General features: G+C 60.6%; 45 protein-coding genes (1 of these 45 running past the window's edge). 20 read left to right on the top strand and 25 right to left on the bottom strand.

Features of this window, described 5'->3' with window-relative positions; all coding sequences use genetic code 11:
* Positions 1-145, top strand: the 3' portion of a protein-coding gene (locus QMK33_RS06520) for a chryseobasin-related MNIO class RiPP peptide (protein ID WP_283563759.1). The gene continues 23 nt to the left of window position 1, outside the view; the window shows 145 of its 168 coding nt (coding positions 24-168); its start codon lies off the left edge, out of view; the stop codon is at positions 143-145.
* A 113-nt stretch (positions 146-258) separates the two neighbouring features.
* A complete protein-coding gene (locus tag QMK33_RS06515; RefSeq protein WP_283563758.1) occupies positions 259-1,392 on the top strand; it encodes a multinuclear nonheme iron-dependent oxidase in 1,134 nt (377 codons plus the stop codon).
* A gap of 251 nt (positions 1,393-1,643) precedes the next feature.
* Here QMK33_RS06515 and QMK33_RS06510 read toward each other — a convergent pair whose 3' ends face one another.
* From QMK33_RS06510 to gcvT, 3 genes are all read right to left on the bottom strand, one after another.
* The gene (locus QMK33_RS06510) at positions 1,644-2,009 is read right to left on the bottom strand and encodes a hypothetical protein (RefSeq protein WP_283563757.1); all 366 of its coding nucleotides are present in this window, start codon (positions 2,007-2,009) and stop codon (positions 1,644-1,646) included.
* 93 nt (positions 2,010-2,102) lie between these two features.
* Positions 2,103-2,822 (bottom strand): 2-phosphosulfolactate phosphatase, encoded by a 720-nt coding sequence (locus QMK33_RS06505; RefSeq protein ID WP_283563756.1) that lies wholly within the window; start codon positions 2,820-2,822, stop codon positions 2,103-2,105.
* Positions 2,823-2,981: 159 nt separating this feature from the next.
* Positions 2,982-4,094, bottom strand: a complete 1,113-nt coding sequence (gene gcvT / locus QMK33_RS06500) for a glycine cleavage system aminomethyltransferase GcvT (RefSeq protein WP_283563755.1) — start codon at positions 4,092-4,094, stop codon at positions 2,982-2,984.
* Between the two features lie 103 nt (positions 4,095-4,197).
* Here gcvT and QMK33_RS06495 point away from each other — a divergent pair, with 103 nt between their 5' ends.
* The 3 genes from QMK33_RS06495 to QMK33_RS06485 all read left to right on the top strand — a co-directional run bounded on the left by QMK33_RS06495 (position 4,198) and on the right by QMK33_RS06485 (position 6,683).
* The gene (locus tag QMK33_RS06495; protein ID WP_283563754.1) at positions 4,198-4,569 is read left to right on the top strand and encodes a CZB domain-containing protein; all 372 of its coding nucleotides are present in this window, start codon (positions 4,198-4,200) and stop codon (positions 4,567-4,569) included.
* Positions 4,570-4,587: 18 nt separating this feature from the next.
* The gene (locus tag QMK33_RS06490) at positions 4,588-6,147 is read left to right on the top strand and encodes a sensor histidine kinase (RefSeq protein WP_283563753.1); all 1,560 of its coding nucleotides are present in this window, start codon (positions 4,588-4,590) and stop codon (positions 6,145-6,147) included.
* Positions 6,148-6,227: 80 nt separating this feature from the next.
* Positions 6,228-6,683 carry a response regulator gene (locus QMK33_RS06485; protein ID WP_283563752.1) on the top strand — a complete coding sequence of 152 codons (456 nt, stop codon included), beginning with the start codon at positions 6,228-6,230 and terminating at the stop codon, positions 6,681-6,683.
* A 230-nt stretch (positions 6,684-6,913) separates the two neighbouring features.
* Here QMK33_RS06485 and rnhB read toward each other — a convergent pair whose 3' ends face one another.
* The 4 genes from rnhB to QMK33_RS06465 all read right to left on the bottom strand — a co-directional run bounded on the left by rnhB (position 6,914) and on the right by QMK33_RS06465 (position 10,266).
* Positions 6,914-7,525 (bottom strand): ribonuclease HII, encoded by a 612-nt coding sequence (rnhB, locus tag QMK33_RS06480; protein ID WP_283563751.1) that lies wholly within the window; start codon positions 7,523-7,525, stop codon positions 6,914-6,916.
* Positions 7,526-7,601: 76 nt separating this feature from the next.
* Positions 7,602-9,209: a hypothetical protein gene (locus QMK33_RS06475; RefSeq protein WP_283563750.1), complete on the bottom strand. Its 1,608-nt coding sequence runs from the start codon at positions 9,207-9,209 to the stop codon at positions 7,602-7,604.
* Between the two features lie 162 nt (positions 9,210-9,371).
* Positions 9,372-9,782 carry an EVE domain-containing protein gene (locus QMK33_RS06470; protein ID WP_283563749.1) on the bottom strand — a complete coding sequence of 137 codons (411 nt, stop codon included), beginning with the start codon at positions 9,780-9,782 and terminating at the stop codon, positions 9,372-9,374.
* Positions 9,783-9,798: 16 nt separating this feature from the next.
* Positions 9,799-10,266 carry a hypothetical protein gene (locus QMK33_RS06465; protein ID WP_283563748.1) on the bottom strand — a complete coding sequence of 156 codons (468 nt, stop codon included), beginning with the start codon at positions 10,264-10,266 and terminating at the stop codon, positions 9,799-9,801.
* Positions 10,267-10,478: 212 nt separating this feature from the next.
* Between QMK33_RS06465 and QMK33_RS06460 the strand changes: the two genes are divergently transcribed.
* Together QMK33_RS06460 and QMK33_RS06455 are read left to right on the top strand one after the other, a co-directional pair.
* On the top strand, positions 10,479-12,194 hold the full coding sequence (locus QMK33_RS06460) for a DNA polymerase/3'-5' exonuclease PolX (protein WP_283563747.1): 1,716 nt from the start codon (positions 10,479-10,481) through the stop codon (positions 12,192-12,194).
* An 84-nt stretch (positions 12,195-12,278) separates the two neighbouring features.
* Positions 12,279-13,253, top strand: a complete 975-nt coding sequence (locus tag QMK33_RS06455; RefSeq protein WP_283563746.1) for a glycosyltransferase family 9 protein — start codon at positions 12,279-12,281, stop codon at positions 13,251-13,253.
* Here QMK33_RS06455 and QMK33_RS06450 read toward each other — a convergent pair.
* Entirely contained in the window at positions 13,250-14,278 is a 1,029-nt protein-coding gene (locus tag QMK33_RS06450; protein WP_283563745.1) for a virulence RhuM family protein/type II toxin-antitoxin system death-on-curing family toxin, read from the bottom strand. The genes QMK33_RS06455 and QMK33_RS06450 overlap by 4 nt on opposite strands.
* Positions 14,279-14,329: 51 nt before the next feature.
* Positions 14,330-16,375 carry an OmpA family protein gene (locus QMK33_RS06445; protein WP_283563744.1) on the bottom strand — a complete coding sequence of 682 codons (2,046 nt, stop codon included), beginning with the start codon at positions 16,373-16,375 and terminating at the stop codon, positions 14,330-14,332.
* Positions 16,376-16,646: 271 nt separating this feature from the next.
* On the opposite strand from QMK33_RS06445, the gene lon reads away from it, so the two are divergent.
* The 3 genes from lon (at position 16,647) to hslU (ending at position 21,888) form a co-directional block, all read left to right on the top strand.
* Positions 16,647-19,154 (top strand): endopeptidase La, encoded by a 2,508-nt coding sequence (gene lon / locus QMK33_RS06440; RefSeq protein WP_502867051.1) that lies wholly within the window; start codon positions 16,647-16,649, stop codon positions 19,152-19,154.
* 104 nt (positions 19,155-19,258) lie between these two features.
* Positions 19,259-20,290, top strand: a complete 1,032-nt coding sequence (porQ, locus tag QMK33_RS06435; protein ID WP_283563743.1) for a type IX secretion system protein PorQ — start codon at positions 19,259-19,261, stop codon at positions 20,288-20,290.
* Positions 20,291-20,448: 158 nt separating this feature from the next.
* On the top strand, positions 20,449-21,888 hold the full coding sequence (hslU, locus tag QMK33_RS06430) for an ATP-dependent protease ATPase subunit HslU (RefSeq protein WP_283563742.1): 1,440 nt from the start codon (positions 20,449-20,451) through the stop codon (positions 21,886-21,888).
* Positions 21,889-21,979: 91 nt separating this feature from the next.
* On the opposite strand, the gene QMK33_RS06425 is transcribed toward hslU, so the two are convergent.
* Together QMK33_RS06425 and QMK33_RS06420 are read right to left on the bottom strand one after the other, a co-directional pair.
* Positions 21,980-23,428 (bottom strand): RagB/SusD family nutrient uptake outer membrane protein, encoded by a 1,449-nt coding sequence (locus tag QMK33_RS06425; RefSeq protein WP_283563741.1) that lies wholly within the window; start codon positions 23,426-23,428, stop codon positions 21,980-21,982.
* Between the two features lie 18 nt (positions 23,429-23,446).
* Entirely contained in the window at positions 23,447-26,656 is a 3,210-nt protein-coding gene (locus tag QMK33_RS06420; protein WP_283563740.1) for a SusC/RagA family TonB-linked outer membrane protein, read from the bottom strand.
* 458 nt (positions 26,657-27,114) lie between these two features.
* Here QMK33_RS06420 and QMK33_RS06415 point away from each other — a divergent pair, with 458 nt between their 5' ends.
* Both QMK33_RS06415 and QMK33_RS06410 read left to right on the top strand, forming a co-directional pair.
* A complete protein-coding gene (locus tag QMK33_RS06415; RefSeq protein WP_283563739.1) occupies positions 27,115-30,426 on the top strand; it encodes a SusC/RagA family TonB-linked outer membrane protein in 3,312 nt (1,103 codons plus the stop codon).
* Between the two features lie 29 nt (positions 30,427-30,455).
* Complete coding sequence (locus tag QMK33_RS06410) at positions 30,456-32,156, top strand: SusD/RagB family nutrient-binding outer membrane lipoprotein (protein ID WP_283563738.1); 1,701 nt, start codon at positions 30,456-30,458, stop codon at positions 32,154-32,156.
* A gap of 110 nt (positions 32,157-32,266) precedes the next feature.
* On the opposite strand, the gene prfB is transcribed toward QMK33_RS06410, so the two are convergent.
* From prfB to QMK33_RS06370, 8 genes are all read right to left on the bottom strand, one after another.
* Positions 32,267-33,344, bottom strand: a protein-coding gene (prfB, locus tag QMK33_RS06405) for a peptide chain release factor 2 (RefSeq protein ID WP_283563737.1) whose coding sequence is annotated in 2 segments (ribosomal slippage) — positions 32,267-33,283 and positions 33,285-33,344 — 1,077 coding nt in all. Because the reading frame shifts where the segments join, the coding sequence is not laid out codon by codon here.
* A gap of 146 nt (positions 33,345-33,490) precedes the next feature.
* Complete coding sequence (locus QMK33_RS06400; RefSeq protein WP_283563736.1) at positions 33,491-34,558, bottom strand: branched-chain amino acid aminotransferase; 1,068 nt, start codon at positions 34,556-34,558, stop codon at positions 33,491-33,493.
* 62 nt (positions 34,559-34,620) lie between these two features.
* Complete coding sequence (locus QMK33_RS06395; protein ID WP_283563735.1) at positions 34,621-35,181, bottom strand: cob(I)yrinic acid a,c-diamide adenosyltransferase; 561 nt, start codon at positions 35,179-35,181, stop codon at positions 34,621-34,623.
* 272 nt (positions 35,182-35,453) lie between these two features.
* Entirely contained in the window at positions 35,454-36,194 is a 741-nt protein-coding gene (locus QMK33_RS06390; RefSeq protein ID WP_283563734.1) for an ABC transporter ATP-binding protein, read from the bottom strand.
* A 15-nt stretch (positions 36,195-36,209) separates the two neighbouring features.
* A complete protein-coding gene (locus QMK33_RS06385) occupies positions 36,210-38,966 on the bottom strand; it encodes a tetratricopeptide repeat protein (protein WP_283563733.1) in 2,757 nt (918 codons plus the stop codon).
* A 200-nt stretch (positions 38,967-39,166) separates the two neighbouring features.
* Positions 39,167-39,448, bottom strand: coding sequence for an Asp-tRNA(Asn)/Glu-tRNA(Gln) amidotransferase subunit GatC (gene gatC, locus QMK33_RS06380; RefSeq protein ID WP_283563732.1), 282 nt, complete (start codon positions 39,446-39,448; stop codon positions 39,167-39,169).
* Between the two features lie 100 nt (positions 39,449-39,548).
* Positions 39,549-40,322 carry a lysophospholipid acyltransferase family protein gene (locus tag QMK33_RS06375; protein WP_283563731.1) on the bottom strand — a complete coding sequence of 258 codons (774 nt, stop codon included), beginning with the start codon at positions 40,320-40,322 and terminating at the stop codon, positions 39,549-39,551.
* 99 nt (positions 40,323-40,421) lie between these two features.
* The gene (locus tag QMK33_RS06370; RefSeq protein ID WP_283563730.1) at positions 40,422-41,003 is read right to left on the bottom strand and encodes an NUDIX domain-containing protein; all 582 of its coding nucleotides are present in this window, start codon (positions 41,001-41,003) and stop codon (positions 40,422-40,424) included.
* Between the two features lie 128 nt (positions 41,004-41,131).
* On the opposite strand from QMK33_RS06370, the gene QMK33_RS06365 reads away from it, so the two are divergent.
* The 5 genes from QMK33_RS06365 (at position 41,132) to QMK33_RS06345 (ending at position 45,324) form a co-directional block, all read left to right on the top strand.
* Positions 41,132-41,374, top strand: a complete 243-nt coding sequence (locus QMK33_RS06365) for a hypothetical protein (RefSeq protein WP_283563729.1) — start codon at positions 41,132-41,134, stop codon at positions 41,372-41,374.
* A 6-nt stretch (positions 41,375-41,380) separates the two neighbouring features.
* The gene (locus tag QMK33_RS06360; protein WP_283563728.1) at positions 41,381-41,986 is read left to right on the top strand and encodes a DUF4252 domain-containing protein; all 606 of its coding nucleotides are present in this window, start codon (positions 41,381-41,383) and stop codon (positions 41,984-41,986) included.
* 261 nt (positions 41,987-42,247) lie between these two features.
* Positions 42,248-43,315 carry an NAD-dependent epimerase/dehydratase family protein gene (locus QMK33_RS06355; protein ID WP_283563727.1) on the top strand — a complete coding sequence of 356 codons (1,068 nt, stop codon included), beginning with the start codon at positions 42,248-42,250 and terminating at the stop codon, positions 43,313-43,315.
* A gap of 170 nt (positions 43,316-43,485) precedes the next feature.
* Entirely contained in the window at positions 43,486-44,550 is a 1,065-nt protein-coding gene (locus QMK33_RS06350; protein ID WP_283563726.1) for an NAD-dependent epimerase/dehydratase family protein, read from the top strand.
* A gap of 39 nt (positions 44,551-44,589) precedes the next feature.
* The gene (locus tag QMK33_RS06345; protein WP_283563725.1) at positions 44,590-45,324 is read left to right on the top strand and encodes a glycosyltransferase family 2 protein; all 735 of its coding nucleotides are present in this window, start codon (positions 44,590-44,592) and stop codon (positions 45,322-45,324) included.
* Here QMK33_RS06345 and QMK33_RS06340 read toward each other — a convergent pair.
* Positions 45,308-45,754 (bottom strand): hypothetical protein, encoded by a 447-nt coding sequence (locus QMK33_RS06340; RefSeq protein WP_283563724.1) that lies wholly within the window; start codon positions 45,752-45,754, stop codon positions 45,308-45,310. The two genes, QMK33_RS06345 and QMK33_RS06340, sit on opposite strands and share 17 nt — an antisense overlap.
* A 120-nt stretch (positions 45,755-45,874) precedes the next feature.
* Between QMK33_RS06340 and QMK33_RS06335 the strand changes: the two genes are divergently transcribed.
* The gene (locus QMK33_RS06335) at positions 45,875-46,414 is read left to right on the top strand and encodes a hypothetical protein (RefSeq protein WP_283563723.1); all 540 of its coding nucleotides are present in this window, start codon (positions 45,875-45,877) and stop codon (positions 46,412-46,414) included.
* A gap of 63 nt (positions 46,415-46,477) precedes the next feature.
* On the opposite strand, the gene amaB is transcribed toward QMK33_RS06335, so the two are convergent.
* Positions 46,478-48,079, bottom strand: a complete 1,602-nt coding sequence (gene amaB, locus QMK33_RS06330) for an L-piperidine-6-carboxylate dehydrogenase (protein ID WP_283563722.1) — start codon at positions 48,077-48,079, stop codon at positions 46,478-46,480.
* A gap of 141 nt (positions 48,080-48,220) precedes the next feature.
* On the opposite strand from amaB, the gene QMK33_RS06325 reads away from it, so the two are divergent.
* Positions 48,221-50,758: a T9SS type A sorting domain-containing protein gene (locus tag QMK33_RS06325; protein WP_283563721.1), complete on the top strand. Its 2,538-nt coding sequence runs from the start codon at positions 48,221-48,223 to the stop codon at positions 50,756-50,758.
* Positions 50,759-51,221: 463 nt separating this feature from the next.
* The gene (locus QMK33_RS06320) at positions 51,222-53,627 is read left to right on the top strand and encodes a T9SS type A sorting domain-containing protein (RefSeq protein ID WP_283563720.1); all 2,406 of its coding nucleotides are present in this window, start codon (positions 51,222-51,224) and stop codon (positions 53,625-53,627) included.
* Between the two features lie 18 nt (positions 53,628-53,645).
* Here the strand turns inward: QMK33_RS06320 and QMK33_RS06315 are convergent, their stop codons facing one another.
* The 4 genes from QMK33_RS06315 to QMK33_RS06300 all read right to left on the bottom strand — a co-directional run bounded on the left by QMK33_RS06315 (position 53,646) and on the right by QMK33_RS06300 (position 57,454).
* Positions 53,646-54,068 (bottom strand): hypothetical protein, encoded by a 423-nt coding sequence (locus QMK33_RS06315; protein WP_283563719.1) that lies wholly within the window; start codon positions 54,066-54,068, stop codon positions 53,646-53,648.
* A gap of 136 nt (positions 54,069-54,204) precedes the next feature.
* Positions 54,205-55,725: a S1C family serine protease gene (locus QMK33_RS06310; protein ID WP_283563718.1), complete on the bottom strand. Its 1,521-nt coding sequence runs from the start codon at positions 55,723-55,725 to the stop codon at positions 54,205-54,207.
* Positions 55,726-55,942: 217 nt separating this feature from the next.
* Positions 55,943-56,389: an Hsp20/alpha crystallin family protein gene (locus QMK33_RS06305; RefSeq protein WP_283563717.1), complete on the bottom strand. Its 447-nt coding sequence runs from the start codon at positions 56,387-56,389 to the stop codon at positions 55,943-55,945.
* Between the two features lie 216 nt (positions 56,390-56,605).
* A complete protein-coding gene (locus tag QMK33_RS06300) occupies positions 56,606-57,454 on the bottom strand; it encodes a hypothetical protein (RefSeq protein ID WP_283563716.1) in 849 nt (282 codons plus the stop codon).
* Between the last annotated feature and the right edge of the window lie 217 nt (positions 57,455-57,671).

Genomic DNA, 57,671 nt, shown 5'->3' with positions numbered 1-57,671 from the left:
CGGGGCCATCTTGGTTGGCGTGGCCGTGCAGGCCGTCGGCTGCAAAAAAGGCGATGAGCCCACGCTCAAGGGCGAGAAGGCCGCAAATGCTACCAAAGAAGGCCCTAGAATACCGGACAACTGCCCGGCCTGCGGTATGGGCTAATCACCTTTCAATCACTTAGTTATGCAAAATAAAGCCGTCTGCTTCTGCGTCTTCTGCGCAAGCCTCGGCGCCCTCTGCGGGCTAAAAAACCCCGCGCAACGCCCCAACTCCCAGTGCTAAAAGAGCCCGGTATTTTAGCGGCCATCGCCTGCAACCTGGATGCCGATATCCTGGCGGCGGCGTTTCCGCTGCTGGCCGAAGGCCGGGTGGAGGCTATCGAATGGTCGTTCGATACGCGCTACTGGGCCGAGCAGCTGCCCAGTTGGTTCGCCGAGCTGCTGGACACCTATGCGGCCCAAAACCGGCTGCTGGGCCACGGCGTGTTTTTCTCGCTGCTCTCGGGCAGGTGGTCGGCCGAGCAGCGGCAGTGGCTGGCGCACCTGCAACGGCTGGCGGCGCAGTTTTCCTTCGCCCACATCACCGAGCACTTTGGCTCCTTCACGGGCCAGAATTTTCATTCCGGCGCGCCGCTGCCCGTGCCGTACACGCCCACCACGCTGCGCATTGGCCAAGACCGGCTCCGGCGCATCTATGAGGCCTGCCAGTGCCCGGTGGGCCTCGAAAACCTGGCCTTCGCCTACTCGCTGGCTGAGGTGCAGCACCACGGCGAATTCCTGGCAAAGCTGCTGGAACCCGTCAATGGTTTCCTCATCCTCGACCTGCACAACCTGTACTGCCAGCTGCATAACTTCTCCGTTTCGTACGAAACGCTGCTGGCCCTGTACCCGCTCGACCGGGTGCGCGAAATCCACATCTCGGGCGGCAGCTGGGCAGAGTCGGCATTGGTACCCGGCCAAAAAATTCGCCGCGACACCCACGACGCTGGCGTGCCCGAAGAAGTATTTGAGCTGCTGGCCCGCACCATGCCCCAGTGCCCGCACCTGAAATACGTGGTGCTGGAGCAGCTCGGCAGCGGCCTCAAAACTGAGGCCAGCCACACCCGGTTTCGCCACGATTTCCGGCGCATGGCGCGGCTCGTGAAGCAGTGCCGCACCGGCTGGCCCACGCCGCCCGCGCAGTCGTTTCGGCCCCTGCACCCCCACCAACCCGGCCCTGTAGCCGAAGACGCCCAGCTGCACGCGCAGCAAGCGCAGCTCTCGCACATTCTGGAATCGGCTCCCTCCGTAGCGGAAGCGCAGCGCCAGCTGCAAGCCTCGGCCCTGGCCGCCACCGCCTGGCAGCCCGAAACCTGGGAGCCGCACATGCTGGAAACCGCCGTGCGCATTGCGCAGAAGTGGAAGGGGTAGGAAAGTGAATTCTGATTTTGGGAATTGAAGACGTTTGTGATGGTGTCGTAACGCAAAAAAATCCCTTCACATGTAAAACGGGCTCCAACGCCCCATAACATTGGAATCTTATTCCGCCCTTTTCCTTCTTGTTCATCCAAATTACCACAGATACGTGAACATAGGATAACATTAGTTATAATCCCACTCTTGGAAAAGTGGTGGTTTCAGCACCAAAGTAGAGATAGTGTGGAATAAGATTTCTAGGGGATTTACTCTATCTTCTGTGGAGGACCAGCCCGCCGAAAGCCTTCTCCACCCATTTTGATTAGGCTAAGCAACTGCTGCACGGGATATCTCAACTCATCCTGATTGCACCAGTAATCTTTAATCTGCCCATACTGGTCGTAATCAGAGATATTGAATCCTTCTTCAATGTCATTATACCAGATGATTTGCTTTCCGCAAATAGCGACCACCCAAAATCCCCCGCCTTCCTCTCCATATGGGACTTGTTGCCACTTCTCGGGGAATACCTGAATGAGTTGCCAAAACCTCCATATTTCGCCAATCATCTCTTCCTCAGCTGCTAAAACCTTATCGTAGAGCGTTTCAAGGGTTATAGGTTCCCACATCATGGCAGCGAAGTAAGCACTACGTTCTAGTATTCCAGCAGTTAAGTAACCCCTTTTACATATTGTAAACGGTCGTTTACAATACGTAAAATCCCCCTACCCTTTCACTAGCTTCTCACCGTCCCAGAGCGGCAAAATCTCGGGGTGGGTATCAACTTTCATGCAGAACGTGAAGTCGTCGTGGGCCTCCAGGGCGTTGAGGCGGCGCACGGCGGCCGATTGCAGCAGGTACTCGGGCCAGGTGGGGTGGGCGTCTTGCCAGAGGTGCAGGGCGGCCAGCGCCGCATCGGAGGAGGTGATGTCGAAGCCCCGCGGGGCCAGGCACTCGGCCAGCGCGCCACCAAACAGGCTGTCTTCCAGGCAGAAGCTGCCTTTCCAGCCGGCGCAAACCACCAGCACATCGCGGCCCTGCGCCACGCAGAAATCGGCTACGGCGCTCAGGTTTAGGAAGGCCCCGCACACGATGGCTTCGGCGGCCAGCGAGCGGCGCAGGGCCATGGTGCCGTTGGTAGTGCTGATGGCCAGGGCGCGGCCCTGCACCGCAATTTTGCCATCGAGAAAGCCGAAGGGCGAATTGCCGAGGTCGAAGCCGGCGGCGGCAATGCCGTCGCGCTCGGCGGCCGTGATGCAGCCCGTATCGCGGCCCAGGGCGGCGCACTCCTCCAGCGTGGCGGTGGGGAATACCTCGGTTACGCCCTGCGCCAGGGCCGTGACGATGGTGCTGGTGGCGCGCAGCACATCCACGATAACGGCCACGCGGCCGCGCAGGTCATAGAGGGGCAGCAGGTCGGGCGAAAAGCAAACGTCAAGCTTCATGTAATTGGGGTTGTTGTATCGGTAAAATCGTCTGTCATCGTGAGCGCAACGCAGTGTAGCGCGGCAATCACCCCAGAACGAAACCCGGCAGAGTCGTTCTGGGGCGATTGCCGCGCTACACTGCGTTGCGCTCGCAATAACAAATGGCTGAGGTAGTTACTACACCTCCTCGGTGCCCGGCACCAGGGGTAGCTTGGCTACGGTGGCGGGCAGATTCTTACCGCGCACCTGCACAAAAATCTGGGTGCCGGGCGTGGCCAGCTCGGTTTTCACGTAGCCCAGGCCCACGCCTTTGCTGAGGCTCGGCGACTGGCCGCCACTGGTGACCTCACCGATGCGCTCGCCGGCGGCATCTACCAGCGGGTAGTGGCTGCGGGGCAGGCCGCCGGGGCCATCCATGACGAAGCCGACCAGCTTGCGCGTTACGCCGGCAGCTTTTTGGGCTTTCAGGGCTTCGCTGTTGGTGAATTCTTTGGTGAATTTGGTAATCCAGCCCAGGCCAGCTTCGAGGGGCGAGGTGGTGTCGTCGATGTCATTGCCGTAGAGGCAGTAGCCCATTTCGAGGCGCAGCGTGTCGCGCGCGCCCAGGCCTATCGGCTTGATGCCGAACTCCTTGCCAGCTTCCATAATCTGGTCCCACACCTGGGCGGCGTGCTCGTTGGGCACGTACAGCTCGAAGCCGCCCGCCCCGGTGTAGCCCGTGGCCGAGATGATGACGCCCGGCGCACCGGCAAACGTACCCTGCACGAAGCTGTAGTACGGAATAGCCGTGAGGTCCACGTTAGTGAGGGTGCGCAGGGCCGCGGCGGCCTTGGGGCCCTGCACGGCAAAGAGGCTGAGGCGGTCGGAGACGTTCTCCATCTCCACGCCCTGGGTGTTGTGCTGTTGCAGCCAGTTCCAGTCTTTGTCGATGTTGGAGGCGTTGACTACCAGGAAGTAATCATCCTCGGCCAGCATGTACACGAGCAGGTCGTCCACGATGCCGCCGGTGGCGTTGGGCAGGCAAGCGTACTGGGCCTTGCCAGGCACGAGCTTGCTGGCGTCGTTGCTGGTGGTGCGCTGAATGAGGTCGAGGGCCTGCGGACCACGCAGCCGGAACTCGCCCATGTGCGACACGTCGAACATACCCACGGCGCGCCGCACGGTGTGGTGTTCCTCCAGGTCGGAGGAGTAGCGCACGGGCATGGCGTAGCCGGCAAATGGGACGATTTTGGCCCCCAGCTGCTGGTGGGTGGCGTGCAAAGCAACGGTTTTGAGCGGAGTATCTTCCATGAAAAAGGCGGGGTGGGCGCACGGCAAAGTGGCCGAGCTGGGCGGTCACAAAGCTACTTCGTACCCGCACAATGCGCTGGGGGGTGGGACTATCTTTGCTGCTATGAGCCCCGAAGCTATTAAACAGGATTTTGAGTCTGCCCTAGTCAAGCACTTTTCCTTTAAGGCGCGCCTGCGCTCCGTACTGCACGGCAACAGCAAGGAAGAAGGCCCCCTGCGCGACCCCGACCAGTGCGCTATGGGCCACTGGATAACCGACCGCCGGCAGGGGGCCTACCGCCACCTGCCCGAAATGGCCGAACTCGACCGCCAGCACCGCCTCATTCACCAGCAGGCCAACCGGCTCATGGACCTGCGCCTCTCGGGCCGGCCCGAGGAGGCGCTCTCGGGTTTTGGGGATGTGCAGGTGTTAGCCGACAGCATTCTGGCCCTGCTTCAAACAATGGAAGCCAAACTGCGTACTGCCCAAGCGTGATAGCACGCCGGGCTACTCATGAAAATTAACCTCACTACCAAGCTCTTTGCTGGTTTCTTACTGCTGCTGGGCTTATTTGCAACCGTGGTGGCCATCAATTACCGCCTGGCGGGCCAGGTGCTGCGCAACTCGCAGCGCGTGGAGGCCTCGCAGCGCACCTCGGCCGATGGCACCACGCTGCTGCGCAGTATCATCGACATGGAAACCGGCTTCCGGGGCTACCTGCTGCTAGGCAACGAGCAGATGCTGGAGCCCTACTACGCCGGCGAGCGCGACCTGCTGCACCGCTTCGACACTCTGCGCGAAGAGCTGGCCGATGAGCCCACTCAGCGCCAGCGCCTCGACACCACCCAGCATATTTATACGCAGTGGGCCGCCTATACGCACCTGATGGTGAGTGAGAAGCGCGCCGCCCGCACCAGTAACCCCAGCCTGGAAGGCCTCAACGGCATGCCCCACGGCCGGCTGGCCGAGGGCATGTCGGGCAAGCAGCTCATGGATGCCATCCGGTTTCAGATGGCCAATTTCGACGCCACCGAGTTTGCCAACCGCCAGGCCCATCGCCAGCGCCTTACCGACAGCATTACGCGGGCCCAGCGGCTTTCAGGCCTGATAACCGGCCTGGCGCTGGTGTTTGGCCTGCTGTGGGCCGTGTACATTGTGCGGCTGCTGGCCCGCCGCCTGCGCAGCATGATATCAATGGCCCGCGAGCTGGCCGAGGGCAATTACAAAACTCAATTGGTTGATACCGAGCACGATGAGGTAACCGAACTCACCACGGCGCTCAACACCATGGCGCGCACTATCGACCAGAACATCAGCCAGCTTGAAGGCCGTAATCAGGAGCTCGACCAGTTTGCCTACGTGGTATCGCACGACCTGAAGGCTCCGCTGCGGGGTATCGAAAGCGCCTCGCGCTGGATTGAGGAGGACATGGGCAAGGACACGCTGCCGCCCCACATCCGCGAGTTTCTGGCCCTGATGCGACAGCGCGTGCACCGCATGGAAAACCTCATTACCGGCATTCTGGCCCTGGCGCGGGTGGGCAAGGTAGCCGAGGCCAACGAGGCCGTATTTGTGCGCCAACTGCTGCGCGAAATCACCGATACCGTGGGCCTGCCCGACGGCATGAGCCTAGAGTTGCCATTCTTCTTGCCCACACTGCCCACCAACCGCACCCAGCTGCACCAGGTATTCAGTAACCTGATTTCCAACGCGGTAAAGTACCACGACCACCCCGAAACCGGCACTATTCGCATTGGCTGCGAAGACCTGAACGACAACTTTTACCGCTTTTCGGTGCAGGACGATGGCCCCGGCATTGCACCCGAGTACCACGAGCGCATCTTCATCATTTTTCAAACCTTAGTGGAGCGCGACGCCCTCGAAAGCACTGGTGTGGGCCTGGCCATCGTCAAGAAAATAGTGGAGCGGCAGGGCGGTCGCATCTGGGTCGAGTCGGCCGAGGGCGAGGGCGCCACGTTCTTCTTCACCTGGCCCAAAAAGCCGGCCGCCACGCAAAATTCGACCACTGCGCAGGCCGTGCCGGCCGCGCAGCTGGCGGCCCTGGCCAGGTAGCGGGGCGCGCATCCTTTCCAGCTTACTTTTCGTTAGAGAAAGCCTGCCTATACTGGCCAAAGTTGCTTTTCCGTTTACCCATGTCCCCGCTTTCTTCCTCCGATTCAACCAGCATTCTTCTCGTCGAAGACGACCAAATGGACGTCATGAATGTGCAGCGGGAGCTTCGTAAGCAAAACATCAACGTGCCCATGCTGCACGCCCGTAATGGGAGCGAAGCCCTCAATATGCTGCGTGGCGAAAATGGCGAACCCAAAATCAGCCGCCCCAACCTGGTGATGCTCGACCTGAACATGCCCCGCCTCAACGGCCTGGAGCTGCTCAAAATCCTGCGCGCCGACCCCGAGTTCCGTGACCTCAACGTGTTCATTATGACCACCTCCGACCTCGACGTGGACCGCTCGGGGGCCGCCGAGCTGGGTATCAGCGGCTACATCATCAAGCCCCTCACCTTCGACTCGTTTGGCGGCGAAGGCGGCGGCACTGTGGATGGCTTCAGCCTGTTTTTGGATTTGCTGAAGCTAAAGAACAGCTAGTCAATAAGCTGCTTTACTTTGTGGATTAGCCCCAGAGGGGCGATATGTCAATACCTCTACGCTAACCACCACATAACCAGCCCCGTAGGGGCGATACTAATCGCAAGCAGGCGGTTGGTATCGCCCCTACGGGGCTGGGGTGTTTTTGGGCTTTTGGTTGCTATTGACATGTTGCCCCTCTGGGGCTAGCGTAACAGTAGACTATATACAATAATTTGTTTATCAACTAATTACAATAATTTAAAACCCATGCGGTGGTGCGGCGTGGGGCCGTGCTCGCGGATGGCGGCGCGGTGCGCGGCGGTGGGGTAGCCGGCATTTTGCGCCCAGCCGTAGGCCGGGTACTCCAAGGCCAGCGCCTGCATATGCTCGTCGCGGAAGGTCTTGGCCAGGATGGAGGCCGCCGCGATGTGGCGGAAACGGCCGTCGCCGCCCACGGCGCAGGTGTGCGCCACGCCCGGGTAGGGCCGGAAGCGGTTGCCATCGACCAGCAGGTGGGCGGCGGGCACGGCCAGCGCGGCCACAGCCCGGTGCATGGCCAAGTAGCTGGCCTGCGCAATATTGATAGCCGTTATTTCGGCCGTGGAGGCCTCGCCCACGGCCCAAGCCACGGCCTCGGCGCAGATGAGCGTGCGCAGGGCATCGCGCCGCCGGGCGGTGAGCTGCTTGGAATCGTTGAGAAACGGCGGGTTGAAATCGGGCGGCAAAATGACGGCGGCCGCGAACACGGGGCCGGCCAGGCAGCCGCGCCCGGCCTCGTCGAGGCCCGCTTCGTGGGGGTGGCCGGTGTGGGTGGCCAGCAGGCCCGCCGCAGGCGGCCCGGCCGGAAAAAGTGACGGCATAGGTACTTGGCCGCGCCCATAAACAAGGGGCGAGCGGGCCTGCAAAGGTCGGCCCACCCCGCCCTTTGCGGCGCGGCTAGAAGTGCAGCACCTGCAAAAAGAACACCTGGCGCTCCAGGCCGTGCTCGACCTTAATCTTCTGGAAGCCGCTGGCAATGTACTTGTTATCGCCCCAAGGAAAAAGGTCAGGCTGGCGCACGTCGAGCACCTTTTCGGTGGGGCCGGTGAGCAGCTCTACCTTGGTGTCATTGGGGCCCGCCTCACCCTGGCTGATGCGCTTGTAGTGCACCTCATTATCCAACATGTAGGCCAGTACCAGGCGGCCATCGGCCAGGGGCAGGGGCTGCACGGCGGCCTCCAGCTCGGAGCGCACCAGGCCGGGCTGGGTTACGAAGGCATTGTCCCACAGCAGGTTGCCTTTGGCATCAAAGCCGCACACCAGCACGTGCGTGGTCCGAAAGCCGATAAACGTGCGGCTGGAGCCGTAGTTGGTATACGGGTTGAAGTTATTGAAGGCCCCCAGGGAGTTGTGGCCCGTAACGGAATACGGGCTCAGCATGCCACCGCCGTACGACGAGTAGTTGTACTGGGGCGTGTAGACCTCGGCCACCAGAGTATAGCCGCCGTCGGGCTGCCGCAGCAGCTCGTGCAGCAGCAGGTGGTAGTGCCAGTGCAGGGGGCTGGCCTCGCGGGTTTCGCGGCGGGCGGCGCGGCCGCGCAGGCGGGCCTCGTGGGGCGGGTTGAGGTAGTCGAAAAAGTGCCGGAAGCGCTTGAAATCGTAGAAGCGCAGCGCGGGCCGGCTGTCGGGCGTGGCGGCCGAGCGCGTGGTGAGGTCGGTGGCAAACAGGCCCTGGGCGTATTGCAGGCCGCGCAGGCCGTAGGTGCCGGCCAGCAGCCGCGCGGTCGTGTCCTCGGGCGAGCTGAGCTGGGCGGTGAGCAGGCTGCGCTCGCTCTCGGTTTGCACCAGCTCCGAGTTCAGCAGCTGGCCATGCTCGGCCGAGAGGCGCTTGAGCAGCAGGCGCTGCTTGCGGCCGTTGCTTTGGCTGAGCACGAATTCGGCGCGGCCGGCGGGGCGGTCGGCCACGCTGGTAAGCTCGGTGTTAAGCGGCTCATACAGAGATGATAGGAATTGAAACTGCCCATCGGCCACGTTGAGCAGCAGCACGGTTTGGTGCAGCTGGTCGCTGAGGGTAACGTTGACGAGCAGCCGCCCGCCCATGGCCTTGAGGCTCACCACGTCGCGGCTCAGCTTGGTATCGAAGGTTTGGGCGCGCACCTGGCCGCCGCGCGCGTCGTAGGCCACGGCCAGCAGCCGGCCCGGCGTGGCGGGCGTCCGAAACAGGGCATACACCACCCCCGGCTCGGCGCAGAGGCGCTGCACCTCGTACTCGGGCGGTATGTCTACGGCCACCTCGCGGCGCAGGCGCAGGTCGGCCCCGTACTGCTGAAAAACATACTGGGGCTTGCGGGCCATACCGGGGCCTTCGTGCCGAATGAGCAGCACCACGGCCGTGTCGGCGGGCAGGGCTTGCACCTGCACCTCGTCGGTATTGGGGTCGAGCAGCAGCTCGGTGCGGGCCAGCTGCTTGGGGGCATCGAGCGGGGGGGGCGGCAGGGGTCGCTGCGCCCACAGCCCTAGCGGCAGTAAACAAAGGCAGCACCCAAAAGCGAAGAAGTGTTTCATAGCTGGCTTCGCAACGCAGCCCAGGCGCGAATAGTTAAACGGGCTGTTACGAAGATAAGCAGTGAGCCACAGGTAATTGGCAAGGCTTACGCAAAAGCCATTTGTCATTGCGTTGCGCTCGCAATGACAAACGGCTGTCCTACCAACTACCCCCTCCATCCCCTACCGCTCACTGAGCTCCAGCACCAAGTCGAAGTCCTCGGGGCGCACGGGCGTGACCGAGAGGCGCGACTGGCGCAGCAGGCCCAGCTGGGCCAGCCGGGGCTCGGCCTTGAGGGCGGCTAGTGGCACGGGGCGGGTGAGCGGCGCGTGGGGCCGCAGGTGCACGGCTACCCAGGGGCTGCCGGCCTCGGCGGTGGCGTCGGGGGCGTGGGCGGCGTGTACAAGGGCCACGCCCACCACCGCTTTTTCGCTCACGCTGTGGTAGAACAAGGCGAGGTCGCCGGGCTGCATGGCCTGCAAGTTATTGCGGGCCTGGTAGTTGCGCACGCCCGTCCAGTCGGTGCCGCCGTCGCGCACAAAGTCGGCCCAGGAGTAAGCTTCGGGTTCAGATTTAACGAGCCAATAATTCATGGCCGCAAAGTTCAGGCTAATTGGTGGCTCCCTGGTTGCGGATAATTTCGACGGCGGGCCGCTTGGTAAGGCGGCGCAGCTGGAGCACCTGCTTATCGTAGGTCAGCAGTTCCAGCTCGTAGTCGGGGGCAGTGGGCTCCAGCTCGGGCAAGTGGATGAGCAAGCGGCCGGTGCTGGTTTCGACCCAGGTGCCTTCCTGAGCTACCAGGCCGCCGCCGGCCACCGTGTCGTAGCGCGTAAAGCGCCCGGCTAGCCCCAGCTGGAAGCCCGGCCGCCCGGCCGGCCGGTAGCGAAAGCGGTAGGTATTGGGCCGGTAGGTGAGCGTGTCGGCGTGGCTGGCTTCGGGCACGAGTAGCCAGGTGCCGCGCAGGGCGGCCAGGGTGCCGAGGGGCAGCTGGGCCGGGTGGTCGGGGCTAGGGGTGCTACAGCCAGCCAGCCCCAGCAGGCCGGCCAGCCACCCGCGCCAGGGCAAGATGGAACGCATGAGAAGCGCAAGTACGCGAATTTTGGGCGGCCCGCCCCTGTCCTGCGCCGTACTTTTGACGTACCAGTTAGCCAGTGCGCCGTGGGCCAGCAAGTTTTGCACACGATGCCCCAGGTATATTTTGAGAACCAGGCATTTTCTAACTAATATGCTTGATAATCATCAATTTACCCGCATTGCTAATTGGTCCCTGTTACTAGATAATTGAAAAAGTGGATAACCGCGCCCTCATCAAAGCCTTCAAGCTCACGGCTCAGCTGCTGGAGCTGCACGACGAAAATCCCTTCAAAATCAGGGCCTACGAAGGCACCGTCACGGCCCTGGAGCAGCTGGAGTTTCCGGTGGCCGAAGTGGAGCGCCCCGGCCTGCCCGACCGCACTGGCCTGAGCAAAACCCAGGCCGCCAAAGTAGCCGAGCTGCTCGATACCGGCACCTTCAAAGAGCTGCAAGAGCTGCTCGACACCACGCCCACCGGCGTCGTAGAGCTACTGAATATCAAGGGCATCGGCCCCAAGAAGGTGCGCGCCCTGTGGCGCGATGCCGGCATTGAAAGCCCCGACCAGCTGCGCGAAGCCGCCGAGGCGGGCCTCGTGGCCAAGCTCAAGGGTTTCGGGGCCAAAACCCAGGAAAGCATCTTGGCCGCGCTGGCTTTCACGGACCAGAGCGCCGGCAAGCTGCTGTTTTCGCAGGCCGAGCAGCTGGCCAACGACCTGGTTGAGCGCCTGCGCCAGGTGCCCGGCGTGACCCAGGCCGCCGCCGCCGGCGAGGTGCGCCGCGCCCTCGAAATAGTGGAAACCGTGGAAATACTAGTGGCCACGCCCGACCCTGCCCCTGTTCACGCGCTGCTCAACGCCGCCCCCGGCCTGCGCGCCGACGCGCGCCGCTCGGGCCCCTGGGCCTGGCGCGGCACCGCCGCCGACTCGGGCGTGGGCGTAACCGTGCGCGCCGTGGCCATCGAAGACTTTGTGAATCAGCTGTTTGCAGCCACCGGCAACGAGGCGCACCTCGGCGCGTCGCTGCCCTCGGCCGGCCCCGGCCAACCCACCACACTGCGCCAATGGGCTAAGCGCGAGGCCTTTGCCAGCGAGGAGGCCCTGTACGAGCAAGCCGGCCTGCAATACGTGGTGCCCGAACTGCGCGAGGGCCTAGGCGAAATCGAGCTGGCCGCCGAGCGTAAAATACCCACTCTGTTGCAAGACAGCGACTTGCGCGGCTCGCTGCACAACCACAGCACCTACTCCGACGGCAACCACTCGCTGCGCCAGATGGCCACCTTCCTGCGCGATGCGGGCTACGAGTACCTCGGCATCTGCGACCACTCGCAGGCCGCGCACTACGCCAACGGCCTGGGGCCGGAGCGCGTGCGCCAGCAGCAGCGCGAAATCGACGAGCTGAACGCCGAGCTAGCCCCGTTCCGCATTTTTAAGGGCATTGAGGCCGATATTCTGGGCGATGGCAGCCTCGATTATGACGCCGAGCTACGCAACTCGTTCGACTTCATTGTGGCCAGCATCCACTCCAATTTGAAGATGGATGAGCAGCGCGCCACCGAGCGCCTGCTGGCCGCTATTGCCAACCCACACTGCACCATGCTGGGCCACCCCACCGGCCGGCTGCTACTGCGCCGCGCCGGTTATCCCATTGATTTTAAAGCCGTTATTGACGCCTGCGCTGAGCACCAGGTCATTATCGAAATCAACGCCAACCCCTGGCGGCTCGACCTCGACTGGCGCTGGGTGCGCTACGCCATCGGCCAGGGCGTGCAGCTCAGCATCAACCCCGACGCCCACCACACCAACGGCTACGCCGACATGCGCTACGGCGTGCTGGCCGGCCGCAAAGGCATGCTAACCAAGGAGATGACCTTTAACACGAAGTCGGTGGATGAGGCCGCGGCGTACTTCGCGGCGCGCAAAGCCAAGCGGTAGCGCGGACTCTGCAAGTCCGCGCGTGGGTACGTAAGGCAGAGTCCGTTCAACGCGCGGACTCACAGAGTCCACGCTACATTTCCCATGAAAATCCTCGTTCTCCGCTTCTCCTCCATCGGCGACATCGTACTCACTACGCCAGTAGTGCGGCAGCTGAAAACCCAGCTGCCGGGCGCGCAGGTGCATTTTGCCACCAAGCCTGTCTACCGCAGCCTGTTCGAGGCCAGCCCCTACGTGGATAAGCTGCACTTGCTCGGCGGCAGCCTGGGCGAGCTGGTGCGTGAGCTGCGCGCCGAGCGGTTCGACTTCATCGTTGATTTACATAACAACCTGCGTACCAGACTTATCCGCTGGCAATTGCCGGGCGTGCCGGGCCGGGCCTTCGACAAGCTCAACTGGCAGAAATACCTGCTGGTGCGCTTCAAAATCAACCAGCTGCCGCCCGTGCACATCGTGGACCGCTACCGGGCGGCGGCCGCGCCGCTGGGCATCCGCGACGATGGCGCGGGGCTCGACTACTTCATTCCGGCCAGCCAGGAAGTCGATTTGGCGGCCGACTTACCGGCCGGCTTCCGGCCCCAGCGGTACGTGGCGGTGGCCATCGGGGCGCAGCACGCCACCAAGCGCCTACCCGTCGAAAAGCTCATCGAGTTGGTGCAAAACCTGGCCCCGCGCCCCGTGGTACTCCTCGGCGGACCCGAGGATGAGAGCACCGGCCACGTTATTGTGCTGGCGGCCAAGTCGCTCATTTTCAACGGGTGCGGGCGGTTTTCATTGCACCAATCGGCCTCGCTGCTGCGGCAGGCGCAGTTTGTAATAAGCCACGACACGGGGCTCATGCACATCGCCTCGGCGTTCAAAAAGGAAATTTACAGCGTGTGGGGTAATACGGTGCCGCAGTTCGGCATGTACCCGTATCGCACTCGTTTTGAAGCGCTGGAAGTGCTGGGGCTGAGTTGCCGGCCGTGCTCCAAAATCGGCTTCGCCCAGTGCCCACAGGGACATTTCAAGTGCATGCGCGAGCAGGCTTTGGGCAGGGATTGGCCGGCCCTGGGCTAGTTCTCGTCGTTGATGAGGTTCACGACCAACGTGGCCATTACGTCTTTGTCCTCGGGGCGGCTCTCGGCAATGAGCAAGGTCAGGGCCACCAGGGCATTGTCGGCCAGGCGCCGGGTGCCGTCGGCGCGGTACAGGCAGTGGTTACGGTCGAGAAAGTAGACGAACAGGAAGGCCGCAATACGCTTGTTACCATCCGAAAACGAATGGTTTTTTACCACGAAATACAACAGGTTGGCGGCCTTTTCCTCCACGCTCGGGTACAAGGTGTGCCCATCGAAGCTCTGGTAAATGGTACGCACCGAGCTTTCGAATGATTGGTCTTTTTCGCGGCCAAACAGCTCAGAACCACCAAATTGCGCCCGCAACGCGTCGATGGCCTGCCGGGCCTCCGCCACGGTCAGCTCAAACCCCTCGGTAGAAGCCACGGTCTCGGGGGCCACGCGCAGGCGCTGGTGGTCATATTGGTCGAGCACGTCGAGGGCGCGGGCGTAGTCGCCGAGCACCCGCAGCAGCGCCTGCGACTGGTCGGTGGTCAGCTCTTGGCTGGCAGCGACTTCAGCCTGTAACTGCACCAGGCGCTTGAGGTCGGCCAACTGGCGCTGGCTTTGACGCAGGCGCTGCTCATTGAGGGCGTAGCCCTGCACCAGGTACTGCCGCAGCACCTGCGTAGCCCACTGCCGGAAGCTGGTGCCCCGCGCCGATTTTACCCGGTAGCCTACCGAGATAATCACGTCGAGGTTGTAGTATTTGGTACGGTAGTTTTTGCCGTCGGCGGCAGTTGTCAAGGATTCCTTGACAACTGCTTTTTCTTGCAACTCACTTTCTTTGAATACGTTGCGCGTGTGCAGGCTCACGTTCTGCTTGGTTGTGCCAAATAGCTCCGCCATTTGCACTTGGCTGAGCCACACGGTATCGTGGTCGAGCTGCACATCAAGGCGAACCTGGCCGTCGGGCGACTGGTAGAAGAGGATTTCGGAGGTGGTGGGCGTCATGAGGGGGGCAGCCGGAAATAATCCGGTAAACATAGCTATGCGCTATATTTCACGCAAGCTGTTTCCCGTTTTATACCCACTACACTACCATTTCTCACCCGCGCCCTTCTCCTCGTCCGGCTTCACGAGCCGAAATTCCACCCGCCGGTTAATGCGCGCGTCGGCCTCGGTTAGCTCGTCTTTGAGGGGCTTGCTGGAGCCGTAGCCGAAGCTCTCGATGCGGTTGGGGCTGAGCTTGCCTTTGCGCTCCACGTAGCGCCGAATTTCCTCGGCGCGGTCCTGCGAGAGCTTTTCGTTTACCTCGGGGTCGCCGCGGCCGTCGGTGTGGCCCGCAATGTTGAGCCGGTACGTGGGGTGGTCGACTAAAAACAGGGTAATGCGGTCGAGCGTGGGCAGCATGGCCGGCCGAATACCTGACTTATTAGCCTCAAACTCAATGTTTTTGAAGATGAGCGGTAGCTTGTAGTCGATGCTGTTGGTGAGCATCGTCATCACGGTATCGCCCTTTAGCTCGAACTTCTTCTCGACCGAAAACGCGTCGGGGCTCTGAATGAGCATGGCGTAGTGCGAGCCCTCCATCAGCTCGAAATCGAAGGAGCCATCGGGCCGCAAGTACTTGCTGGCCACTTCGATACCATTATCCAAGTCGATAATGCTGACCATGCCTTTGAGGGGCCGGTTGCTCACCGAGTCGAGCAGCGTGCCGGCTACCTGGGTGGTGGCCAGCGGCTGGGCCTCCATGGGCAGCGGGAAGGAAAACAGGTCGAGGTTTTCCAGGTCCTGGGCTTCCGAGCGGGCGTAGTAAAGGTTGGTGCTCTGGCTGTCGATGGTAAAGTAATACTCTGACCCTTTGCCGTTTACGAGCGGACCGATATTGCGCGGCTCCTGCCAGCGGCCGCCCACGCGGTAGGTTTTGTAGATGTCGAAATCGCCAAAATTGAGCAGCTGCCCCCGCGAGCTGAAGTACAGCACCTGGTAGAGCGGGTGAAAAAACGGGCTTACCTCACTCTCGCGGGTATTCACCACGGGGCCCATGTTCAGGGCCTTGCCCCACTGGCCGTTTTTGCCCTTCACGGTGTAGTAAATGTCGCTGAGACCGAAGCCACCGAGCCGGTCGGAGGCAAAATAGAGCGTGTCTTCCTTGGGCGAGAGCGTGGGCTGCGAGTCCCAGGCCGGCGAATTCACGAGCGGGCCGAGGCTTTTTGGGTTGCTCCACTTGCCGTCTTTGCCCAGCGTGGCCGTGAACAGGTCGCAGTTGCCGTGGCACACCGGGCACTCGCAGCGGGCAAAGAAAATGGTGCGCCCATCGTGCGAGAAGCACGCTGAGCCTTCGTTGTACTGCGAATTGATGGGCTTGGGAAGCGGCTCAGCATCAGACCAATAGTTAGCACCCTGCTTGCGCGACACGTACAAATCCTCATTCGACTTGGTACGCACGCCCTTGCCCTGCTGGCGCTTCGAGCTGAAGAGCAGCACCGTATCGCCCGCGCCCAGGGCGGGGCCGTAGTCCGGAAATTTCGAGTTTATGGCGTCGCCCATGTTGGTGTACACGTTTTTGGGCGGGTGAAACGTGTTGACGCTCTTACGGTACTCCACCACATCGTAGTACACTTTGAGGGGCACGTAGAGGTCGGCGTTTTTCTCCTCCAGCGAGTCGTAGTAGAGCTGCACGCGCTTAATGTCGGTGCGGTGGTGCTTGAGGGCCAGCCGGAAATAGGCCTTGGCCAGCTCCGGCTGAGTGCTGTCGCGCTGCACCAGCTGCCCCAGGTGCCAGAGCAGGTCCGTATTGCGGTAGAAATTTTCAATACCGAAATTGCCCACGTACTGCGTGAGCAGGCGGCGCGCCTCCGGGTACTGGCGGCGGCGCTCGGCCTTTTGAATGGCTTTGAGCGCCTTCTTATTTTCGTAAAAGGCTAGCTTATTGACGTTTGTGAAATCCAGCGTGCCATCGGCGCGCACGCGCAGGCGGCGGCTCACGCGGCCCTTCAGCGCCCGCTGCTGGTAGGCGGGGCGCGCGGGCCGGGCGGCCGGGCGGGCGGCGGTATCGGGCGGGGCCGGGGCCGATTTTGCCTTTTTAGACGCCGGGCGCGCCGGGCGCTGGGCCTGCGCTGGCCGGGCAGCACCCGCCAAAACCAACCAGCAAAGCAGGCAAAAAAGTAGCGGGTGGCGCATAGGTGGGCGGTAGGGGCAGAATAGGCTCGCAAGTTCTCACATAATAGCCACTATTAGCAAATTGCTATGCCGCCTTCTGCCGGAATGCGCCGCTTTGGCGGCCCCGGCCGGGCTGGCACGGCCCTTGCCGCCGTGCCGGGGTAGCCCAGCCCTACCTTAGCTGAGTAACTGCTGGCTGCCACTCTGGCAGCCGGCTTCTGCGCTGGTTGGCCTCTTTTCTGCTTTGCCCATGTCGTTTGATTTGTCTCGCTCCGGCCACCTGGCCATGAGTGGCCCCGATTCCCCTTCCGAAGCCATTGCCATTATGGCCGCCGACCCCGACCACCTGCTCCCCGCCTCCGACGCGCCCGATGTGCTGGCCCTGCTGCCCGTGCGCAACACCGTGCTCTTCCCCGGCGTGGTGCTGCCCGTGACCGTGACGCGCAAAAAGAGCATCCGGCTGGTGCGCAAGCTGGCCGCCAAAAACGAAAAGCTGGTGGGCGTAGTAGCCCAGCGCCACCCCGACGCCGACGAGCCCACCACCGACGACCTGCACCCCGTGGGCACGCTGGCGCGCATCCTCAAGGTCATCGACCAGCCCGACGATACGGTCACTATCATCCTGCAAGGGCAGGTGCGCTTTCAGGTGGGCGAGCAGCTCACCTATGCCCCGCAGCTCACGGCCCGCGTCACGTATTTCGAAGAAAAAGCCCTTGATGCTGAGGTAGATGGCGAGCTGGTGCTGCTGCAAAGCCTGCGCGAAGCCGCTGCCAAAGTGCTGGAGCTGACGCCCGAAATCCCGATGGAGGCCCGCGCCATGCTCGACGGCATTCAGTCGCCGGCGTTCCTCATCCACTTCCTGTCGTCCAACGTGCAGCTGGAGCTGCCCGCCAAGCAGCAGCTCCTGGAGCTGGCCAGCCCCGAAGCCCAGGGCCGCCTGCTGCTCGAAGCCCTGCTGCGCCAGATTGAGCTGCTGGAAATTAAAAACGACATTCGCACCAAGGTGCACACCGGCATTGACGCCGAGCAGCGCGAGTACTTCCTGCGCAAGCAGCTCAAAACCTTACAGGATGAGCTGGGCCAGGGCGAGGGCAGCCCCGAGGGCGACCTGGCCGCGCTGCGCCTGCGCGCGCAGTCCAAGAAGTGGCCCGAGGCCACGGCCAAGCACTTCGACAAGGAGCTGAGCAAGCTGAGCCGCCTCAACCAGATGTCGCCCGACTACCCGGTGACGCTCAACTACGTTGAGTATCTGCTGGATTTGCCCTGGGGCGAAACCACCAAGGACAAGTTTAACCTCAAGACTACTAAGAAAATCCTTGATGCTGACCACTTTGGGTTAGAGAAGGTGAAGGAGCGCATTCTCGAATACCTGGCCGTGCTCAAGCTGAAGCAGGATTTGAAAGCGCCGATTTTGTGCCTCTACGGCCCGCCCGGCGTGGGCAAAACCAGCCTGGGCCGCAGCATTGCCACCGCGCTGGGCCGCAAGTACGTGCGCCTGAGCCTGGGCGGCGTGCGCGACGAGGCCGAGATTCGGGGGCACCGCAAAACCTACGTGGGTGCCATGCCCGGCCGCATCATCTCGCAGATAAAGAAGGCCGGCGTGAGCAACCCGGTCATCATCCTCGACGAGATTGATAAGGTGAGCAGCGACTTCCGGGGCGACCCCAGCTCGGCGCTGCTGGAGGTGCTCGACCCCGAGCAAAACGCCACGTTTACTGATAATTACCTGGAGGTGGAGTACGATTTGAGCCGGGTGCTGTTCATCGCCACCGCCAACTCGCTCGAAACCATTCAGCCCGCCCTGCGCGACCGCATGGAAATCATCGACCTCACGGGCTACACCCAGGAGGAAAAGGTGCAGATTGCCAAGAAACACCTCTGGCCCAAGCAGCTGCGCGAGCACGGCCTGGGCGAAACGGAGGTTAGAATCAGTGATGCTTCGCTGCACCGCGTGGCCGACGATTACACCCGCGAAAGCGGCGTACGCAGCCTGGAGCGCCAGCTCGCCGCGCTCACCCGCAACCTGGCCCGCCGCAAGGCCAGCAAGGAGGCGCTGCCCGCCCAAATTGAGCCCAGCGACGTGCAAAAAATCCTGGGCGCCCCCCGTTTCGAGCGCGACAAAGACCAGGACCACGACACGGCCGGCGTAGTGACCGGCCTGGCCTGGACCAGCGTGGGCGGCGATATCTTGTTCGTAGAGAGCCTCTTGAGCCGCGGCCGGGGCAAGCTTACGCTCAGTGGCCAGCTCGGCGACGTGATGAAGGAATCGGCCATTACGGCCCTCTCCTACCTGCGTTCGCGGGCCGAGGAGCTGGGCATCGACTACCGCTTGTTTGAGCAGTACGACCTGCACATTCACTTTCCCGAGGGCGGCATTCCGAAGGATGGGCCAAGCGCGGGCATCGCCATTTTCACGAGCATCGCCTCGGCCTACACCCAGCGCCAGGTGCGCCCGCGCATGGCCATGACCGGCGAAATCACGCTGCGCGGCCGGGTGCTGCCGGTGGGCGGCATCAAGGAAAAGCTGCTGGCGGCCCGCCGCGCGGGCATCAACCTGATTATCCTGTCGCCCAAAAACCGCAAGGACGTGGAGGAAATCCCGGCTGAGTACCTCAAGGGCGTGCAAATCAAGTACGCCGAGCGCGTCGATGACGTGCTGGCCGTGGCCCTGCTGCCCGAGTTGGTGGCCCGCCCCCAAAAGCTTCCCGTGCGCGACGAAGCCCCCGCGCCCGCTGGCCCCAGCGTGGAGGTGCAATAGGGTGTAGGGTAAGCTTTAGCTTGCCGGCGTTGGAAAAATAGTATGCGCTAAATGTTCCGACGCCGGCAAGCTAAAGCTTACCGCATGCGCGTTACCTTGTTCTAATGAAACAACTCCTACCGTTTCTCCTACTGTTGCCCCTCGCTTCGCACGCCCAAATCGGGGGCCGCGCCGCGTTTCCGTTTCTTACACTGCCGCCCTCAGCGCAAACAGCCGCCCTCGGCGGCATGACGGCCTCGGCCCGCAGCAACGACCCCACGCAGTTTTTTGCCAGCCCGGCCCTGCTCAATGCCGATATGGACCACGTGGCCACCGTGAGCTACGTGAGCTATGTAAGTGATATTAAGCAGAGTACGGCCGCCTACGCCTTCAACACCGAAAAGCGGGGGCGCTTTGGCCTGGGCCTTACGTACCTCAGCTACGGCAGCCTCCAGAGCTACGATGCGGCCGGCAATTCGCTGGGCACCTTCTCGGTAAATGAGTACGCCCTGGCCGCCGCCGACTCCTACACCAAGGGCAAGTTTACGGCGGGTATTACGGCCAAACTGGCGGTGTCGGGCATTGCCGGCAACCGAGCCGTGGGCCTGGCCGGCGACGCAGGCATTTTATACAAGCCTTCTGCTAAGGACTTTACCGTGGGCTTCGTGGTAAAGAACGCCGGCTACATGCTGGCACCCTACACCGCCGCCGCCCGCGAGCCGCTGCCGCTCGACGTGCAGCTCGGCACCACCATCAAGCCCGAGCACATGCCGCTGCGCATTACGCTCACGGCTCACCACCTGCACAAATGGAACATTCAGTACCTCGACCCCAACGCTCGCGGCACCCTCGACGCCAACAATGTGGAGGTGAAGCCCAGCTTCAACTTTGGCGACAACCTGGCCCGGCACTTTACGGCCGCCGCCGAGCTGCTGCTGGGCAAAGGCCTGAGCCTACGCGCCGGCTATAACCACCTACAAGCCAGAGAATTGCGCCTCGACAACGTGGGCGGCGGCGCGGGCTTCAGCTTTGGGGCCATGGTGCGCATTTCGCAGTTTCAACTCGATTACACGTATGCTACGTTGCAGGCTGCTGGCAGCAGTAACTACTTCACGCTGAGCCGCAACCTAGACAGTTTTTTGAAGAAGAAAGAGTAAGTAAACTGTTCATTGAGAATACGCTGTTAGAAAGAACGTCATGCAGACCGCGGGGAAGCATCTCGCTCGCATCATTCAACGATTCGGGCGAGATGTTTTCCCGCGGTCTGCATGACGTTCTTTTCTGACGCTATCGTTCCCCTCCTCCTTTTACCCGAATGCTAGATACCACCTTTCTCACCCCGGCCCAGATTGTGGCCGAACTCGACAAGTACATTATTGGCCAGCACGAGGCTAAGCGCCACGTAGCCATTGCGTTGCGCAACCGCTGGCGCCGCCTGCACGCTCCGGCCGACATGCAAAAGGAGATTGTGCCCAACAACATCCTCATGATTGGGGCCACCGGCGTGGGCAAAACCGAGATTGCCCGCCGCCTCGCCTTCCTGGCCGACGCGCCCTTTGTGAAGGTAGAAGCCAGCAAATTCACGGAGGTTGGCTACGTGGGCCGCGATGTGGAAAGCATGGTGCGCGACCTGGCCGAGCAGGCCGTGAGCCGCCTGCGCCAGCGCCGCCAGGAAGAAGTAAAAGCGCAAGCGGCTCAGGCAGTGGAAGATATCATTCTCGATGCCCTCATTCCGCCGCTTAAAGCACCGGGCAAGGATGGCGGTAATGCCAACCGCAGCGGTCTGGGCTTTGGCGTGGGCATCAGCGGCGAGAGCATTGCCGCCGACGGCGAAATGCCCAGCTCGGACCAGGAGCTGAACGAGCGCACCCGCGAGCGCTTCCGCCAGAAAATCCGCAACGGCGAGTTGGAAGACCGCTCCATCGAAATCAACGTGGCCCAGAGTGGCCCCAGCGTGGGTATTATGGGCGCGCCAGGCATGATGGACGAGGCCACCATGTCGGGCCTGCAAGACATGCTGGGCAACATGATGCCCAAGAAGTCGCGGAAGCGCAAAGTAACCGTGGCCGAAGCCCGCAAGGTGTTGCTGGACGAAGAAGCCGCCAAGCTCGTCGACATGGACGAGGTAAAGGAAGAAGCCATTCGCCAGACCGAGAACTCGGGCATCATCTTTATCGACGAAATCGACAAGGTAGCCACCAGCGGCAGCGGCAAAAGCGGCGGCCCCGACGTGAGCCGCCAGGGCGTACAGCGCGACCTGCTTCCCATAGTAGAAGGCTCGGCCGTGAACACCAAGTACGGCATCGTCAACACCGACCACATTCTGTTCATCGCCGCCGGGGCCTTCCACGTGAGCAAGCCCAGCGACCTCATCCCCGAGCTGCAAGGCCGCTTCCCCATCCGCGTGGAACTGCAAAGCCTGACCAAGGACGACTTCTACCGCATTCTCAAAGACCCGAAAAATGCTCTCACCAAGCAATATCAGGCCCTACTGGCAACTGAAGACGTGCAGCTCGACTTCGAAGATGAAGCCCTGCTCAAGCTAGCCGAAATTGCGTTTGAGGTGAATAGCGAGGTCGAAAACATCGGCGCGCGCCGCCTGCACACAGTGATGAGCCGCCTGCTCAACGAGCTGCTCTTCGACGTGCCCGACAAGATTGCACCGGGCGCGCAGCTCACCGTAACGCCCCAGCTGGTAGAAGAGCGCCTGCGCGACATGGTGAAGAACCGCGACATGAGCCAGTATATTCTGTGAGGTTTTAGCTTTTCTAATCCAATTACTGAAACGAGAAGAGCCCCAGCCAAATTGGCTGGGGCTCTTTTTAGTAGGTGCGCAACGCTGATACTTAGTATCCTTTGTTCTGCACCAAGTTGGGGTTTTGCTGAATATCCACGAGCGGAATCGGCAGCACCACACGGTCATCACCGTAGTTAATACGCCCTGGGTTACGCTTGTAACGCAGCAAATCGTAATAGCGGTGACCTTCAAAAGCGAGCTCCAAACGGCGCTCGAACAGGATGGCATCAATGAGCCCTTGCTTCCCGCTGATTGCGAAATCAGCGGCCGCAACTGATGGATAAGCTGGGATGTTGGGCAGTGAACGGCGACGTACCGTATTGAGCAGCGTAATAGCTTCTGCACTAACGCCAGCACTTGTCTGAGCTAGCGCTTCTGCACGGTTCAGTAATACTTCCGAGTAGCGATGAATCGGCACGTAGTCGAAAGAGGCATTATTGTATTTCAGCGTGTATACTAATGCAGCAGCCGTTGGATAAGCGGCTGGCGTTATCAAAAGCGTCCGGCGCCGGTCCTTGCTACGAAATTGTGTTGTGTCGATGCGTGCATAAGGCGTAACGGTGATATCAGCCCGATTCTTACCGCCATAATGCTGCCCCAACGCATTGTTTGTGTTAGGGTTATCGGAGGAGTTCATCGCTACAGAAAAAATAGATTCTGAAGTTTGATAAGAAGTAGCACTAAAGGGAGTTACGGGGCTATCATTCAATGCGTGCCGATTTCCCGTGATAACATCTCCACTGTACTTGGCAGCATTTACGTAGTCTGCTTTATACAGGTACATGCGCGAAAGCAGCGTACGGGCAGCGTCCTTCGTTACCCGGCCCGTTTTGTCAAAGTCTGTTGTGTAGGTTTCGGGAAGCTTGGTTAGGGCATCCAGCAAGTCCTTCTCAATCTGGTCATACACTTGCTTCACTGTGGAGCGAGACAGGTTTTGGCTAGGGTCGAAAGCACTTACAGCATCCGGCGCAACGAGTTGGATAGGTACCCCCAGATGCGAGGCGTCGCTGGTGAAATTATAAGGCTGGGCATAAAGGTTTACTAAGTTAAAGTATACCAGTGCTCTTATGTACTCTGCCTCCCCTATGTACTGGGCTTCCAGTTCCGGCGTTGTTTTGCCAGTGTTAAGGGCAATTTGTTGCAGAAAATAATTTACCCCGTAGAGGGACCGATACCCCCCAGTCCAGCCGTTAGTCGCGTAGGCGTCATTCGGCAGTGTGGCAGCAGTGTTAACAATAGTGGAGAAGTAGGGCGAGGAATTCGTGTCATCGCTTCGCACATCACTATAGATGAGCGCTCTACCTCCCAGAAATTCGGCGTTTTGCAGAAAGTCATACATGCCGATTGCCGATTTGCTGATGCGGTCAGCATTGGCAAAAGCATCAGAGGGCGTAAGGGCAGTAGGGGGGTCTTGAACCAGAACGTTGCAACCAGTTACCCCTAGCAGCAACATGGCACCCAATGCGGAGGCCCGCATTGATTTATTGATATGAATCATTGAGGTAAAAAGCAAAGGTTAGATACCGAAATTGATGCCAAGCGTGAAGCTACGTGGCTGCGGCACAGACCGGTTGTCAGTGCCATAAGCAATGTTGCTAGTACGGTTAGAATTCACCTCGGGGTCGGTACCCGTGTAGTGGGTAAAGGTGTACAGATTCTGCACGAGTCCGTAGATGCGCAGGTTGCTCAAGCCTATGCGGGTAGCAACAGTCTTGGGCAGGTTGTAACCAAGGCTAACCTGACGGAAACGCAGGAAGTTACCGTTTTCGAGCCAGCGAGACGACGCTTGATTCGAAACGTTATCCTGAAGCACTAGCTTCTGCACGTTGGTTTCCTGGCCAGGAGTAGTCCACCGATCCTTTATTTCGCTGATGTTGTTATTGAGGAAAGTAGTCATCAGGCCCGACCGGGTAGCATTGTAAATCATGTTACCACCGCTGTACTGAAAGAAGATACCCAAATCAACCCCTTTGAAGCTAAACGTGTTGTCGAAGCCGCCATACCAAGTGGGAATACCGCCTTTCTGCTGGTACTGGTAGTCTGCCGTAGTAATGGGCGTCGTTGCGTCGCCACTCTGTGTCAACCAGCGCCCGGTCGTGTTCGTTACCCCAGCCGCATTAGTTGTTGCATAAGCAGCATCATACTGCTTGATGGTCCCATCGGCCGCTACAAACTGTGCATTGCCGTTTGCTGAGTTTACCCCAGCCCAGTTGGGCAGGTAATAAACACTCAGTGTCCGGTCTGCGCTAGCACGTTGCTGCCCGCTGATAATATCGTTAGGCGTAGCCAATGACTGCACACGGTTTTTAATCCAAGTCGCGTTAAAGCTTGACGTCCACTGGAAGCCGCTTTCAGCGCGCACGTTCACCGTGTTTACCGTCAATTCTACTCCCCGGTTGTACATCTCGCCAACGTTACGGGTAACGGAAGCAGAAGTAAGAGAGGTCAGGTTTGGGAGACCAGTGGTACGTAGCACTGGTGCAGCCAGTACCAAACCACTTATCTGATTATTAAAATAATCAACTACTAAGCTAAGGCGACTCTGAAAGAAAGAGACATCAATACCCAAATCCAGCTTTTTGCTGGTTTCCCACTGCAGAGCTGGGTTGCCAACCTGCGAAATGCTAAAGCCGTTCACGTCAGCATACTGACCACCGCCGATGAGCGTCCGGGAAGCATAGGAGCCAATGCCGTTCGAGTTACCAACCAAGCCATAGCTAGCCCGCAACTTTAGGTCGGTTACCCGATTAGCCGAGTTAAGGCTCTGGAAGAAAGGCTCTTCCGAAACCCGCCAGCCCACCGAACCACCGGGAAAGAAGCCGTAGCGGTTATCTGCTCCAAATACAGAAGCACCATCATAACGAGCTGAGAACGAAGCGTAATAACGACTTGCGAAGCTATAGTTAGCGCGGCCGAAATACGACTGAAAACCATTTGCAAAGCGAGTACCACCACCCGACAGCGTCGAGGTGAACAAGCCGTCCAGAATTTCTTTAAACTTAGGGTCAGCAAAGTCGGCTGCCGGCGTGTAAACCTGCTTTTCGTCGATTTGCTGAACCTCAATACCAGCAGTCAGACCTAACGTGTGGTTTGTACCAAATGTGCGGTCATAGTTGGCATAGTTCTGCCAGTTAAACTGAGTACGGTCAAGTTGATTGTTCTGTACTAGGCCTTGGCCCAACTGCCGGCCCAAGCCAGATATGACGGGGCTACTGTACTGGTCTTCAACATTCGACAAGTAGTCAATGCCGTAGCGGCTGGTGAGGCTAAGCCCTTTCAAGGGTAAGGCAGTCAAATAGCCATTGGCAATGATGCGTTGCGACGTGTTGTTGTTGCGTTGCAAATCAAGTACTGCCGTAGCATTATTGTAGTTGTTCTGAACGTACGCAATGTTGTTGCCTCCGTTACCCAGGTTACCTATTGGATTGAGATAGTAAGAGCCATCGGCGTTGTACACAGGTACGTTGGGAGGAGCATTATAGCCCGAAACTGTTGCACCAGCCAAGTAGCCGTCAGTAAGAACGCCATTGTTGAGCGTTTTTGAGTAGCTACTGCTCAGACCGGCCTTTAACCAAGTTTTAGGGGCTACGTCAACGTTCAAGCGAAAAGCGCCACGGCGCAAACGGTTAGCATTCAGAATGCCTTTTTGGTCGGTCCAATCAGCCGAGCTGTAGTAAGAAGCTTTATCCGTGCCTCCGGAGAGTGCAACTTGATAATCTTGCAGTGCACCACTCCGGAAAATCTGGTCCTGCCAGTTGGTCTCCACTTGGTCGGGCGTACCGTCACCATTCAAGTCAGGATATGCCGCAATCGTAGCCGGTATGTTCAGGTTGGTTATGCCGTTGGTGCTGCCCGCCCGCCGATTGGCAGCCTTCTCGTTATTGATTGCGATGAAGTCATCAGCACCAAGTAGCTTGAGCCGGCGTACCGGGCGCTGAAAACCGATGTAGGAGTTAACTGCTACGCGATTCTGACCTGCTTTTCCTCGCTTGGTAGTTATGATGAGAACCCCGTTAGCAGCGCGTGAGCCATAAATGGCGGCGGCCGACGCGTCCTTCAATACATCCACCGATTCAATATCATTGGGGTTGATATCGGCCAGCGGATTATAGCGGGCACCCCCACCGCTGTTGAACGTGTTGGAATTGGTAACACTACTGATTGGTACTCCATCTACCACAATTAGCGGACCTGCCCCATTACTGATGGAGTTTACGCCCCGGATGCGAATGGCTGTTTGGTCGGCCAAAGCACCGCCAGTGCTATTAATCTGCACGCCAGCAGCGCGACCAGTAAGTGCTTGGTCGAAACTCTGCACTGGCTGTGACAACAGCGCCTTTTCGCCCACTTGAGCTACCGAACCCGTGATGTCTTTTACATCCTGTGAACCGCCATAGCCAGTTACCACAATTTCGCCCAGCTGCTTGCTATCAGTTGCCAGCCCAACACTAAACTGGGTTTCGTTGCCAATAGCTCGCTCTTGTGTAACATAACCAACAGAGCTAAATACCAGCGTACCCCCAGTAGCAGGCACTGTGACATTGAACGCCCCGTCAGAATTAGTTGATGCTCCATTGGTAGTGCCTTTGAGCAGTACCGTAACGCCGGGTAGACCCTCGCCGGTTTTTTGGTCGGTCACCCGCCCCGATAATGACCGTGTCTGGGCTAGCACAGCCTGAAACAGCGTGAGCATGAGCATAAAGCTCAGTAATAAACTTCTTTTCATGTAGTTGTGTGTGATGAGGGGGGTGACTAAAAGGTTGAGGGAATATTAAGCCGCTAATGTAGTAGGCAAAAGGCAAACTACATCACACGTTGTTCATCTTTCGGTTGATTTCTGTCTTAGCCCCGCTCCTTTTTTAAAGTTACATTATATAGTTTTTATTTGTATTATTAAAAATAACAGTTAACCTAGCCTCACCTAATTTTTGGCTGCTTAGTGCCTCCTGATAAGCACACCGGTTCCTCTTAATTGACTTACGCAACCTACCTTAGCGAAGCGGCTGGTGGACCTTTCCTTTTTTTGGTCACATTGCCAACTTGCTAACTTTCTCCTATAAAGAATTGGCGCGTATTGAATCCGCCCCTTACTAGATTCGGTAATAATGTAATAACTTGCCAACGGATTTGCCTCATTCCGTTGCGTGAGGCAATCTTTTTTTCACCTTTTCCAATCTTCATAATATGAAGCATTTTTCTTTATTACTTGTCTTTCTGCTCAGTTGCCTCTGGTATCAGGCTGTAGCACAAGACAGAACTATTTCGGGTCGTGTGACGGACCGCTCCTCCGGGCAAGGCCTGCCGGGCGTGACGGTACTGGCCAAAGGAACTACCGTTGGCACCTCTACTAATGCTGATGGTGCCTTCTCATTGAGCGGCGTTCCGGCTTCAGCTACTGCGATTACCTTCAGCTTCATCGGCTACACTACTATTGAGCAGGTCATTGGTAACCGGACGAATATCACGGTTGCCTTGGCCACTGACTCCAAGCAGCTTGGCGAAGTAGTGGTAACCGGTGCCTTGGGCATCCAGCGCCAAGAGCGGGAAATTGGTTATGCCACCGCCACGCTCGATACCAAAGAGGTAACGCAGGCTCGCGTAACCAACGTAACCAACGGCCTATCTGGCAAAGTTTCCGGTCTACAAGTACAGACTTTGGGCTCAGGCGTTAACCCTAGCGTGCGTGTAACGCTACGAGGCACGCGCTCACTCACTGGCAACAACGAGGCTCTTATTGTAGTAGACGGTGTTATCTCGTCGAACGAAGTCCTGACTGCTATTAACCCCGACGACATTGCCAGCATCTCGGTGCTGAAAGGTGCTAACGCAGCTGCTCTTTACGGGTCGCAGGCTTCCAATGGTGCGTTGATTATCACCACTAAAAAAGGCAGCAACACTCCTACCATAACGCTATCGCAAACTTCCCAGTTTGAGTCGGTATCGTTCTTGCCTAAGCTGCAAAGCGACTTTGGTCCTGGCGCCAACTCTTGGAATGGCCAGCGGGGCGGCACTAACTCGCGCCCTGATTTCACAGCCAATGGTAGCGTTGACTCCAACGAAAACACTGCTTACAACAGCTTTGAAAACCAGCAGTTTGGTCCGCGCTTCGACGGTTCGCTTCGTCCCTTTGGCGAAGTGCTAGCCAATGGCGACCTGCAAATGCTGCCGTATGTTGGCCGCCCCGACGAGAAGAAAAAATTCTGGAACACGGGATACCAGGCCCAGAATGGTGTTACGTTCTCGGGTGGAGATGACAAGAGCAAATTCTTTGCCTCGTACCAGAACGTTCATAACAACGGTATCGTACCCAAAGACAAGTACGACCGTAACACTTTCCGTTTCAACGCTTCGCGCGAGTTGGGCCGCCTCACAGTAGGCTTCAACGTATCGTACGCCCAGCAGAAAGTTGACCAGCACGCTACGCTAGACCGCGACCAGTCGGTGTACTGGAACTGGTTTAACACGTCGGTGATGGCTCCCCTCACCTCTTACAAGGATTGGCAGAACAACGAGTACGCTAATCCGAACGGCTACTACAATGCCTTTTACTTCAACCCGTACTGGGTTATCGACAACAACCGTACGAACGACCGCCGCAACACGCTACTCGGCAACATTGACCTGTCATATAAGGTAAAAGATTGGTTGCGAGTGCAGTACCGCTTGGGTACGACTACTATCAACCAATCGAGCATTTCTACCCAGAACAAGTTCGTTTACAATGACTTCATTCGGGGTAACAAAACCAATAAACCTGGCACCGGCACGCCGGGCTACGTGCAAGACCTGACAAGCAACTTTACCCGTCTCAACTCAGATTTGTTCGTGACCGTGGACAAAACCTTTGGTGACCTCAATGTGAAGGCTATCGTGGGTAACAACGTGCAGCAAACCGACAGCCGCTACAACTACGCTTCGTCGACTGCGCTGGCTACGGCTGACCTGTTCAACCTAGGCAACCGGGTGGGCTTGATAGGTGCCTTCGATGGCACGGCTCAGTCGCGTCTTTATGCATTCTACGCAGACGTGACGCTGGGCTACAAGGACTATCTGTTCGTTCACGGCTCAGGCCGTAATGACAACACATCGGTACTGGACCCCTCCAACCGTAGCTTCTTCTATCCCGGTGGCGACATTTCGTTCGTCTTCACGAATGCTATCCCAGCTCTGAAAGATGCTTCTTTCCTGGATTACGGTAAGCTCCGTGGTGGTATTGCGAAAGTGAGCCAGATAAACATCCTTAATCCGGCATCACCTATCTACAACGGCTTCAACATCAACACGGGCGTTTACAACCCGAACGGTGCTTACGGCCTGCTCACCACGTACAGCCCTGGCTCGGGCTATCCTTTCGGCTCCCAGGCTTCTTTCACGCAGGACAACCGCTTGGTGCAGCCGGGCCTCAAACCCGAAACGACTATCTCGACCGAAGCAGGCATTGAGTTGAGCTTTTTGAAGCGCCGGATTGCAGGTGGTGTTACGTACTACTCTCAGAAAAGCACTAACCAAACGGTTAGCACATCTATATCGACTGCTAGTGGCTCTAGCAGCTTGCTGCTGAATGCCGGCGAAGTACAGAACCGCGGTGTCGAAGCTGACCTGAACATCACGCCCGTGCGCCTCGAAAACGGCCTGACCATCACGTTGGGTGGCAACTTCAACTACAACAACAACAAGGTAGTTTCCCTGCCCAACGACCTGCCACAGCTGCTACTCTCCTCGGGTGGCTCGGCCAACGCCGCGCTTTACGCCATCAAGGACCAGCCTTACCCCATTCTGCAGGGTTCGCACTACCAGCGCATTGAAGATGGTCCCAACAAGGGCCTCATCAAGATGGGTACGACCAACAACAAGTATGACGCAACCGACAAGACGGTTTACTACTATCCGCTTAAGGCTGCTGATAACATCAGCTTCGGCAACACCCAGCCGAAATATAAGTACGGCTTCAACGCCAGCATCAGCTACAAGGGCCTGACCCTGGCGGGCCAAGGCGAGTTGCGCACGGGCTATGTAGTGTACAACGCCATTGGCGAAGACCTGGACTTCACGGGTAGCGGTGCTCGCAGCGCTATGTACGGTCGCCAAGACTTCATCTATCCAAACTCGGCTATCTCGAACGACAATGGTGCTACCTACACGGCGAACACTACCGGCAAAACGCCCGGTGGAGCGGAGTTCTGGGCTCAGAACTCAACCTGGAACCGCACTGTTGCGGAGAACTACGTAACCTCGGGCCGCTTCTTCAAAATCCGCGAGCTTTCGTTGAGCTACGCCCTACCAATGGAGGTGCTGACAAAGACTGGCTTTATAAAGGGCGCTTCGCTGAATGTTTATGGCCGTAACCTCTTCACCTGGGTTCCTAAAGAGAACATCTACACCGACCCGGAGCTTAGCACCAGCCTGGGTACCAACTCCAATGCAGTTGGTATTAACAGCAACCTTGGCCTGCCGGCCACCAAATTTGTCGGTGCTAGCATCAACGCAACTTTCTAATCAATTTATCGATGAAAATATCTTTTAAGATGTTTGCTGCGGTAGCACTTGCAACTGCCGCTACTGGTTGCAAATCGTTTCTCGACATCAACGACAACCCCAACCAGCCAACCGCAGTTGCGCCTGATGCTATCTTGGCACAGGCTCTCACTATCACGGCTCAGAACTATACTGGTGGTACGCCTAGCGCACAGAATAACTTCAACTCTTACGCCAGCTGGGCTGCAAGCTACTGGGGCAAAACGGCAGTTGTCAGTGGCTTTGGAGAGGAACTCACCTATAACTACTCCTCTAATTTCTACGCAGCTCTCTGGTCTGGCACGTTCGACAACCTGAATGATTACAACCTCATCCAGATTAACGGGGCAGCTAACTACCCTTATCATGCGGCCATTGCCCGCATTATGAAGGTGTATAACTTTCAGCTGCTGGTAGATGAGTACGGCGATATTCCTTACTCGCAGGCATTATTGGGCATAGCTAACGTAACACCCAAGTACGATAAGGCGGCTGATGTCTACAAGGATTTGCTCGTGCAGTTGGACGGCGCTATCTCGGACATCAACAAAACGAAGGCTTCGGCCACGGCAACCTTTACCCCGCGCGCAGTGTCTTCGGAAGACATTATTTTTGGTGGTGATATGAAGAAGTGGAAGCAATTTGCCAACAGCCTGAAGCTGCGCATTTTGCTGCGTGAGTCGCAGACCGGTGATGCTGCACTGAATGCTACCGTGAAAACCCAGCTAGCTGCGCTCCAGACATCTTCTGCTGCGGATGGCTTCATTAGTGCCGACGTAGTAGCCCAGCCTACTTATGCGCAGGCGGCCAGCCAGCAAAACCCGCTATACAACCGGTACGCCTACACGCCGGCCGGCTCGAATGCAACGGAGCGTAGCTACCAGATTCCGACGCAGTTTATCCTCAATCAGTACCTACAAAATAGAGACCCACGTATTTCGCAGCTCTATACAAAGGGTCAGCGGGTGCTGTTTCCCGATGATGAGGTAAAGGCTGATACCCTGTCTCAGTACGTAGGTTCGGTACCGGGCGAAAGCAACCCACCAAACGTGGTATTACCGCTGATTGGCTCGCGCTTCCTGGGGGCGAATGCCGAAGGGGTGACTGGGGGCTTTTTTAAGGGCGTATCTAGTCCTACGGCGTTGATGCTGCTGTCGGAGCATCTCTTCTCAAAGGCCGAGGCCGAAGCGCTGGGCCTGTTCCCGAGTGGCGATGCTAAGGCTGATTACTTGGCCGCTATCCAAGCTTCTTTCAGCTATTTCTACCGGTCGGGCACGGCTAGCACTTCTACGGTTGCTGGTACTGACCAGTACAATCAGTATATCGCAGCCAACCCAAATAACGGTTTAGTAGACTGGGAGGCTACCACGACCACAGTACCACAGTACCGAGGCACGTTTACCGAGCGGGCGGATAAATCATTGGCTTTGGATACGACGCGCCTTACGGCGCCCCGGACCGTGAGCAAGCAGGAAAAAATCGTCTACCAGAAGTACTTGGCCCTGAACACAGTTGCCAGCACCGAGTCTTGGAGTGATTACCGCCGCACTGGTTTTCCCAAGCTTGCCTTCTCTTCGCAGTCGAGCTCGCCCCGCGCCGATAAGCTTGCAACTCGCTTGCTCTATCCGCAAAGCGAAATCAATACGAACAATACGAACATCCCCGCTGGTGTTACGCAGTTCACGAAAATCTTCTGGGATTCGGTGGACTAACCTCCTCCTCTTAGATTAGCAAAAAAGAAGGGCTGCCCATTGGGCAGCCCTTCTTTTTTGCGTTGGCTAGTCGGGTAAAATGCCCGGCTTACTTAGCTGGCATCCGCTGCCTAATTCTGCATCAGGTAGCCTTTTATGTACTCATCCAAATCTCCATCGAGTACATTCTGCACGTCGGTGCGCTCGATGCCGGTGCGCAGGTCTTTGATGAGCTTGTAGGGATGCAGCACGTAGTTGCGAATCTGGGAGCCGAAGTCGATGCGCTTTTTGGTGGCTTCGACTTTGTCGCGCTCCAGGTTGCGCTTGTCCATCTCCTGCTGATAGAGGCGCGACTTGAGCATGCGCAGGGCGTGCTCCTTATTCATGAGCTGCGAGCGCTCAATCTGCACGGCGATGATGATGCCGCTGGGCGCGTGGGTGAGGCGCACGGCGGTTTCGACCTTGTTCACGTTCTGGCCGCCCGCGCCGCCGGCCCGAAAGGTGTCCCAGGAAATGTCGGCGGGGTTGATGTCGATGACAATGGTATCGTCAACTACCGGGTAGGCAAACACGGAGGCGAACGACGTATGCCGCCGGCCGCTGCTGTCGAAGGGCGACATGCGCACCAGCCGGTGCACGCCGATTTCACTCTTGAGGTAGCCGTAGGCAAATGGCCCATCAATTTCCAGCGACGCCGACTTGATACCGGCCCCTTCGCCGGGCTGGTAGCTCAACTGCTTCACGGTGAAGCCCTTGCTTTCGCCCCACATGATGTACATGCGCATGAGCATTTCGGCCCAGTCCTGGCTTTCGGTGCCGCCCGCGCCGGGGTTGATGTCGATGATGGCGGCCAGCTGGTCCTCCTCATCGGAGAGCATGCGCTTGAATTCCAGGGCCTCTACCTTGGCCTGGGTGGCATCGTACTCGGCCTGAATTTCGGCTTCGGTGGCCTCGCCCTCGCGGAAGAAATCGTAGAGGACCTCGGTATCCGCCATGGCTTGCTGCACGGCCTCGTAGTCGTCGGTCCAGGTTTTGATGCTCTTGATTTCTTTGAGCTTCAGCTCGGCGGCCTTCGAGTCGTCCCAGAAATCGGAAGCTATCGTTGCAGCTTCGGCCTTGATTACCTGCTCTTTACGGGTATCGTAGTCAAAGATACCTCCTCAGGGCCTCTGCGCGGCCCCTCAAGTCCTTTATGTGGTCTTGAGTCATAATGGTAAATGGGTAAGTGAGTAACTGAGCAGCTGACCTCACCGGCCAACTCTCACTGCGCAAAGGTCGGCATGAAAAAGGCGATGGCCTTTGCTGCGTAGTATACGCAGCAAAGGCCATCGCCTTTTTCCTCACTTACTCATTTACTAGCTTACCGCTACCATCCAGTTGTGCGGGTCGGGGGCCTGGCCGGTGCGAATGGCATCGAGCGCGGCACTGGCGCGGCGCGAGAACGCGTTGTCGGCTACGGCGGGCAGGTCGTGGTCCTGGCCCTCGAAGCCGATGGTGGCGATGGGCGCAATGGTGGCAGCCGTGCCTACCCCAAAGGCCTCCTGGAGGCGGCCGGCGGCCAGGGCGTCGAGCACTTCCAGGCTCGATACCTGGCGCTCTTCTACGGTCAGTCCCCAGTCGCGGGCCAGTTGCAGCACCGAGCGGCGCGTGATGCCGTCGAGGATAGAAGTAGAAATAGCGGGCGTAACTATTTTATTGTCAATAATAAAGATAATGTTCATCGTACCCGACTCTTCCACGAACTGGTGGGCCGAGGCATCGGTCCAGATGAGCTGGTTGTAGCCTTCCTGCTGGGCAATGCGGCTGGGCAGCATGGCTGCGCCGTAGTTGCCCGCGTTTTTGGCGTAGCCGGCCCCGCCGGGGGCAGCGCGCACGTACTTCTGCTCGAAGCGCACGCGCAGGGGCTTGGTGTAGTACACCCCTACCGGGCAGGTGATGACGCCAAAATGGTAAGTTTCGGACGGCCGCACGCCCAAAAAGCCGTCGGTGGCAAACATGAAGGGCCGCAGGTAGAGCGCCGTACCAATGGCCTGGGGCACCCACGCATCGTCGAGCTTCACGAGCTCGCGCAGGCCGTGCATAAACACATCCTGGGGCACGGTGGGCATGGCCATGCGCTCGGCCGAGGCATTGAAGCGCTGCCAGTTGTCGAGGGGCCGAAACATGGCCACCTGGCCGTTGGTCTGGCGGTAGGCTTTCATACCCTCAAAAATGGCCTGGCCGTAGTGCAGTGCCGAGTTGGCGGGGCTCACGGCCAGCGGGCCGTAGGGCACGATGCGCGACGGCTGCCACTCGCCACCCGTAAACTCGACGGCCAGCATGTGGTCGGCGAAGAGCTTGCCAAAATCCATGTTGGCGGGGTCGAGTTGGGCAAGGCGAGACGCGGAGGTGGGCTGCACGTCGAGGGCGAGGGTATCTAGCATAGGTAGGGTTACTGAAAACGTTTGGGGCTGGTTCTCTTACAAAAACTGCCGGCTCAAAGGTACTAGCTGCGCGCAACGCGGGGCTTCCAGGTTACCTCGGCCACGCCCAGGTCGTGGGCCATGGCCCGGCTCAGTACAAAGAGGTAGTCGGACAGCCGGTTGAGGTACATCACCACCAAGTCTTCGACCGGCGACGCCTCCCCTAGTTGAATAACCAGGCGCTCGGCGCGGCGGCATACGCAGCGCGCCACGTGCGCAAACGATACGGCCTGATGCCCGCCGGGCAGCACAAACTCGCGCAGCGGCGTGAGCACCTGGTCCATGCGGTCCATCTCGGTTTCGAGCAGGGTTACGTCTTCGGGGTGCAGGTCGGGCAGGCGCTGGCGCGGGTCTTTATCGGGGTCGGTGGCCAAGTGCGAGCCGACGGTGAACAGCCGGTCCTGGATTTCCTTGAGTAGGTCGCGGCGCGGGGCGTTCACGTCCTGGTCGCGTAGCAGGCCAATGTAGGAGTTGAGCTCATCTACGGTGCCGTAGCAGTCGATGCGCAGGCTCGATTTGGGGACGCGCGTGCCGCCTATCAGGGAGGTGAGGCCTTTGTCGCCGGTTTTGGTGTATACTTTCATAACCGCAGATTCAAACGGATTTAACGGATTTCACAGATACGGAACTACGCCCCTGGCTGTGGGGCGGTTTTTCTGCGTTGGGATGCTTTTAGAACGTCGTGCTTATCTGGCGTCCACGCAGGGAAGCATCTCGCTCGCTTCGCTCGCATCATTGCACTGGTATAACTGCTGCGGTGCGTGGGATGATTTAACTTACCGATAAAATACTGACCGTCAATAATTTAATAACCATCGGAATTTAACAGGAAGGCCAATAGCCATTAACCAGCTACTTAGCTGCTGAGCGAGTTGATGGCTGGGCTGGCGATGTTGTGGTTTACCTCATCGGTTTCGATAAGGCCGTCGCGCAGGCGCACAATGCGGTGGGCGTAGTGCGCAATATCCTCCTCGTGCGTCACCATAATGATGGTGTTACCTTTGGCGTAAAGTGCTTCAAATAAGCCCATTATCTCGTAGCTGGTTTTGGAGTCGAGGGCGCCGGTGGGTTCGTCGGCCAGTAGCACGCTGGGGCTGTTGACGAGGGCACGGGCGATGGCTACGCGCTGGCGCTGGCCGCCGCTGAGCTCGTTGGGGCGGTGGCCGGCGCGGTCGGCCAGGCCCACCGAGCGCAGGGCTTCGAGGGCGCGCTCGTTGCGCTCGCGCTTGCCCAGGCCCGCGTAGATGAGCGGCAGGGCCACATTTTCGAGCGAAGTGGAGCGCGGCAACAGGTTAAAGGTTTGGAAAACGAAGCCTATTTCCTTGTTGCGCACCTCGGCCAGCTGGTTGTCGCTCATGCGGCTCACATCCTGGCCGTTGAGGATGTACTGGCCCTGGGTGGGCGTATCGAGGCAGCCCACAATATTCATGAGCGTACTCTTGCCCGAGCCCGACGGCCCCATAAACGCCACGTAATCACCCCGTTTGATATCAATACTCACCGAGCGCAACGCGTGAATGTGCTCGGTGCCCATCACGTATTCCTTGGCGATGTTGGTGGTCTGAATTACGAAGGGCGTAAGGATGGCAGGAGTCATAGCAAGGGAGAAATGTTAGCGGGCAGGTACCGGGGGCTGGTCGAACGCCGCCGAGGCGGCCGCGTGGGCCGCCCGGCGCTGGGCAAATTGCGCCAGCAAGGTAGCGTACTGCGCGGCCCCGAGGCGCGGCCGCAGCTGGTCGAGCGCCGACTGGCCGAGGTCGGCCAGGCCGGCATCGGCGGCGGCCAGCGCGTAGGCTTGCAACAGCGCGGCCGAAGTGGGGTTTTCGGCCAAGCCCTTGTTGAGCGTGTCGTAGGCGTCGGTGTAGGCTTTTTGCTGCGTGAAGAAGCGCGCCGCCGCCAGCACGGCCGCCTCGTTGAAGGGCGCTTGCTGCACCAGCGCCTGGTAGCGGTGGGTGGCTTCGGGCAGCTGCCCGCTACTGGCGGCTCGCTGAGCACTGGCCAGTTCCTGGCTGCCGGCCAGTATTATTTTTGAGTTAACATTCTTTAAATCAGCTCTTTGCAATACCCGGCCCAGCGCGACCACGGCGGCCCGCTGGGTGGTATCGGCCGCCAGTCGGTGGTAGGCGGTCTGGGCCGAGTCGGTTTGGCCGGCCAGGACCAGCGCCCAGGCGCGCGGCAGGCGGGCATCGGTAGCGCCGAGGGCTTGCGCCTGTGCCAGCTGCGTGGCCGCCGTAGCATACTGCTGCTGCTGCAATTGCCACATTCCCAGCACATATTGGTAGTAGCCCGCCGCGGCCGTGGTGCCCACCGTGAGCGGGGCCAGCGTTTGGCGGGCGGCCAGCTCCTGGCCGGCGGCGTGGCGCAGCAGCGCTTGCAGGAATAGCAGCTGCTCGTAGTACGGCGCGTTGGCGGGGCGCTCGGCCAGCTTGGCCAGCACGGTTACCTGGTGCCGGGCCGGGCCGGGCTGCGCCGCCCGGGCAGTGAGCAGCGCCGCCTGGTAGGCGTGGGCAAAGGCGGCGGCATCGAGGTCGGCATCCGCAATGGGGGCCGGGGGAGTTGCGGGCGCGGCCATGAGCAGCTGCAACAGCTCCTGGTTGGCCAGCAGGGCGGGCTCGGTGGCGGGGGGCGGGGCAGCGGTGGCCAGCTTTTGGGCGGCTGAGTACAGGTTCTGGCTCAGCAAAAAGCCCAGCTGATTAGTGCGGCTCACGTAGCTGTTGGGTTTCAGCCGCTCGGTTTTGTCGAGGTAGATGGCCACCGAATCGGTGAGCGCCGAGCGGGTGAACAACTGGGCCAAATCGGAGGTGAGCGCCAGGCTGCGGGGCGCGGCGCGGCGGGCCTGGCGTAGCACCTCCAGCGCATCGAGGAAGTCGGCCGGCTCGGTGAGCAGGGCGTTGAGGCGCAGGCTGATTTTTTCGTCGGGCTGGCGCAGCAGGGCGCGGCGCAGGGCGTTCAACTCGTTTTGGCGCTGGCCGCGAAAGCGGTAGAGCGCCGCCCGGCCCAGCTGCGCCGTGCGGTTGAAGCGGGCCAGCACGTCGCCGCTTTCGGCGTAGTAGCGCTCGGCCAGCAGGGCCAGCGGCAGGTCGTCGGGGCGGGCCTCGCTTTGCTGGCGGGCCAGGTCGCCGAGCTGGTTGTACTGGCCGGCCTGCACCAGGGTAGCCAGGGGCCAGCCGCTGCGCAGCTCAATCAGCAGCAGCGTGGCCAGCGCCATGATATATACGGTGTAGAATGGCAGCCGGCGCGGCTCAAACACCACCCGGTATACCCGCAACCGCTGCTGCAACAGCCCCCCAAAATTGATGAGCACGTATAGGAAAAACGCCGCGCCAAACAGCCCCAGCGCCCGCGCGCTAAAGCTGCGCGCTGCCGCCAGCAGCGGCGCATTGGCCGTGGCCAGGGCGTAGCCCAGGGCCGCCGAAGCCGCCGCCACCAGCAGCCAGTACAGCGGCCGGGCCGCCACGAAGGGCAGCCAGCCGGCGTAGGTAGGCTCGCGCTGACGCAGGCCCAGGCCGCTTGCCACCACGGCGGGCAGCAGCAACACCAGCGGGTCGAGGTGCAGGCCGCCGGCCAGGGCCATCGTGTCGTTATTCCACCAATACCAGCCCAGCGCGCCCACATAGAGCAGGCTGGCCACCACGAAGGGCAGCAGGCCAAACCGGCCTTCGGGCCGCTCGGCCTGGGTGTTGAACCAGAGCAGGGCGCGCACGTTTTCGAGGCCCACCCACAGCACCAGCAAGACTACCAGCAGGGCGCTGGCCGGCGTGGCGTAGGCCGCCAGGTGCAGCACCGTTTCGGCCAGCGGCAGTTTGGTTCTGCCCACGATAAGGGCCACCAGCGCGGCCACCAGCGCCCCAAAAATCACCACGCGCCACACCACCCGCACCCGCTCGCCAAAGGCTTGCAGGCCCAGCGCCGCCGCGCCCAGCCCGCCCAGGCTCAAGTAGAGAAAGTATTGCCGGCTGTCCGAAAATATGCCCAGCGCATCGGCGTTCAACGCCAGTAGCAGGAAAATAACTGGCACCATACCCGCCAGAAAAGCCGGCCGGCGCAGCATGCTCACCACCGCCAGCCAGCCGGCCAGCGCCAGGGCCAACACGCTCAGCCACAGCGCGGCGGCCAGCGGCTGGGTGTAGGGCCCGCCCACATCGTGGGTGAGCGTGGTGATGAAGCCGCTCACGGGCAGCGGCAGCCGCACGGGCCCCACCGCCACCGAGTCGAGGGTGAGGGGCACCGGGGCCAGGTGGGGCACCAGCTGCACGGGCAGCACGGCGCTTTCGCCCGCAAAGTAGTAGTACACTGCCCCGGCCAGGGCCAGCAGCGCCAGCAGCAGGGGCAGCCCGAGCTGGCGGCGCAGGTGGGTGAAATCAGGCAAGGAAGTCGGGGAAAGGGGGTATTAACAAGCTAATTATCAAAACAGCACGTCATGCTGAGCCTGCCGAATCATCTCGCGCGAGGTAGTAACTTCAACGATGGAGATTACTGCTACACGCGAGATGCTTCGGCAGGCTCAGCATGACGTGCTGGTTTGTTATAAGCTGGGCTATTGTGTGCTGTGCTGAATTAGCTGCGTTGCTAATCGAGCACCTTGGGCACCCGAAAATAGTCGGAGTCCTTACGCGGGGCGTTGCGCAGGCCATCCTGGTGGCTGATGCTGTTGCTGGCCACATCATCGCGCAACACGTTGATTTCGTGCGATAAATGCACCAAGGGCTGCACGCCTTCGGTATCTACTTTTTCGAGCTGTGCCACCCAATCCAGAATCTTATTGAGGTCGGTGAGCATCTGGCCCTCGTGGGCGGGGTCAAATTCGAGGCGGGCCAGGTGGGCCAGGCCGCGTAGCGTTTCGGTATTCATGTCGGTAAATGAGTAATTGAGTAGCTGAGTAAGGTGCACTGGGGTAAAGAATGAGAGATGGCAAAGAGAATTTACTCATTTACTCACTCACACTTTACGTTCAGCGCCAGGTGCTGGGGCCAGGAATGCCGCGGCCTTCGGGCACAAAGTCGTCGGCGATTTGGGCCATGGCCTGGGCCTTGAGGGCGGGCACGTCGGCCTGGGTGAGGCCCTTGGTTTCGATGGCTTCGTGGAAAACAACGCGCAGCGCCGCGTGGCGCACGCGCAGGCCCGCCACCGAGGGCATAAACTTGTGGTTGAGGGGCATACTTACCGGCACAATGGGCACGCCGGTGGCAATGGCCAGCTGAAACGCGCCGTCCAGGAAGGGCTGGAGCTCCTCGCCGGGCTTGGGGCCAATGGTACCTTCTGGGAACAAGGCCAGCGGGCGGCCTTCCAGCAGGCCCTGCTTGGCCAGGGCGAAGGCGCGGCCCCGGCTCACCACGCTGCGGCGGTTCACGGGAATGTACGTTTTGCCGAAAAGGGGCCCCCACAGCGGAAACTTCACCAGTGCGTCTTTGCCCATCATATTGAGGAAACCCGGAATGGTGTAAAACAGCACCAGAATGTCAATATACGAGCCGTGGTTGGCCACATAAATGCAGGGCTGGGGCACGGGCCGGGTGTTTTCGCGCACAATGTCAAGCGGCACACCCCACATCAAAATGGAAAACTTGGCCCAGTTGCGGTTGAGGCTGTGCAGGTAGGGCCGCCATTCGGGCCGGCGCACCAGCACCAGCATCAACGGGTAGGTCACGAAAAAAGGCAGCACAAACCAGAACGTAGCCCAGGTAGTGTACAGCCGGTGACCAATGTAGCGCAGAAATGCAGGCATAGTAGCAAATTTACAGTAAACCGGGCAATGGGTAATTTGTACTGGGCAGTAGCGCACCTTATAAAGGGCAAGTACCTGTTGCCCATTACTCATTGCCCATTACTCCCGCCCGGCCAGCACTTTCTCGGCCTTGAGCAGGCCGGCTACGCTGATGGCGTCGGTGATGCGGTTGCTCATTACCAGCTCAATGGCTTGGGCGAGGGGCAGTTTCCAGAGGCGCAGGTCTTCGGTTTCTTCGGGCTCGGTGTCGCCCTGGGTCAGGCCTTCGGCCAGGAACACGAAGCCCTCTTCGTCGGTGACGGAGTTGGAAGTATGCAGGCGGGCAATACGCGTCCAGCGGGCGGCGAGCAGGCCGGTTTCCTCGCGCAGCTCGCGCTGGGCCGATTCCAGCACGTCGAGCCCCACGGGGCCGCCACCCATCGGAATTTCCCAGCAGTATTCGTTCAGCGTGTAGCGGTACTGGCCCACCAGCCACGTATTACCCTCACTATCAAGCGGAACGATACCAATGGCCTTGTTCTTCATCGATACCACGCCGTAGATGCCCGCCCCGCCCTGGGGGTTGAGCACCTGGTCTTCGCGCACCCGAATCCAGGGGTTTTGGTACTTCGGCTCCGAGCTGATGGTTTGCCAGGGATTATGGGTTTCGTCGAGGTCGGCGGGGGGCTGCGTGGGCGTCATGAGCAAAAAAAGCGAGCGGAGTACTCGCAAAAATAGCCCCGCCCCCGCCCCAACCCCACGCCGAGCGGGCGCGTACTACTGCTAGAAGCTCGGCGGCTACTCACCATCCGGCCCCCGGCTCAGCGCTTATGGCTGACAAGAAGCCCACCCCCGCCCCTACCGAAGACGCCCTGCTCAACCTCAAGTTTGCCCAAGCCGAAGCCGACCTGGCCCAGAAAAACGGCGGCCTCGGCCCCGTTACCAATGAGTACATCACGACCGAAGAAAACGAGGAGATAACGCAGGCCGAAGGCCCCCGCGACAGCCAGGGCCAGCGCCGCGGCGACATCGACCCCTCGCGCGAAGGCTCCAACGCCGGCACCCACAACTAGGTACCGATGCCTTTTTTAGCTTCCAGCCCCACCAGGCACCGGTCGGCGGGTGGCTTCCTTTCGTTGCAGCTGCTGGCCCTCGCGCTGGTAGTGGTGCTGTTGGGGAGCTGCCGGGCCAGCGGGCCCGGCACACCCGCCCGCACGGTGGCCGCTTTTTTTGCCAAGTACCGCGACCGCTCGGGCTTTCGCACCACCGAGTGGTCGGCCGATTTGCTCCAGCGCATGGCGTTGGTGCGGGTGGGTAAGCTGCTCGGTGGCAACGACCTGACCAATGCCATCACCGGCATTCGCACGGCGCGGGTTATGAGCTTTTTACCCACCAGCGGCAGCGCCCAAAACCTAGTGCGCGAGGGCCTCAGCAGCGAAGTAAGCGGCTTGCTGCAAGCCGAGCGCTACACCCCGCTAGCCAGCAACGCCACCGGCGCGGCCCCTTACACCTACGTGGTGAAGGCCAACGGCGACCAGGTGAGCGAGTTGGTCGCCACCGGCACTATGCCCGACGCGCTCGGCTCGTTTGTATTGGTGCAGGTGCAGGGCAACTTCACCCGCGCCCAGGCCGATGCGCTCATCGGGGTGCTGCCCGAAGTGGTGCAGCAAACCGCTGGCAAGTAAGTCGCTACGCGCAATGTGCGTTGAAGTTTACAAGGAAGGTCACGCTCAGCTGGCGTCCACGCAGGGAAGCATCTCGCTCGCATCGTTGGCTTAACAGCTTAATGAGGCGAGCAAGATGATTCCCTGCGTGAACGCCAGATGAGCATGACTTTCTTTTTTATTGCGTTCGTATTCAACTACCACTGCCATGCCCGACTTGGCCGCCAACTCCCAGCCCGCGGGTGCAACTTTGCAGTACGTTTTATTTAGCAGCTGGCTGTTTTGACTTCTTTTTTGATTACGGGCGGGGCCGGGTTTGTGGGGGCCACGCTGGCTCTGCGCTTCAAGGCGGCGCACCCCGAGGCGCGCGTTATTGCCTTCGACAACCTCAAGCGGCGCGGCTCGGAGCTCAATTTGCCACGCCTGCGCCAGGCGGGCATCGAGTTTGTACACGGCGACGTGCGCAACCAGGAAGACTTCGACGCCCTGCCGGCCGTGGAGGTAGTCATTGAGGCCTCGGCCGAGCCCTCAGTGCTGGCCGGCCTCACCTCAGCCCCTGATTACTTGGTAAATACCAACCTCCTGGGCACCGTGCACTGCCTGAACTACGCCCGGCGGCACGGCGCGGCGTTCGTGTTTTTGTCCACCAGCCGGGTGTACCCCATCAACCAGATTGAGCAGATTGCCCTCACCGAAGGGCCCACGCGCTTCGAAGTGGCCGCCGCGCAGCCCATGCCCGGCATGAGCGCCGCCGGCCTGACCGAAAACTTCCCCCTCGAAGGCTACCGCTCGCTCTACGGCGCCACCAAGCTGTGCTCGGAGTACCTCATTCAGGAGTACCACCACTTCTACGGGGTGCGCACCATCATCAACCGCTGCGGGGTGCTGGCCGGGCCCTGGCAGATGGGCAAGGTCGACCAAGGCGTGGTGGTGCTGTGGGTGGCGCGCCACTTCTGGCAGCAGGGCCTGGGCTACATCGGCTTCGGCGGCACTGGCAAGCAGGTGCGCGACGTACTGCACGTCGATGACCTCTACGAGCTGCTGGAGATGCAACTAGCTGATTTATCGAAGCATAGCGGCCAGACTTATAACGTGGGCGGCGGCCGCGCCGGCAGCGTGTCGCTGCAAGAGCTCACGGCGCTGTGCCAGGAAATAACTGGCAACACGGTGCCCATCCACGCCGAAAGCGAAACGCGGCCGGCCGACATCGCCCTCTACCTCACCGACAATACCCGCGTAACGGCCGCCACCGGCTGGGTGCCGCGCCGCTCGGTGCGCCAGCTGGTGCAGGAGGTGCACGCATGGCTACAAGCCAATGCGGCCGATTTGAAGCCGATTTTGGGCATGTAGCGCGGTGTAGCGTAAGCTTCAGCTTGCGAGCGAGCGCAGCGAGCATCGTCGTTCGCGCCGCCCAGTGCCGCCTGCTCACTCGCAAGCTGAAGCTTACGCTACACTGCGGTATACCACGGTACACGCGCCGCACCGTTCTTTTTACCTTTGGGGGTATTTTAACCGTTTGAATGAAAGTTGCCCTCATTACCGGGGCCGGCGGCCTGATTGGCAGCGAGGCCGTGGAGTTTTTCAGCGATAAGTTTGATTTGGTGGTGGGCGTCGATAACGACATGCGGCGCTACTTTTTTGGCGAAGCCGCCTCCACCGACTGGAACCGCCAGCGCCTGCAAGCCGACTTTGCCAACTACCGCCACCACGCCGCCGACATCCGCGACGTGCCCGCGCTGGAAACGATTTTTCGGGCGTACGGCGCCGATATTGCCCTGGTAGTGCACACCGCCGCGCAGCCCAGCCACGACTGGGCCGCCCGCGAGCCGTTTACCGATTTCAGCATCAACGCCACCGGTACGCTTAACCTACTGGAAATGACGCGCTTGCATTGCCCCGAGGCAGTATTCATCTTCACTTCCACTAACAAAGTGTACGGTGACAACCCCAATTTGCTGCCACTGGTAGAGCTGGAAACCCGCTGGGAAATCGACTCCGTGCACCATTACCACGCCCTCGGCATTGACGAGCAGATGAGCATCGACCACACCACGCACTCGGTATTCGGGGCCTCCAAGGTGGCCGCCGATGTGCTGGTGCAGGAATACGGCCGGTATTTTGGGCTGAAAACGGCCGTTTTTCGGGGGGGCTGCCTCACCGGGCCGCGCCATGCGGGCGCGCAGCTGCACGGCTTTTTGTCGTATCTGATGAAGTGCGCCATCACGGGGCAACCCTACACGGTGTTTGGCTACAAGGGCAAGCAAGTGCGCGACAACATTCACGCCCACGACCTGGTGAGCATGTTTTGGCACTTTTACCAGGCCCCGCGTACCGGCGGGCAGGTGTACAACGCCGGCGGCGGCCGCTTCGCCAACTGCTCGATGCAGGAAGCCATCGCGCTCTGCGAAACCATCACCGGCAACCGCATGAGCTACTCGTACTCGGACCAAAACCGGGTGGGCGACCATATCTGGTACGTGAGTGATGTAAGCCGCTTTGCCCTGCACTACCCCGGCTGGCAGCCGCAGTACGACCTGGTAAGTACGCTCACGCAAATATTTGAGGAGCTGCGCGTTAGAAGCTAAAGCCATCAGCGTTGCGAGCTATTATAACTACCTTATTACATGAAGCTTAGCGTCGTTATTCCGGCCTACAACGAGGAAGAAAGCATCGGCGAGACGCTGCACACGCTGTACGCGGCGCTGGTGGCGCAAGGCATCGACCACGAAATCGTGGTTACCAACGACAACTCGAAGGACAATACCCTGGCCCGGCTGGAGGCCCTGGCTCTGGAAATTCCGACGCTCACCGTGTACACCAACCCCGGCCCCAACGGCTTCGGCTACGCCGTGCGCTACGGCCTGGAGCGCTACCAGGGCGACTGCGTGGCCGTGATGATGGCCGACCTCAGCGACGACCCCGCCGACCTCGTGCGCTTCTACCACAAGCTGCTCGAAGGCTACGACTGCGTATTTGGCTCGCGCTGGATTCGGGGGGGCCGCGTGGTGGACTACCCGGCCCACAAAAAAACCCTCAACCGCGTGGCCAACACCATTGTGCGGGCCGCGTTCCGGCTGCGCTACAACGACTGCACCAACGCCTTTAAGCTCTACCGCCGCAGCACCATGGACGGGCTCAAGCCCTTCCTCTCGCCCCACTTCAACCTCACCCTCGAGCTGCCGCTCAAGGCCATTGTGCGGGGCTACTCCTACGCCGTACTACCCAACTCGTGGACCAACCGCAAGTACGGCGAGTCGAAGCTGAAAATCAAGGAGATGGGCAGCCGCTACTTCTTCATTCTAGTGTATTGCCTGATTGAGAAGTACTTCGCGCAGGGCGATTTCAAGAAGGCGAATTAAGCGCTACTGATACGCCCGCGCCGCCAGCGCCCGCTGCGCCACCAGCCACACCGGGCCCGCATACTGCAGGTAGCCCGTGGTAAAATACACCGGAATGAGCAGCGCAAAAAACACCACCACGGCCGCCAGGTAGCGCCGCTCGGCCAGCGTGGTGCAGAGCGGAGCAGGGCGGCACCGCCAGCCGAAAGCTCATCTTGGCCAGGTGCGTAGCGGGGTGGTCGGCGTGCGGCGCGAAGGGCGCGGCGGCTTGCTCGCCAATGCGGCGCAGCTTTTCATCCAGTACTTCGGTGTGGGTAAAAAGCTGGGCATACGCATGGTTCACTTTCGGAAGCTGGAACGTGGCCGCCACCAGCAGGCACAGCCCGGCCAGCCACCGGCGCCGGTGCGCCACCAGCCGCGCAAAATCCGCCTCAAACATCGCGGGCATCATGCGGCAAAGATGGGCTGGGCGGGGGGCTGGCCCCGCCTGCAACCCTACTGGCCCCACCCCGCTCTTACTAGCGCTGGGCCGTTAGTATCGTTCATCCTCAATAATTTAATTATCAGATTCATGAAGCGCTTTCTACCGTTTGCCGCCATTGGCTCGCTGCTGCTGCTCGCTTTTCAGTGTGAGGATAGGTACGAAGGCCCCGACATTGCGTTTGGCCCCGGCGCGGGCATCACCTACCGCGACGCCCAGGGCCGCTTCACCCACCGCCAGGATGCCAGCGACTGGACTTCCGATAGCATCTGTAACACACAGGAAATCAATAACTTGTATTTTCCAAATCTCAACATCAATGGCCCGCAGCAGCCCACAGCCGTGCTTAGCAACCTGGCCTACCCAAACCCCGGGTCCGTGGGCCAGCTGCGGTGGCGGCTCAAGCTAAGCCCGGCGGCGCCGTGCCCATGCCAGGTCTACGCGTCGGTGCGCAGCAAGCGCTACACCGAGGTTGATATATACCAGACCGACAACCTGGCGGCGGGCGACAGCGTGGTATTTGCCCCAAAAACCTATGACTTTGACCAGACCTACCGGCTCTACTACGTCGTATCCAACGCCGCGGGCTTACTGAACAAAGGTCACGGCGACCTGCTCTTTACCAAGTAGGCCGCAACAAAAGCGACCCGTCGGCGGGGCCGGCGGGTCGCTTTTGCTGGAAAGTACGTTCGCTTAAATATCAAACTTAATCCCCTGAGCCAGCGGCAGTTCAGTGCCGTAGTTCATGGTATTAGTCTGGCGGCGCATGTACACTTTCCAGGCGTCGGAGCCCGACTCGCGGCCACCGCCGGTTTCCTTTTCGCCGCCGAAAGCACCGCCGATTTCGGCCCCGCTCGTGCCGATATTCACGTTGGCAATGCCGCAGTCGGAGCCCGGCGCGGCCAAAAAGGCTTCGGCCTCACGCAGGTTGAGGGTGAAGATGGCCGACGACAAGCCCTGGCGCACGCCGTTTTGCAGGGCAATGGCTTCCTGCACATCTCCTTGGTATTTAATGAGATAGAGAATAGGCGCAAACGTTTCGGCCTGCACCGTGGGGTAGTGGTTTTCGGCCGCCACCAGGGCGGGCAGCACGTAGTGGCCGCCGTGTAGCTCGGCGCTGCTCAGCATTTGGCCGCCGGTGAGCAGGGTAGCGCCTTCGGCCTGCACTTTTTCCAGCGCATTGGTGAAGAGGGTTACGGCATCGGCGTCGATGAGGGGGCCCACCAGCGTGCCGGCTTGCAGCGGGTGGCCCACCGGCAGCTTGGCGTAGGCGGCCAGCAGGCGCTGGGTAACCTCCTCGTAGATAGAATCATGAATAATGAGGCGGCGCGTGGTAGTGCAGCGCTGCCCCGCCGTGCCCACCGCCCCAAACACGATGGCGCGCATAGCCATGTCGAGGTCGGCCTGCGGGGTGAGGATGATGGCGTTGTTGCCGCCCAGCTCCAGCAGCGCGCGGCCCAGGCGCTGGCCCACGGCCGCGCCCACGGCGCGACCCATGCGGGTGCTGCCCGTGGCCGACACCAGCGGCACCCGCTCGTCGTGGGCCAGGGCCGCGCCTACGTCGGGCCCGCCCAGCACGAGGTTGAACACGCCCTCGGGTATGTTATTTTCAGCCAGTACTTTACCGATAATTTGCTGCACGGCCACGGCGGCCAGCGGGGTTTTCTCCGATGGCTTCCAGATGCTTACATCGCCGCACACGGCGGCCAGCATGGCGTTCCAGGCCCACACGGCCACCGGGAAGTTGAAGGCCGAAATAATACCCACAATGCCCAGCGGGTGGTACTGGTCGTACATGCGGTGCGCGGGCCGCTCCGAGTGCATGGTGAAGCCGTGCAGTTGCCGGCTCAGGCCCACGGCAAAGTCGCAGATGTCAATCATCTCCTGCACTTCGCCCAGGCCTTCCTGCAATATTTTGCCCATCTCGTAGCTCACCAGCTTGCCCAGGGCTTCTTTGTGATGACGCAGCTCGTTGCCGATTTGGCGCACAATTTCGCCGCGCTGGGGCGCCGGCATCAGCCGCCACACGGGAAAAGCGGCCTGCGCAGCTTTTACAACTTCTTCATAATCAGTCACGGTAGCTACGGCCACGGCCGCGATGCGCTGGCCATCGGCGGGCGACACAATCACTTTTTGCGCGTTGCCCGCGCCGCCCCAGGTGCGGCCGGTGCAGGTGGCGGGGTTTTCGGGCTGCACACCGAGCAGGCGCAGCACGTCGCGGATGCCGTGGGGGTCGGCGTGGGGGTGCGGTACGGTTACGTCGGAGGGAGTGGCTTCTTCGAGGGCCTGCTTCATGGGAGTAGGAAAAGGGGGGGTGGGTGGGTACGTGGCCCAAAGGTAGCAGCCCCGGCCACGCCCGGGGTGAGCAAGGACGCGCGCCACAACTGCGCTCTTCTTATATTTGAAAATAAATTTCTTTTACTCCTCCTTCAATATATGAAAGCAACTCGACTCTTTGCTATTGGCCTGCTACTGGCTCCGGGGCTGCGCCAGCCGACGGCAGCCCAGGCCGTTGACCCCGCTTTCAGCCTCCCTACCGGCCTGTATGCTCCGGGCCAGGTGCATGCGCTGGGGCCGGCTCAGGCCAATGGCCAGCGCCTGGTAAGCGGGGTATTTGTGCGGGCCAATGGCCAGGATGTACCCTCCCTGGTGCGGCTCAATGCGGACGGCAGCCTCGACCAGGACTTCCTCAACAAGGTGGGCTATACGCAGTACGTGTTCCGCATCAAGGGCCTGCCGGGTGGGCAGTACCTGCTGGGCAGCGTGGGCGGCATTATCTCGGCCGGGGGCATCACGCGCACCGAGGTGCTGCGCCTGAATGCCGATGGCTCCGCCGACGCATCGTTTGACGGCGGCACGGGGCCCGAGTTGCCCAACGACTTCGGCACCATGATGGACTACGCCGTGCAGCCCGACGGTAAAGTGCTGGTAGTGGGCAACTTTGAGTCGTACAGCGGTGTGCCGGCCCACAGCGTGGTGCGGCTTACTGCCACGGGCGAGGTGGACCCCACCTTCTCGGCCGGGGCCGGCATCGCCGTCACCTTCAACAGCAATACCCAAGCCACGGTAGTGGCCGTGCAGCCCAACGGCAAGGTGCTGGTGGCCGGTGACTTTGACGTGTTCAACGGCGTGCCGGCCCACCGGCTGGTGCGGCTCAATACCGACGGTAGCGTGGACCGCAGCTTTACGTCGCCGCTCCAGCCTTCGTCGAGCGTAGAAGCATTGCTGATTCAGCCCGATGGCGCTGTATTGGTCGAAGGCTCGCTGGCTTTAAGCCCGGCCGGCAATAGGACGTTTTTGGCGCGCCTGCTGCCTTCGGGTACCCCCGACCCCACTTTCACGCCTCCCGCATTCCAAAACAATGTCAGCTTTTTGTACTACGACTCGCCTATTGCGGTGCAGCCCGATGGCAAAATTCTGGCGGTAGGCTCTTTCAACAACAGCGCCGCCGACCGGATAATTCGGCTGCTCCCCAACGGCACGCCCGACGCTACGTTTCGGGTGCCGGCCGGGCCCGATAATGCGCCCCTATCGCTGGGCCTCCAGCCCAGCGGCCGCATTTTGCTGGGCGGCTTGTTCAACTCGCTGGGCGGGCGCGAAACCTCGCTGGGCCAGCTAACCAGCAGCGGAGCCGCCGACGCGGCCTTCACCACCAAGCTGCAAGTCGTTGGCAGCGTGAACGCTATGGCGCGCCAAGCCGATGGCCAGCTGCTTATTGGCGGCAACTTTACGGAGCTGAGTGGCCAGCCCGTGCACCGGCTGGCCCGGCTGTCGGCCACTGGCGTGCTCGATGCGGCGCATGCGGCGGCGGTGCCCGTGCTGCCGGGCCCCGTGAATTGCCTGGCCGTGCAGCCCGATGGGAAGGTGCTGGCCGGGACTGGCCAGGGCCTGCGGCGGCTCCTGCCCAGCGGCAGCCCCGACCCCAGCTTCGGCACCTTTGCGGCCACACTCGCCACCAACGCCTTGGCGTTGCAGGCCGATGGCCGCATCTTGCTGGGCGGCGCCTTCAACGGCTCATCGGGCGGCGTGGCCTATGCGGGCGTGGTGCGGCTAGCGGCCGATGGCCGCTTCGACCCTTCTTTTGCGCTGGCAACTACCCGCCTGGGCCAACTTTCGGGGGCCAGTGCGCTGCTGGTGCAGCCCGATGGCCGGGTGGTGGTGGCAGGCAGCTACTACGTACCGGGCCAAAACTTCCAGTACCACGTGGCGCGCTACGAAACCACCGGGGCCGCCGATGCTTCTTTCGGCACTGCCGCAACCTTCGCCGACAAAAACGGGGCATATAGGTTCGTCAACCGCATTTATGCCCTCAGCCGGCAGCCCGATGGCCAGCTGCTGGTGGCCGGCAACTTTGGTACCGTGGCCGGCGCGCCCCGCTCCGGGTTGGCGCGCCTCACCGCTACCGGTACGCTCGATGCGAATTTTGCGCCCGGCACTGCCGTCAATACCGTGGTGAACAGCCTGGCTTTGCAGCCCAACGGCCGCGTGCTGGTAGGCGGCAAGTTTAGCCTGGGCAACCTCAATAACCTGGCGCGCCTGCTCCCCAGCGGGCAGTTGGATACATCCTTCGCACCCACCGCTTACCCCGATAACAGCGTCAATGCCCTGCTGTTGCAGCCCGACGGGGCCCTCCTAATCGGTGGTGCCTTCGCCAATGTGGGCGGCCAGGTGGGCTTTGGCGTGGGCCGCATTATTGCCCCAAATGTGCTGGCCGTGGCGGCCCCCAGCGTACCCATTGCCCGCACCGAGGTGTGGCCCGTACCTGCGCACTCCGTGCTGCACGTAGCCCCCGACGCCCGCGCCTGGCCCCATACCCTGGAGCTATGCGATGCCCTGGGCCGCCTCGTGCGCACGCTGCCCGTAGCTACCGGGGCTGACCTTACCCTCGATGTGGCGGGCTTACCTGCGGGCGTATATCTGCTGCGCGTGCAGTACGCCACCGGGGCCGTTACGCGCCAAGTAGCAGTGCATTAGCTACTTACCTAGCATACCATACCGCGGCCCTGGCCCGGCTAGCCCCAACCCGGCTACGGTTGGTTGCTGGCCTAGCCAGGCCAGGGCCGCGCTTTCCTGGTTAAAGTAGCAATAGCGGCTGCCCTGTAGCGAGCCCTGCACCCTATTTGGCCACAGGATGTCATCTTCGCGGGCTACCTCCTGGCTCACCATGGCGAAGCAGGCATTGAGGACGGGCTCGCCAGAGCCTGACTACTAGCGCTGGCACGGCGTAGCCGCGGCGCCGGCGCGCTAGCGGATACCAGTATATTCGGGGCAAGACTATCAGTCCTCCTTCCTTTTTTTGTTCTCTATGCATTCATTTCGACTCTGTAGCTTGGGCTTACTGCTGGCCCCCTTACTACCGCGGCTGGCAGCCGCCCAAGCGCCCGACCCCACTTTTACACCGCCAACTAGCCTCTATGCCTCGGGACTGGTCTACAGCATGAGTGCCCAACAGGCTGATGGAAAGCGCGTGGTGGCCGGCTTCTTCTCACGCTTCAATGGCGTAGCGGTAGGCAGCCTGGTGCAGCTTGATGCCGCTGGGGCTCCCGACCCGGCTTTTGCGCAGCGCGTGGGCAGCGCCAGCAACATCACGGCGGTGGTGAGCCTGCCCAATGGCCAGTACCTGCTGGGCACCTACAACGGCGGCACCGTTACGGCCGGGGGCCTCAGCCGCTCGGGGCTGCTGCGCCTCAATGCCAATGGCACCGCCGACGCGGCCTTCGACCCCGGCACTGGCCCTGGGCAGGGCCGCGCTACCGGCCTGGCAGAGGGCCTGGCCGTGCAGGCCGATGGTAAAACTCTGGTGGTGGGCGAGTTCGACACCTTCAATGGCCAGCCGGCGGCCGGCGTAGTGCGCCTCAATGCCGATGGCAGCGTAGACCCCGTCTTTAACGTGGGCACGGGGGGTAGCAGCCCCACCTACACGTATGTGGATGCCGTGGCGGTGCAGCCCGACGGTAAAATTCTGGTTAGCGGCAGCTTCACAACATTTAACGGCCAGCCGGCCAACGGTCTGGTGCGCCTTAACGCCACTGGCAGCCTGGATGCCTCCTTTACTTCGCCCTTCACGGCTGGCTCCGAGCCTACCAGCGTAGTGCTTCAGCCCGATGGCAAAATACTACTGGCCGGCGGCAACCTAACGATTGGAACTACCCGCACCGGGGCCGTGCGCCTGAATACCAACGGCACCGTTGATACCGGCTTTGCGAACACGGCTATCACGGGGGGCTCCACCTTCAACCGCTACGATGCCTCGCTACTGGTGCAGCCCGATGGTAAAATCCTGGTAATCGGCGACTTCAAGCTGGCTAACAACACCCGCGTGGCCCGCCTCAACGCCGACGGCACCCTCGACCCTTCGTTTCGGATAAGCCCTGGCTCCAACACCATGCCCTACTCCGTGGGGCTGCAAGCCGATGGCACCGTGCTGGTGGGCGGCACCTTTCTCACCGCCGCCGGCGTGGAGATTCCGCTGGGTCACCTTTCCAGCACCGGGGCCCTCGATAACGCCTTCACCCCCAAGCTACAGGGGCCCGGCTACGTCACGGCCGTAGTGCGCCAGGCCGATGGCCAGCTGGTGCTGGGTGGCAACTTTACGGAACTCAATGGCCAGCCGGTGCAACGGGTGGTGCGTCTTTCGCCCGCCGGCGTGGTCGATGCCAGCTTTGCGGCAGCCACTGGCGCGCAGCCATCAACTGTCAGCTGCCTGGCCCTGCAGGCCGATGGCAGCATTCTGGTAGGGGGAACCGGCGTGCGGCGGCTCACCCCTGCCGGCAGCCCCGATGCCAGTTTTAGCTATTTTTTGGGAGGCGGCGGCGGCGTTACGGCGCTGGCCGTGCAGCCCGACGGGCGGCTGATGGTGTGCGGCGCCGCCTTAAGCGCTGGCTTTCGCTACCTGTTTCGGGTGACGGCGACCGGCGCTTATGACGCATCTTTTACCCGCGACATTACAAACGCTACCGGCCTGGGCATACCCAGCACCGCCACCGCCGTGCTGGTGCAGCCCGATGGCCGCATTGTAGTGGCCGAAGATTTTATGGCGCCGGGCTCCGCTGGCCTGCTTACTTCCCGCGTGGTGCGCTACACCAGCACGGGCAGCCTGGATGCCACTTTCAATAATGCCTCGGAGTTTGGCACCGCCTCAGCCACCAACGGCGGCCTGCACCGACTCTACGCCCTGGCCTTGCAGCCCGATGGCCGCCTTTTGGTGGGCGGCCAGTTTGGCTCGGTCAATGGCACGGCGCGCGCCGGCGTGGCTCGCCTCACTGCGGCCGGCACCCTCGACGACACCTTCCAGCCCAGCCTACCGGCTACTGCGCTGATTTATAGCCTGGCGCTTCAGCCCAATGGCCGGGTAGTGGTAGGGGGCAGCTTCACCTCCCCCACCACCAGTTACCTGGCCCGCCTGCTGCCCACCGGGCAACCCGATAACTCCTTCGCTGCCAGCACCAACCCCAATGGGGACGTGCGCAGCGTGCTGGTGCAACCCGATGCCAGCATTGTGCTTGGGGGTTCTTTCACTGCAGTAGGTAGCGAGGCTGCTTCCGGCGCGGCCCGCATTATTGCCCCCAACGCGCTGGCTGTCACCACCCCGTTGGCACTGGCTGCCCGCACTGAGGTATGGCCCGTGCCCGCCCACGGGCTGCTGCACGTAGCCCCTGATGCCCGCGCCCAGCCCCGCGCCTTGGAGCTGTGCGATGCGCTGGGCCGCCCCGTGCGTACGCTACCAATAACTACCACGGCCGGTGCGCTCACCCTCAATGTGGCGGGCCTGCCCACGGGCCTGTATCTGCTGCGCGTGCAGTACGCCACCGGCACCGTTACCCGCCGGGTAGCGCTGCAATAGGCGCTGGCCCCAACCACGCTACGGCTGCTGGGTTAGCCAGGCCAGGGCTTCGCCTTCCTGGTTGAAGTAGCAGTAACGGCTACCTTGGAGCGAACCTTGCGCCATATTGTTGCGCAGGGTATCGTCTTCACTGGCCACATCTTGGCTCACCATCGCGAAGTAGGCGATGACCACGGGCTGGCCCAGCACCTGCGGCAGGCGAGGGGCATACACTTCGCCAAACCACTGCGCGGCCGCCGCATCGCGGTAGGGCCGGCGGCGCACATCCAGCAGCCAGTGCCAGCAGCTGTTGTGGGCCAGGGCGGCTTCGAGCATGGCCTCGTAGTGGGTTTGCAACTCTTGCAGCGGCACTGGGCGCAGCCAGCGGCCAATGAGCAGGTGCTGCTCGGGCCGGTGTTCTATGGTGAAGCTTTCGGGGGAATAGGTAGTAGGGGTAAGCATAGCGAAACCGAAAAGAGCAGGCTCTATAAAAGCACCGGCAAAGATGCAGCGGCTAGGCAAAAACGGGAGTAGGCAGCGCATAAAAAAGCCCTCGCCAGTAGCTGGCGAGGGCTTTTGCAATCTTCCACACGGCTGTTTACTCGCGGCCGATGGGGTAAAACGCCTTGCGGCCATCGGGGTACACGCCCTCGATGAGGGCGCCCGAGTTGTCCTTGGCCTCGTCGAGGTAGGCCTGCACATCGGTGGGCTTGGCGATGGTGTTCTTATCGATGCGCGTGATGATGAAGCCATCCGCCATGCCGGTTTCCTTGAAGTTGCTGCTCTTAATGCCCGAAATCTGGGCCCCACCCTGAATCCCGAGCAGGTTCTGGAGCTTCGCCGACACCGGGGCCACCTTGGCACCCTCGTAGGTGATGGCGGCGGCGGCGGCCAGCTCCCGCACCACAGCCGTGGTGTTGGACGCATTAAAGAGCGTAGCCGTAGCTACCTGCTTGTCGCTGCCGCGCAGGTAGCCCACCTTGATTTTATCGCCGGGGCGGAAACGCGATACCTGCTCCTGTAACTGCGAAGAGGTGTTCACGGCCACACCGTTGATGTCGGTGATGATATCGCCGATTTTCAGGCCGGCCGCCGCCGCCGAGCTTTTCTCGCCCAGGCCCTGCACGTACACGCCGTTCAGGGTGTTTAGCTTCTTCTCCGAAGCCAGGCGGGCATCTACTTCCTGAATGCGCACGCCCAGCAGGGCCCGCTGTACTACCTTGTATTTCAGCAAGTCATCGACCACCTTGCTCACAATGGAGCTGGGCACGGCAAAGGCGTAGCCCTCAAACGAGCCGGTGTGCGACGAAATAGCCGAGTTGATGCCGATGAGGTCGCCGCTGGTGTTCACCAGCGCGCCGCCCGAGTTGCCAGGGTTCACCACGGCATCGGTCTGGATGAACGACTCCACACCCATGCTGTTCTGCTCGCGACTCAGGATGCCGATGCTGCGGCCCTTGGCCGAAATGATGCCCGCCGTTACGGTCGAGTTCAGGTTGAAGGGGTTGCCCACGGCCAGCACCCACTGGCCCACCTTCACCTCATCGGAGTTACCGTACTTGATAAACGGCAGATTATCAGCCTTTACCTTCAGCACGGCCAGGTCGGTGCTGGGGTCGGCGCCCACCACCTCGGCGTCAAACTTGCGCTTGTCGTCGAGCACCACCGTTACCTTGGAGGCCTTGTCAATCACGTGGTTGTTGGTCACGATGTAGCCGTTGGCCGCAATAATCACGCCCGACCCCGAGCCTTCGCCCCCACCCTGCGGCTGACGCTGGCCGTGCAGCTGGCCCTCCAGCTGGTCGCCAAAAAACTGGCGCAGAAACGGGTCCATCTGCATGCGCGAAGCCTGCTGCTGCGGCTCGGCCTTGTACTCGGTCATTACGTGCACCACGGCCGGCGTGGTAGCCGCGGCGGCGGCCACAAAGTTGAGCCCCTCGGGCGCGGCATAGGTGCTGCTGCGCAGGGCGGAAGTGTAGCGAACCTGCGGGTCAGAAGCTACCGTCGTCTGCACGCCGTTGCCCGGCGCAGTCTCCAGTAGCTTATAGCCCCCCACGGCCACGCCGCCGCCCAATACGGCAGAAGTCAGCAGGCCGAGCATCATGTTTTTAGCTTGCATAGGGGTTGAATTAAAAACGAAAAAAAGTAACGTAAGAAGAGCACCTACCCACCGGGCCGCGCACTATAACTACCCGTGAAAATAGAAAAGAGTTTAGCTTTCAACAAGCGCAACGCAAAAAAGAGTTGCGGCATTGCCCAGCGGTTGCATCCTGAATAGCGTAGTGCAGTATCCAAACCAAAAAAGGCACCCGCTGAGGTGCCCTTTTCACTGGTTGCTAGCGCACTTCGATGTGCTGCTTGGTCACCTTTTCGGTGTCGAAAGGCAGCATCACGCGCAGCAGGCCGTCGGCCATTTCGGCGCTGATATGCTTCGCGCTCACCGCTTCGGGCAGGCGGAAGGCCCGGCGAAACTCCCCGAAGCGGGTTTCGACGCGGCGCAGCTGGGGCACGTTGTCGCCCTCCGTGGCTGGGGCAGGGCGGTTGCCGCTCACTACCAATTGGTTGTCCTGGAAATCGAGGCTCACGGCAGCCTTGGCCACGCCCGGCAGCGCCAGATGTAGCTCAAAGCCCTGGGCCGTTTCAAAGATGTCGGCGGCGGGCACGAAGGTGGTGGAGGGCTGGGGCGTAGCCGGCTGCGCATCACGCAACAGTTCGTTCAGCAAAGAATTAAAAGCACGGGCGGGCCGCATAGTGGGCCGGGTATTATACAAAAGCGTAGACATGATAAGAAAAGGTATTTAGGATATTAGCCGGCCGCCAATCCCGGCGGAGCTACCTTCTTTCCTTAAAATCTATGCCGAACGCATCGGCCAGCCATTTTGGCTGCTGCAAGCAGCATTTTACCCAATTTACTTATGTGTAACGACTAAACACCTGATAATATGGCTGATGCGTAGTTAAAATCAATTATACAAGTAGCCAAAATGACGCGCTTACAGTTAGTGTTGCGTTGGCAGCTGCTGGCGGTCGGCTTTGCCGCCAGTTGGCAAGATGGTAAACCGCGCTTCCAGCCCCAGCGTGGGATACACGATGTTGAGCTTACCGCCAGAAGTCTGCACCCCGTTTCTGTCATATTGGGGTAGCGTCTCCAAATACCCCGTTTGGTAGGCAAACCAGGGCGTCAGGTCGATGGCCGGCGACAGGCGCACGCCCACCTCCGCCCGCAGGCTGGTGTACTGAATAGTGCGCTCGTCTTGGTCGTTAGCGTCCTTTTGGAAACGCAGGTGGGTACCGGCCTCGTAGCTCAGGCGGGGGCGCAGGGCCAGGCCCGCGGCCTCGCCGCTGAAGGACACTATTTTCTCCAAATCAACCCGCAGGCGGGTCCAAGTCTGGCTACCAGGACCCGAGCCACCGACGTAGCTGGTGGTCGGAAATATGCGCTCCACGCCGAGGCGCTGCCCAAACGTGATACCTCCAAAAATGGGCGCGCGGTGGCGCAGCAGTAGCTCCGGCGTAAAGGTTTCGCCAGCTATGCTACCCGTTTGCAGCTGCCCGCTGCCGCCGTTGAAGCGCGCCGTGGCCCCCCAGCTCCAGTTGGCATTCCAGAAATGCTCGTAGCCTACGCGCACCTGCCCGGCATCGAACCCCAGGTGGCGCGGCGGCTGGTAACTAGAGGCATCGGCCTGCGTGCGCTCGCCGCGCAGGGTTAGCAGCAGGTAATCACCGTTCTTTAGCGCTACCTCGCCCTGCACTTCCGGCCACAGCCGCAGGTTTTGCACCACACGGGTGGTTTGGGCGCTGGCCACCGTAGTGGCAAGCAGCAAGGCAGTATATAGTATAAATTTCATATTATCAAGTAGTTAGTAATCATATAACGTCCGTCATGGCGAGCGCAACGCAGTGGAGCGCGGCAATCTTTCCTGGTCGTTCTCGGCATCTATACTCGTTACGCGGTAGTCTGCGAATCGAGAATATGAAATTTGAGGGTTAGACGGGACGCGAGTTCTGGGCCAAACTCGGGGAGTCGGTCGAAGAAGTCGAGGACGGCCGTTTTGAACTGGCCCT

Origin of the sequence: Hymenobacter sp. H14-R3, assembly GCF_030063445.1 — a bacterium.
Taxonomy (GTDB): Bacteria; Bacteroidota; Bacteroidia; order Cytophagales; family Hymenobacteraceae; genus Hymenobacter.
This window is presented reverse-complemented; position numbering and strand designations above follow the sequence as displayed.

What these genes read in the sequence shown, in the direction of transcription:
- QMK33_RS06465 (WP_283563748.1), bottom strand. Translation starts at nt 10,266, where the DNA reads ATGCGTTCCATCTTGCCCTGGCGCGGGTGGCTGGCCGGCCTGCTGGGG.
- QMK33_RS06365 (WP_283563729.1), top strand. Translation starts at nt 41,132, where the DNA reads ATGGCTGACAAGAAGCCCACCCCCGCCCCTACCGAAGACGCCCTGCTC.
- QMK33_RS06320 (WP_283563720.1), top strand. Translation starts at nt 51,222, where the DNA reads ATGAGTGCCCAACAGGCTGATGGAAAGCGCGTGGTGGCCGGCTTCTTC.
- QMK33_RS06450 (WP_283563745.1), bottom strand. Translation starts at nt 14,278, where the DNA reads ATGTTTACCGGATTATTTCCGGCTGCCCCCCTCATGACGCCCACCACC.
- QMK33_RS06495 (WP_283563754.1), top strand. Translation starts at nt 4,198, where the DNA reads ATGAGCCCCGAAGCTATTAAACAGGATTTTGAGTCTGCCCTAGTCAAG.
- QMK33_RS06470 (WP_283563749.1), bottom strand. Translation starts at nt 9,782, where the DNA reads ATGAATTATTGGCTCGTTAAATCTGAACCCGAAGCTTACTCCTGGGCC.
- QMK33_RS06315 (WP_283563719.1), bottom strand. Translation starts at nt 54,068, where the DNA reads ATGCTTACCCCTACTACCTATTCCCCCGAAAGCTTCACCATAGAACAC.
- QMK33_RS06485 (WP_283563752.1), top strand. Translation starts at nt 6,228, where the DNA reads ATGTCCCCGCTTTCTTCCTCCGATTCAACCAGCATTCTTCTCGTCGAA.
- QMK33_RS06415 (WP_283563739.1), top strand. Translation starts at nt 27,115, where the DNA reads ATGAAGCATTTTTCTTTATTACTTGTCTTTCTGCTCAGTTGCCTCTGG.
- QMK33_RS06410 (WP_283563738.1), top strand. Translation starts at nt 30,456, where the DNA reads ATGTTTGCTGCGGTAGCACTTGCAACTGCCGCTACTGGTTGCAAATCG.
- QMK33_RS06455 (WP_283563746.1), top strand. Translation starts at nt 12,279, where the DNA reads ATGAAAATCCTCGTTCTCCGCTTCTCCTCCATCGGCGACATCGTACTC.
- QMK33_RS06300 (WP_283563716.1), bottom strand. Translation starts at nt 57,454, where the DNA reads ATGAAATTTATACTATATACTGCCTTGCTGCTTGCCACTACGGTGGCC.
- QMK33_RS06390 (WP_283563734.1), bottom strand. Translation starts at nt 36,194, where the DNA reads ATGACTCCTGCCATCCTTACGCCCTTCGTAATTCAGACCACCAACATC.
- QMK33_RS06400 (WP_283563736.1), bottom strand. Translation starts at nt 34,558, where the DNA reads ATGCTAGATACCCTCGCCCTCGACGTGCAGCCCACCTCCGCGTCTCGC.
- QMK33_RS06340 (WP_283563724.1), bottom strand. Translation starts at nt 45,754, where the DNA reads ATGATGCCCGCGATGTTTGAGGCGGATTTTGCGCGGCTGGTGGCGCAC.
- QMK33_RS06420 (WP_283563740.1), bottom strand. Translation starts at nt 26,656, where the DNA reads ATGAAAAGAAGTTTATTACTGAGCTTTATGCTCATGCTCACGCTGTTT.
- QMK33_RS06305 (WP_283563717.1), bottom strand. Translation starts at nt 56,389, where the DNA reads ATGTCTACGCTTTTGTATAATACCCGGCCCACTATGCGGCCCGCCCGT.
- hslU (WP_283563742.1), top strand. Translation starts at nt 20,449, where the DNA reads ATGCTAGATACCACCTTTCTCACCCCGGCCCAGATTGTGGCCGAACTC.
- gatC (WP_283563732.1), bottom strand. Translation starts at nt 39,448, where the DNA reads ATGAATACCGAAACGCTACGCGGCCTGGCCCACCTGGCCCGCCTCGAA.
- lon (WP_502867051.1), top strand. Translation starts at nt 16,647, where the DNA reads ATGTCGTTTGATTTGTCTCGCTCCGGCCACCTGGCCATGAGTGGCCCC.
- amaB (WP_283563722.1), bottom strand. Translation starts at nt 48,079, where the DNA reads ATGAAGCAGGCCCTCGAAGAAGCCACTCCCTCCGACGTAACCGTACCG.
- QMK33_RS06310 (WP_283563718.1), bottom strand. Translation starts at nt 55,725, where the DNA reads ATGCAAGCTAAAAACATGATGCTCGGCCTGCTGACTTCTGCCGTATTG.
- porQ (WP_283563743.1), top strand. Translation starts at nt 19,259, where the DNA reads ATGAAACAACTCCTACCGTTTCTCCTACTGTTGCCCCTCGCTTCGCAC.
- gcvT (WP_283563755.1), bottom strand. Translation starts at nt 4,094, where the DNA reads ATGGAAGATACTCCGCTCAAAACCGTTGCTTTGCACGCCACCCACCAG.
- QMK33_RS06395 (WP_283563735.1), bottom strand. Translation starts at nt 35,181, where the DNA reads ATGAAAGTATACACCAAAACCGGCGACAAAGGCCTCACCTCCCTGATA.
- QMK33_RS06335 (WP_283563723.1), top strand. Translation starts at nt 45,875, where the DNA reads ATGAAGCGCTTTCTACCGTTTGCCGCCATTGGCTCGCTGCTGCTGCTC.
- QMK33_RS06505 (WP_283563756.1), bottom strand. Translation starts at nt 2,822, where the DNA reads ATGAAGCTTGACGTTTGCTTTTCGCCCGACCTGCTGCCCCTCTATGAC.
- QMK33_RS06350 (WP_283563726.1), top strand. Translation starts at nt 43,486, where the DNA reads ATGAAAGTTGCCCTCATTACCGGGGCCGGCGGCCTGATTGGCAGCGAG.
- QMK33_RS06510 (WP_283563757.1), bottom strand. Translation starts at nt 2,009, where the DNA reads ATGATGTGGGAACCTATAACCCTTGAAACGCTCTACGATAAGGTTTTA.
- QMK33_RS06375 (WP_283563731.1), bottom strand. Translation starts at nt 40,322, where the DNA reads ATGCCTGCATTTCTGCGCTACATTGGTCACCGGCTGTACACTACCTGG.
- QMK33_RS06345 (WP_283563725.1), top strand. Translation starts at nt 44,590, where the DNA reads ATGAAGCTTAGCGTCGTTATTCCGGCCTACAACGAGGAAGAAAGCATC.
- rnhB (WP_283563751.1), bottom strand. Translation starts at nt 7,525, where the DNA reads ATGCCGTCACTTTTTCCGGCCGGGCCGCCTGCGGCGGGCCTGCTGGCC.
- QMK33_RS06370 (WP_283563730.1), bottom strand. Translation starts at nt 41,003, where the DNA reads ATGACGCCCACGCAGCCCCCCGCCGACCTCGACGAAACCCATAATCCC.
- QMK33_RS06490 (WP_283563753.1), top strand. Translation starts at nt 4,588, where the DNA reads ATGAAAATTAACCTCACTACCAAGCTCTTTGCTGGTTTCTTACTGCTG.
- QMK33_RS06475 (WP_283563750.1), bottom strand. Translation starts at nt 9,209, where the DNA reads ATGAAACACTTCTTCGCTTTTGGGTGCTGCCTTTGTTTACTGCCGCTA.
- QMK33_RS06425 (WP_283563741.1), bottom strand. Translation starts at nt 23,428, where the DNA reads ATGATTCATATCAATAAATCAATGCGGGCCTCCGCATTGGGTGCCATG.
- QMK33_RS06325 (WP_283563721.1), top strand. Translation starts at nt 48,221, where the DNA reads ATGAAAGCAACTCGACTCTTTGCTATTGGCCTGCTACTGGCTCCGGGG.
- QMK33_RS06360 (WP_283563728.1), top strand. Translation starts at nt 41,381, where the DNA reads ATGCCTTTTTTAGCTTCCAGCCCCACCAGGCACCGGTCGGCGGGTGGC.